Origin of the sequence: Nocardioides aquiterrae, assembly GCF_039526625.1 — a bacterium.
Lineage (GTDB): Bacteria > Actinomycetota > Actinomycetes > Propionibacteriales > Nocardioidaceae > Nocardioides > Nocardioides aquiterrae.
Genome location: NZ_BAAAJE010000002.1, coordinates 387,498 through 431,270, shown reverse-complemented (window position 1 = coordinate 431,270; position 43,773 = coordinate 387,498). Strand labels below are relative to the sequence as shown.

Sequence of the window (43,773 nt, the reverse complement as noted above, 5' to 3'; positions counted from 1 at the left end):
CGGCGCCCGTACGTCGCGACCGTCGCCGAGCTGGCCTCGACCGACGAGGTCGCGGGCCTCGTCGCCGACGCCGACCTCGCCGACCCGAGCGGGCGGCTACGGGTCGAGCGGATGGGCGGCGACGGCCACGTCCGCGCGCTGCGGGTCGCCGCCGGCGGGGCGGACCTCGCGCGGCTCGTGTGCGTCCGGCCGGGCCGGCCGCTGCTCGACGACGACGTGCACGCGCTCGAGCGGGCCGCGGCGGTCGCCGCGCTGCTGATCACCCGCGAGGAGGCGGTCACCGCCGTCGAGAACAAGTACCAGGGCGACTTCCTGCGTGACCTGCTGCTGCGCCGCACCGCCGACCCGGCGTACGTCGCCGAGCACGCCGCGACCTTCGGCTGGGACCTGGACCGGCCGGTGGTCGTGGTCGCCGCGGAGCTGGACCCCGGCGACGAGCCCGGGACGAGCGCCCAGCGCCGCCAGTGGCAGGAGCGGTTCTCCGCGGCCTGGCGCCAGGTCACCGTCCAGCTCACCCCCGGCAGCCCCGCCGTCGACTTCTCGTCGGAGGTCGTGTGCCTGCTCCCGGTCGGGCCGGACGACGAGCAGGGCCACGACATCGTGCGCCGCGTGGTGCTGGCGGTCGCCGGCGACAAGGGCGGCGGGCGCCGGCCGTTCTCGGTGGGCGTCAGCCGGGTCGCCACGAGCCTGGAGGGGCTGCCGGAGGCCTACGCGCAGGCGCGCCGCGCCGTCGAGGTCGGCCGGCGGGTCCGCGGCGGCGGGTCGACGACGTTCTTCGACCAGCTCGGCCTGCACCGGCTGATCGCGCTCGTGCCCGACGGTCCCGAGGGGAACGGCGAGCTGCGGTCCTTCGTCCGCGACGTGCTCGGCCCGCTCGCGGAGGACACCACCGAGGCGGCCGACCTGCGCGAGACCCTCCAGGTGCTGCTGGACACGAACTTCAACGTCGCCGAGGCCGCGCGCGTGCAGTTCTTCCACTACAACACGATGCGCTACCGGGTCGCGAAGCTGGAGCGGCTGCTCGGCCCCCTCTCCGCAGACCCGCACCTGCGCCTGGACGTCGCCGTGGCCCTGCGGGTCCTGGAGATCACCGGCTGAGCTTGCAGGTTCCTGCAACCGCCGGTTCGACGCCCGCGCAGCGGGTATCCGCCGCTCATGAACCTCCTTGCACGGCACCTCGGCGCGGCCTGCGCCGTGCTCGTCCTGCTCCTGTCGTCTGTCACGATGCCGTCTGCCTCGGCGGGCGCAGCCCCCGGTTCCACCCCCGACACCGCGGCCGCACGACGGGGCATGAGCCACACGAACCCGAAGATGGTCGACGTCAGCACGCCGTACTTCGTCGGCTACGACAAGCGGCTGAAGGCCTACCACATCCGGGTCTACGGGTTCTGGCGAGCGGCCTGCGCCTCCACGAGGTTCTGCTGGCCGGCCATGGTCCCGGGGAGCGGCGGCCACATCGGCAGCAAGGACGTGGCGCGTCTGCGCTTCAGCGACTCCGTCGGCTTCCGGAAGTTCGCCATCCGCAACGGCGAGGTCTGCGGGTCGACGACGTTCCACCGGGCGAAGAGGCTACGGAGCGGCTCCTTCGACAACGCGTATGCCGCCGTGGACGACACGACCTTCGTGAGCTACGCGGAGAACTCGTCGGGCCACAGTGGGACCTGCAAGAGGGACACGATGCCGAGGGTCAAGCTGACCTGGGACGGCGTGACCACCACCTACTGGTCGGACCTGAAGGGCAAGTCGTTCCGGTACGACGTCTGGTTCAACCCGCTGCCCTCGCGGGGCCGGTGCTACGACCGGCTCTACGTGCACGGGGGCTACACCCACACGTGGGGGACCAGCAAGGACTCGTGGAGCGCCGGGGTCGGGTTCCCGTGGGGATTCAGTGTCGGCGTGGGCGGTGTCTCGGGCACCGACCAGTTCACGGTCTGGGAGAACACCGACGGCTATCCCCAGGACTCGATGCTGACGACCCCGCGGGTCTGCCACCACTGACGCGCCGGCCCGAACCGCGCAGGTGATCGGCCGAACCGTCCGGGCCACCGGTCCGGACCACCGCGGCGCGCCCACAACAGGTGCCAGCCAATCCGGCGTTCCTTCGGCATTTGTCGCCCTCGTGGGTGTGTCATGTGGGTCATTAGTTTGACGGGAACTCGGGCCCTCACACACCGAAGGGGTGCTGTCATGTCGATGTTCAAGTGGGAAGTGGTCGATCCCAAACCCGGTGAGGCCGTGGCGCCGCACCAGCGGCTGGCCTGGGGCAAGACGGTGGGCTTGGGCGCCCAGCACGTCGTGGCGATGTTCGGCGCGACGTTCGTGTTCCCGATCATCATGGGCCTCAACGCCAACCTCGCGATCATGATGAGCGGTATCGCCACGATCTGCTTCCTGCTGATCGTCGGCGGCAAGGTGCCGAGCTACCTCGGCACGTCGGCCTCGTTCGTCGGCGGGGCCACCGCGATCTACACCTACAGCGGCTCCGGCGGACCCGGCGGCCCGGCCGACGTCACCGGGGCGATCCTGGTCGCGGGCGTGGTGCTCGCGATCGTCGGTGTGATCATCCACTACCTCGGCGCCGGCGCAGTGAACGCGGTGCTGCCGCCCGTCGTCACGGGCGCGGTCGTGATGCTGATTGGCTTCAACCTCGCGCCCGTCGCCACCGCGACGTACATGCCCTCGGACCCGTGGGTCGCGATCATCACCATGACGGCCGTGATCTTGATGGCGGTCGGGCTGCGTGGCTTCATCGGCCGGATCGCGATCTTCCTGGGCCTGATCTTCGGCTACGTGGTGTCCTGGATCTTCGACGGCATCTTCGGCAAGACCTCGCTCCCGCTGCCGAGCAGCGCCGACCCGGGTCCGCACAACCGCGTCGACTGGAGCGGCGTCACGGGGGCCGACTGGTTCGGCTTCCCCAAGCACACCGCCGACGGCCTGGTGGGCAACCAGACGCTCGCGAACAACCTCGACGCGGTCGGCTGGCACACGCCTGCCTTCTCGGTCACGTTCGTCCTGCTCGTGCTGCCGGCCGTGATCGCGCTGATCGCGGAGAACGTCGGGCACGTCAAGGCCGTCTCCGAGATGACCGGCGCCGACCTGGACCCGGTGATGGGGCGCGCGGTCGCCGCAGACGGTGTCGGCACCGTGATCGCCAGCGCCGTGGGTGGCTCGCCGACCACGACGTACGCCGAGAACATCGGCGTCATGGCCGCCACTCGGGTGTACTCGACCGCCGCCTACTTCGTGGCCGCGATCGTGGCGATCCTGCTCGGCCTGATCCCGAAGTTCGGGGCGATCGTGAACGCGACGCCCCCGGCCGTGCTCGGCGGCATCACGCTCGTGCTCTACGGCATGATCGGCCTGCTCGGCGCGAAGATCTGGAAGGAGAACGGGGTCAACTTCGCCAACCCGGTCAACCTGGTCCCGATCAGCGCCGGCATCATCCTCGCGATCGGCAACGGCAGCCTGAAGTTCACCGACAACTTCATCCTGAGCGGCATCGCGCTCGGCACCCTGGTCGTCGTGCTCGGCTACCACCTGGCTCGCCTGGTGGCGCCGCGGACCGACGACGAGGGCGCGATCATCTCGGTCGGTGGCACCGGCACCAGCGTGGAGGATCACGCGGCGCCGCACCGCCACGGCGACCACAAGCACTGATCCCGACCCAGAACAGGAAACCGTGAAGCCAGCACCATTCGACTATCGCCGGCCAGGGACGCTCGCCGAAGCGGTGGCAGCCCTGGCCGGCGAGCCGAACGCCAAGGTGCTGGCGGGAGGCCAGAGCCTGGTCCCGCTGCTGTCGATGAGGCTCGCCGCACCGGCGCTGCTCGTCGACATCAACGCGATCCCGGGCCTGGACACCATCGAGGCCGCCGACGTCGGCGGCGTGTCAGGGGTGTGCGTGGGGGCGCTCGCCCGGCACGCCGCCGTCCTGGCCTCGCCCGACGTCCGCCGTGTGCAGCCGCTCGTGCCGCTCGCGCTGGCGCACGTCGCGCACGCCACGATCCGCAACCGCGGCACCACCGTCGGCTCGCTGGTCCACGCCGACGCCGCCGCAGAGATGCCGGTCGTGCTGACGCTGCTCGGTGGCTCGGTCGAGGTCGAGGGACCCGCCGGCCGCCGCACCATCCACGCCGACGACCTGTACGCCGGCCCGCTCGAGTCCACGGTCGGGCACGACGAGATCGCCGTCTCGGCGTTCTTCCCCGCGCTGCGGCCGGGTGCCGGGGTGGCGTTCGAGGAGATCGCCCGCCGGCACGGCGACTATGCACTGGTCGGCGCGGCCGCGCTGGTCGAGGGCGACCAGGTCCGGGTCGGCTACCTGTCGGTGAGCGACGTGCCCACGGTCGTCGACCTGACGGGCGTCGCCGACGACGACCTGGGGGAGGCGGCCCTCGCGCAGCTGGAGCCCCAGGACGACATCCACGCCACCGCGGCGTACCGCGCCCAGCTGGTGCGGGTGCTCACCGGCCGCGTGGTTCGATCTGCCCGGAACTTCTCGGAGGGAGCACGGTGAGCGAGCAGCTGCACGACGTCCGGCTGACGGTGAACGGGACGACCCACGAGGTCCGGGTCCCCGCGCGCCGGCTCCTGTCCGACGCGCTGCGCCACGACCTGGGGCTCACCGGCACCCACGTCGGCTGCGAGCACGGCGTGTGCGGCGCCTGCACGATCCTCGTCGACGGCGCGCCGATGCGCTCCTGCCTCATGCTCGCGGTCTCGGCGGCGGACCACGAGCTCACGACCGTCGAGGGGCTGACGAACGAGGACGGCTCGCTCGGTCCGGTGCAGCAGGCGTTCGCGGAGTGCCACGGGCTGCAGTGCGGGTTCTGCACGCCGGGCTTCCTCACCACGATCACGGCCGGGCTGCGCGACAACCCGCGCCCCACGCACGAGGAGGCGCGCGACATGATCGCCGGCAACCTGTGCCGCTGCACCGGCTACCAGAACATCGTCAAGGCGGTCGAGCGGGCGGCGGAGCTCCAGGGGGAGCTGTCCTCATGACGACCAAGCTGATGGGCCAGGCCGTCCAGCGGGTCGAGGACCAGCGGTTCCTGCGCGGGGAGGGCCGGTACGTCGACGACGTCGCGGTCGGCCCGGGCACCCTGCACGCCGCCGTCCTCCGGTCGCCGCACGCGCACGCGAAGATCCTGGACATCGACGTCACCGACGTCCTCGACGTCGAGGGCGTGCACGCGGTCTACACCTACGACGACCTCACCGGCCCGATGGCCGAGCCGCTCCCGCTGCTGATCCCGCACCCGGCGCTGACCCACGGGCGCACGCAGTACGCGCTGGCGAAGGACGAGGTCAACTACGTCGGCGAGGCCATCGCCTTCGTCGTCGCCGAGGACCGCTACGTCGCCGAGGACGCGGTCTCGCGGATCCGGGTCGACTACGAGTTCCTGCCGCCGGTGGTCGGGGTCGAGGCGGCGCGCGCCGCCGAGCACCTCGTGCACCCGGACGTGCCCGGCAACGTCGGCGCCCGGCTGGAGCAGAACGTCGGGGACGCGCCCGCCGCGATCGCGAAGGCGCCGCACCGGCTCGAGCTCGACCTCACGGTCGAGCGCAGCGCGTGCATGCCGATGGAGGGCCGCGGCACCGTCGCGCGCTGGGACCCCGACGTCAACCGGCTCCAGGTGTGGACGTCCACGCAGAGCTCGACCGGCGTCCGCGCCGCGATCGCGGTGAAGATGGGCCTCGACCTCGGGCAGGTCGACGTGATCACGCCCGACGTCGGCGGCGGCTTCGGCGTGAAGATCAACCACCCGTGGCCGGAGGAGCTGCTGGTGCCGATGGCGGCCCGCGTCCTCGGCCGCACGGTGAAGTTCACCGAGGACCGGCGCGAGCACTTCATCTCCTCCGCCCACGAGCGCGGCCAGGTCCAGCACATCGAGGTCGGGTTCGACGACGACGGCCGGCTGCTCGGGCTGGATGTCGAGTTCTGGCACGACCACGGCGCGTTCACGCCGTACGGCCTGATCGTCCCGATCATCACCTCCACCCAGCTGCTCGGGCCGTACAAGCCGCAGAGCTACCGGGTCGTGTTCGAGTCGCTCTACACCAACACCGTGATGGTCACGCCGTACCGCGGCGCCGGGCGGCCGCAGGGCTGCTACGCGATGGAGCGGACCATGGACGCGATCGCGGCGTACCTCGGCAAGGACCGCGCCGACGTGCGGGCCGTCAACTTCATCCAGCCCGACGAGTTCCCCTACGACCAGGGGCTGATCTTCCAGGACGGCCGCGAGCTGGAGTACGACTCCGGCGACTACCCGGCCTCGCTGGAGAAGATCAAGGCGCTGATCGGGTGGGACGAGTTCCCGGCGTACCAGCGGGAGATGGCGGCGCAGGGCCGGAAGGTCGGCATCGGCCTGGCCTGCTACGTCGAGGGCACCGGCGTCGGCCCGTACGAGGGCGCGCACGTGCACGTCGAGACCTCCGGCAAGGTCAAGGTCGCGACCGGCCTCACCACCCAGGGCCAGGGCCACGCCACGGTGTTCGCGCAGCTGGTCGCCGACGAGCTCGGCGTGAAGTTCGAGGACGTCGAGGTCGTCACCGGCGACACCCGCCGGATGCCGTACGCCGTCGGCACCTTCGCGTCCCGTGCCGCGGTGATGAGCGGCTCGGCCATCCACCTGGCGGCCAAGCGGACCAAGGAGAAGGTGCTCAAGATCGCGGCCGAGGCCCTGGAGGCCGACGAGAACGACCTCCAGATCGTCGACGGCGTGGTCTCGGTCAAGGGGTCGCCGGGCACCTCGATCGACCTCGGCACCGTCTCGGTGCTCTCGAACCCGCTGCGGTACGCCTTCGACGAGGCGTCGAAGGCCGCCACCCAGTTCTCGGTCGGCGACCCGGGCAAGCCGCCGGTGGCCGAGGACGAGGAGCCGGGCCTGGAGGGCAAGGACTTCTACTCGCCCGAGCGGGCGACGTTCGCCTCGGGCATGCACGCCGTGATCGTCGAGACCGACCCGGACACCGCGGAGATCACGATCCTGAAGTACGCCGTCGTCCACGACTGCGGCCACCTGATCAACCCGATGATCGTCGAGGGCCAGATCCACGGCGGCGTCGCCCAGGGCGTCGGGGGAGCGCTCTACGAGCGGATGGCGTACGACGAGTCCGGGCAGCTGCTCAACGCGTCGTTCATGGACTTCCTGATGCCCTACGTCACCGAGATCCCCGACGGCATCGCGATCGACCACCTCGAGACGCCGTCCCCGCTGAACCCGCTCGGCATCAAGGGCGCCGGCGAGGCGGGCGTGATCCCGTCCGCCGCGGTCTTCGCCGCCGCGATCGAGGACGCCGAGGGCATCCCGGTCCGGGCGATGCCGATCTCGCCGTCCGAGCTCTTCCACCTTCGCGAATCCCAGCGCAGCCAGGAGCACTCCTCATGAAGATCAGCGGCACCAACGTCGTCGAGCAGCCCGTCGAGAAGGTCTGGGAGGCCCTGCTCGACCCTCGGGTGCTGGTCGCCACGATCCCCGGCTGCGAGCGGCTGGTCGCGACCGGCGGCCCCGGTGACCACGCCTACGACATGACCGTCACCGCCGGCGTCGCGGCGATCAAGGGCACCTACCAGGGCCAGTGCACGCTGTCGGACCTCCGGCAGCACGAGGGCCTGACCATGCGCCTCTCCGGCGCCGGCGCGCCCGGCACCATCGACGCCACCGTCCAGGTCTCGTTCGGCCGGCCCGCCCCCGGGGCCACCGAGATCTCGTACGAGGCGGACGCGATCGTCGGCGGCATGGTCGGCGGCGTCGGCCAGCGGATGCTGACCAGCGTGTCGAAGCGGATGGCCGGCGAGTTCTTCGGCAACGTCGGCCAGGCGATCGCCGGCGGGCCCGCCGCGGCGGTGGTCGAGGCTGCCGAGGCCCCCGCAGGCGTCGAGGCGGCTCCCGGTGTCTTCACCGCGCCCGCGAGGCCGGCCGCGGTGTCCGCGCCCGGCGACTTCCTCAAGGGCGTCGCGGTCGGTGCCGGCCTGGTCGTGCTCGGCGTCGTCGTCGGCGGGCTCTTCGGCCGCCGCCGATGACGGGGTGGGTGCCGGGCGGCGGCGGTTTCCCCGGTGGGCCGGGGAAACCTGATGTTCTGGGCCGAAATTTCACCCCAGAACATCAGGGATTGCCCCACCAGTCCGCCCGGGAGCCGCGGTGAGCGTCACGGTCGAGGCGACCGCCCGCGAGCAGGCGGACGCCGTACGCCGCCGCGAGATCTCGGCGCGTGAGCTGCTGGACCTGCACCTGGACCGGATCGCCGAGCGCAACCCGGAGCTCAACGCGATCGTCTCCCTCGACCCCGACCGGGCGCGGGAGGGGGCGCTGGCCGCCGACGAGGCGCTGGCGTCGGGCGCCGAGGTCGGGCCGCTGCACGGCCTGCCGTTCGCGTTCAAGGACACGCACGCGGTCGCGGGCTGGCGGACGACGTACGGCTCACCGCTCTACCGCGACCACGTCCCGGACCGCGACGAGCTGCTGGTCGAGCGGGTGCGGCGCGCCGGCGTGGTCGTGATCGGCAAGACCAACGTGCCGGAGTTCGCCGCCGGCTCGCACACGTTCAACACGGTCTTCGGCACCACGCTGAACCCCGTCGACCCGAGCCGGTCGGCCGGCGGCTCCTCGGGCGGCGCCGCGTGCGCGCTGGCGGCCGGGATGGTGCCGCTCGCGGACGGCTCCGACATGGGCGGCTCGCTGCGCAACCCGGCGTCCTTCTGCGGCGTCGTGGGGCTGCGGCCGTCGCTCGGGCGGGTGCCGGAGTGGCCGCTGTACAACCAGTGGGAGACGACCTCGGTCGGCGGGCCGATGGCGCGCAACGTCGGGGACCTCGCGCTGCTGCTGTCCGTGCTGGCGGGACCCGACCCGCGCGCGCCGCTGGCCCTCGGGGACCCGGGCTCGGCCTTCGCGCCCCCGGTCGCGGGGTCGCTCGCCGGACTGCGGGTCGCGCTGTCGGTCGACCTGGGCGGGGCGTTCGAGGTGGACGAGGAGGTCGCGGCGATCGTCGCGTCGTCCGCGTCCGTCTTCGGCACGGTCGTCCCGGCCCACCCGGATCTCTCCGAGGCCGACGACACGTTCCGCACGCTGCGCGCCTGGCACTTCCAGGCGAAGTTCGGCTCGCTCCTGGCCGAGCACCCGGACGCCTTCAAGCAGTCGCTCGCCGACAACATCCGCGCGGGGGAGTCGCTCACCGGCGCCGACGTCGCCCGCGCCTACCACCAGCGGACCCTGCTCGCCGAGCGGATGCGCGAGTTCTTCGAGACGTACGACGTGCTGGTGCTGCCGGTCTCGCAGGTGCCGCCGTTCCCGGCCGACCAGGAGTTCCCGACCTCGATCAACGGTAAGCCGATGGCGTCGTACCTGGACTGGATGCGCGCGGCGTACTTCATCACCGTCACCGGCTGCCCGGCGATCTCGGTCCCCTTCGGTACGACGAGCGAGGGGCTGCCGGTCGGCATCCAGATCGTCGCCGCCCACGGCCGCGACCGGTTCCTGCTCGAGGTCGCCGCGGCGTTCGAGGCGGCGGTGCTCGCAGGCTGACTGCCGGCCGCTTGCAGGCGGCTCGGGTTGCGACCGACATGGCAGCGACGGGAACGGCGGGTGGTCGCTGTCGGCGCCCGGCTCTCTGGCGATATCGGTGGTTGAGGTGCGAGCGAAGCGAGCCTCGAAACCACCGAGGCCCCCGTTGGTCGAGCCCGTCGAGACCCCCCAACCGTGCAGGCTGCGTCGGGTTGCGACCGACATGGCAGCGACGGGACGGCGGGCGGGTGGTCGCTGTCGGCGCCCGGCACACGGGCGCGTCCGTTGGATCGCCGTTGGTCGAGCCTGTCGAGACCCCGGAACCGTGCAGGCGGCCTGGGGTTGCGACCGACATGGCAGCGACGGGGACGGCGGGGCGGGTGATCACGGCCGGCGCCCGGCTCACCGGACGTACCCGGTGGTTGAGGTGCGAGCGAAGCGAGCCTCGAAGCCACCGAGGTCCCCGTTGGTCGAGCTTGTCGAGACCCCGGAACCTTCCAGGCGGCCTGGGGTTGCGACCGACAAGGCAGCGACGGGAACGGCGGGCGGGTGGTCACTGTCGGCGCCCGGCTCACGGCCGCATCGATCCGCACGCTGGCCTGTGGACGGAAAGTGGCCCCGAAACTTTACCTACGAAATTCCCAGAACCCTGTGAAACAAGGGTTCTGAGCCCCATCACTGTCGGTGGTCGATGCTTGGGTAGAGGTATGACAGCGATGGCGACCCCTCGACACCGAGTCTCGGTGGCGGTCGCCCACGCCCACGCGGAGCTGGACACCGTCACCGACGCCTCGGTGTGGTCCATGACCCCTGAGGAGACCCGGGCCACCCTGGTCGAGATCACCCGCCTCAAAGCCCGGGCCGCCGAGTTCGAGGCCCGGGTCGCCGAGCACGCCGACGACCAGACCCTCGACACCTGGGCACACCAGACCAGGCAGCGCCGCCCCGCAGCACTCCGGGCGGTCAAGCTCGGCCAGGCCCTAGTCACCCGGTCACACGTGCGCGCGGCACTCGCGGCCGGTGACCTGGTGGTGGAGCAGGCCCAGGTCATCGTCGAAGCGCTCGCGGCGCTGCCCGGCGACCTGGACCCCGGCCTGGTGGACAAGGCCGAACGGCACCTGGTCGCCGAAGCCCGCAATCATGACGCCCGGGTGCTGCGGCTGTTGGGCAAGCGGCTGCTCGAGGTGGTCGCCCCGGACCTGGTCGACGCCTACGAGGCCGAGCAGCTCGCCAAGGAGGAGGCCGACGCCCTGGTCGCCGCGAAGTTCAAGATGCGCGACGACGGGCACGGCAAGTGCCACGGCACGTTCACGATCCCGTCCTTCCACGGCGCCGCGCTGACCAAGATGCTGATGGCCTTCACCAACCCCAAGCACCGCACCGCCACCGAGGGCGCCGGCGCCCCGCGCCGGCCCGGACCCCAGGCCCTGGGCCGGGCCCTGTGCGAGCTCATCGAACGCATCGGCGACAAGGACCTACCCAGCACCGGCGGCGTCGGTGCCACGGTCGTGGTCACCATCCCCCTCGAGGTCCTCGAAGAACGCCTGCAGCAGGCCTGCCTCCTCGACACCGGCGGCAAGATCTCTCCGGCCCTGGCCCGCCGGCTGGCCTGCGAGGCCGGCCTGCTCCCCGTCGTCCTCGGCGGCAGATCCCAGATCCTCGACCTCGGCCGCAAACGCCGCTTCCACACCCGCGCCCAGCGGATCGCGATCGCCCTCCGCGACCAGCACTGCACCGAACCCGGCTGCGACTGGCCACCCGCCATGTGCCACACCCACCACGACCAGCCCTGGGCCCACGGTGGACCCACCGACACCGAACACGCCCGCCTGCTCTGCCCCCGACACCACGCCCGCTACCACCGACGAACGTAGGCCGACCGTCAGTCGCTCCGCATGGAGCCGTGGAAGTGCTGGATCCGCCAGTCCTGGCCGTCCGGGACCGCGACGATGGTGAGCCGGAACGGGTCCCTGCTCGCGTCCTCGGCGTCGCGCCACTCGATCTCGCCCTCGGCGGCGAAGCCGAGCACGTCCGGGGTCGACAGGAACACGTCGTACCGCTCCAGGTGCCAGTGCAGGAGGCCGATAGTGGCGACGCCCTCGAGGTACCGCCGCACCGCGGAGTCACCCGCGCTGTAGCCCGCCGACCCGACGAGCACCGCCCCGGGGGCGAAGCGCGCGGCCATCGCGTCGGGGTCGTGAGCGTCGACGGCGTCCTGGAGCCCGGCGACGATGCTCCGCGCGGTCTGGTCGGGAGTCATGCGGTCGATGATCGCACCACCGCCGGCTGTTCGGGCGTCGTGCCACGTCTGCCGGTCGGCGGGCCGGTCACGCCCGGTGACCGACCCGGAAGTGGTTGCCGTCCGGGTCGGCGAGGGTCTCCTGGTCGAGCCGCGTCGCGCCCAGCGCGACCAGCCGGTCGACCTCGTCGCGCAGGTCACCGGCCGTGGCCAGCTCGAACCACTGGCGGTCCGGGCCGAGCCGCGGGGCCACCGGCGGGCCGCTCCAGGTGATCTTCGTGCCGCCCCGCGGCGACTGGATCGCGGTCTCCTCGTCCTGGTCCCAGTCCAGGGGCCAACCCAACGCCTCGCTCCAGAAGTGGCCGACCTGACGGGTGCCCTCGCAGTTGATCGCGCCGATCCGCCCGCACCCGGCGAGGAACCGGTTGTCCGCCTCGATCACGCACAGCTCGTTGCCCTCGGGGTCGGCGAGCGGGACGTGCCGCTCGCCCGGGCCGAGGTCGAAGTCGAGGTGCCGGGCGCCGAGCTCGAGCGCCCGGGCGACGGTCCGCCGCTGGTCCCCGTCGGAGGAGCTGGTCAGGTCGAGGTGGATCCGGTTCGGGCCGGGCTTGGGCTCCCGGCTCGCGACGAACCCGAGCCGGTAGCCGGCGCCGCCGGGCGGCACCAGCGCGGCGCAGGCGCCGTCCACGGCCACGTCCCAGCCGAGCAGCACCGACCAGAACCGGGCGAGGCCGGCGGGATCGTGCGCGTCGAGGCAGAGTGCGACGAGCTCGGAGGTCACCCGCGGGACGCTAGATCCGCCGCCGCCCACGACGCAACGCGATTGCTCATCCACAGGCAACGGTGGAAAACCTGTGGGCAATAGTCCGATCGGCTGTGGACGACCGGGGTCGATCCTGTGCGGAACCGACGAGTTCCTGTGGGACCGGAAGTTTGTCCGCACCAGCCCTTGCGCACCCGAAGCGCTCGGGCATAGAACTTCTCCCACGCACTCCGGCAACGGAGAGCGGGACAGCTCGGAGACGAGGGTCCGAACGACGCGAGGCGGCTTGCCGGCTCGTGGCGCAGCGGCTGGGTGACGAGGTCGCTGGGACCGGAGGAGAAGAGTTGTCGACCGGAAGCGTCACCGGTACCGGTCACCCGAAGGGCCCTTGCGACTCATACTCGCAAGGGCCCTTCTCTGTTGTGTGCACCAGGGGTGTACCCAGGACGGGCGCGCGGCATCGGCGGCAGCGGGTGCGGGCGCTCACGCCGGCCCCCGGACACCCTTCGGCTGTGGGAATTCGAGCACTTTCTGTGGACAACGGGGTGTCGGTCTGTGGAGCACCCGGTGACTTTCGGTGGAACCAGGAGAATGTTCGCCGAAGCCCTTGCGCTGTTCGTCGCGGAGGGCATAGAACTTCTCCCACGCACTCCGGCAACGGAGAGCGGGACAGCTCGGAGACGAGGGTCCAGACGGAGGACCGCCGGCTTGCCGGTGGACCACCGCGGCGGCTGGGTGACGAGGCCGCCGGGACCGGAGGAGACGAGCTGTCGACCGGGAGCGTCACCAGTACCGGTCAACCGAAGGGCCCTTGGAACTCATACTTTCGAGGGCCCTTCACCTATTTCCGGCCCGTCCCGCGGGCAGCGAATCGGCAGACCGGCCGGTAACCGCGACACTGGGACCGTGGTGATGTACACGGTCCTGCACGCGGTCGTCCCGCCGCTCGCCAAGGTGGTCTGGCGACCGACGGTGACCGGCCTCGAGAACGTGCCGCGCACCGGCGCGGTGATCCTGGCCAGCAACCACCTCAGCTTCGCGGACTCGCTGGTGATCCCGATCGTCGCGCCGCGCAAGGTGCACTTCCTCGCCAAGTCCGACTACTTCCGGGGCGGGGGCGTCAAGGGCACGCTGCAGAAGGCGTGGTTCGAGGGGATGGGCATGCTGCCGGTCGACCGCGACGACCCCAAGGCCGCGCTCGGGAGCCTGGACACCGCGCTCGAGGTGCTCGGCCGCGGCGAGGCGTTCGGGCTCTACCCGGAGGGCACCCGGTCCCGCGACGGCCGGCTGTACCGCGGCCGCACCGGGGTCGCGCACCTCGCGCTCACGGCCGGCGTCCCCGTCGTACCCGTCGGCATCACCGGCACCGAGCGGCTCCAGCCCGTCGGCGCGAGGCTGCCGCGGATCGTGCCGATCACCGTGCGGTTCGGTGCGCCGATCGAGGTCGCCGGCCGGTACGACGGCGTCCCGCCCGGCAAGGCGCGCCGGCTGGTCACCGACGAGATCATGACGGCCATCCAGGCGCTGTCCGGGCAGGAGGAGGCGGGCGTCTACAACGACCGCGCGCCCGACGCCTGACGGGTCCAGGCCCTGGCAGAGATTGCCGGAGAACGGCCCGCCCGTCGGCAACCTCTGCCGTGGCCGCGCGGGAGCGGCGCCGGTTGAATCGACGCGTGCCCTCCCACCAGCTCGTCGTCGCGGACGCGGCGCTGCGCGGTCGTGACGGCCGCTGGCAGATCGGCATCGACGGCGGCCGGGTCACGGCCGTCACCCAGGACCCGCTGACCGGCGCCGACGAGCTCGACGCGGCCGGCGGACTGGTCACCGAGAGCTTCGTCAACGGGCACCTGCACCTGGACAAGGTGCACACGCTCGACCGGATCGGAGACGCGGCGCTGACGGCGTACACCGCCGGCGACATGGGCTCCGCGCTGCACTCCATCGAGCTCGCGAGCGCCGTGAAGGCGGGGTACGACCGCGCCTGGATCGAGCCCAACGCCCGGCACGCGGTGCTCCAGGCGATCGGGTACGGCGTGCGCCACGTGCTCGCCTTCGCCGACGTCGACACCCAGGCGCGGCTGGAGGGCGTCATCCCGCTGCTGGCGCTCCGCGACGAGTTCCGGGGCGTGGTCGACCTGCAGGTCGTGGCGTTCCCGCAGGACGGGCTGCTGCGCGACCCGGGCGCCGAGGACCTGGTGCGCGAGGCCGTCGAGCTCGGCGCCGACGTCGTCGGCGGCATCCCGTGGATCGAGCACACCGACGCCGAGGCCCGTGAGCACGTGCGCCGGATGTGCGCGCTCGCGGCGGCGCACGGCCGCCGGGTCGCGATGCTGGTCGACGACGCCGGCGACGCGACCCTGCACACCACCGAGATGCTCGCGAGCGCGATGCTCGAGCACGGCCTCGAGGGTCGGGGCGTCGCCAACCACGCCCGCGCGGTCGGCCTCTACGCGCGTCCCGGCCTGGAGCGCCTCGTCGGCCTGGTCAAGCGCGCCGGGCTCGGCTTCGTCAGCGACCCGCACACCGGCCCGCTGCACCTGCCGGTGCGTGAGCTGACGGCGATGGGCGTGCCGGTGGCCCTCGGCCAGGACGACATCGAGGACGCCTACTACCCCTTCGGCCGCCACAACATGGCCGAGATCGCGTTCCTCGCCGCGCACGCCCTCGAGGCGGTCGACGGCGCCGGCATCGAGCTCGTCTACGACGCCGTCACGACGACGGCCGCGGACGTCCTCGGCGTGGGCGGCCACCGGCTCGCCGAGGGCGGCAACGCCGACCTCGTCGTCCACTGCCACGCCACCCTCCGCGACGTCCTCGCCCACCACGACGCGCCGGCGTACGTCGTCGCGTCCGGCAGGCTGGTCGCGAGCTCCACCCAGTCCACGACGTTCCACCTGCCCCACCTGGAAGGGACCCCATGACCCGGCGCATCCGGATCGGCATCGACACCGGCGGGACGTTCACCGACGTCGTCGCGTTCGACGAGGACTCAGGCGAGCTCGTCACGACCAAGACCCCCTCGACGCCGAGCAACCCGGCCGACGGCTTCCTCGCCGGCATCGACAAGGTCCTCGGCCTGCTCGGCGCGACCGGCGCCGACATCGACGCGGTCAGCCACGGCACGACCGTCGCGACCAACCAGCTCCTCGAGGGCAAGGTCGACCGGCTCGGGTTCATCACCAACACCGGCTACGAGGCGATGCTCGAGATCGCGCGCCAGTCGGTGCCGGACGGCTACGGCAACAGCTACTTCTGGGTGAAGCCGGACCGCATCGTCCCGCGGGACCTCGTCAAGGGCGTCGAGGGCCGCCTCGACGTGAACGGCGAGGAGGTGCGCCCCTTCGACGAGGACGGCGCCCGCGCGGTCGCCCGCTGGTTCAAGGCGCAGGGCATCGGCACCCTCGGCGTCTGCTTCCTGCACGCCTACGCCAACCCGGTGCACGAGGAGCGGATGCGCGCGATCCTCACCGAGGAGCACCCCGACGCGGTCGTGTCGCTGTCCAGCGAGGTGCTGCGCGAGTACCGCGAGTACGAGCGCGCGATGACGACCCTCGTCGACGCGGCGGTCAAGCCGCGGCTCTCGGCGTACGTCAACAACATCAAGAGCCGCCTGACTGGCCAATATTCGGGGAGCGACGACCGCGTCATCCCCATTCCGTTCTACGTGATGAAGTCCAACGGCGGCGTGCTGTCGGCCGACGAGGTCGTGCACCAGCCCATCACCACCGTGCTCTCCGGGCCGGCCGCGGGCGCGCTCGGTGCCGCGCTGATCGCGAAGGTCGCCGGCTTCGACAGGGTCCTCACCTCCGACGGCGGTGGTACGTCGACCGACGTGTCCGTGGTGATCGACGGCGAGCCGACGCTGACGACCGAGGGCTCGGTGGGCGCGTTCCCGTCGAAGATCCCGATGATCGACGTGGTCACCGTCGGCGCCGGCGGCGGCTCGATCGCGTGGCTGAGCCCCGAGGGCACGCTCAAGGTCGGTCCGCAGTCGGCGGGCGCCGACCCCGGCCCGCTCTGCTACGCCAAGGGCGGCACCGAGGTCACCATCACCGACGCGCACGTCTTCCTCGGCCGGATCCCGCCGCACCTGCTCGGCGGCGAGATCCCGCTCGACGTCGACGCGGCGCGCGACGGCATCGAGCAGCTCGCCTCCAAGCTCGGGCTCAGCCCGGAGGCGTGCGCCACCGGGGTCCTGGAGATCTCCGCGTGGAACCAGGCCAACGCGCTGCGCCAGGTCACGGTCAAGCGCGGCCTCGACGTCCGCGACTTCACGCTCACCACCTTCGGCGGCTCGGGCTCGCTGCTGCTGTGCCGGCTGATGGACGTGCTCGGCATCCCCACCGTGCTGGTGGCGCCGAACCCGGGCAACGTCTCGGCGTTCGGCCTGCTGACCGTGGACGTCAAGAACGACTACGTCCGCACCCACGTCACCCTCGCCGACCACCTCGACCCGAGCGCGGTCGCCGGGATCTACGACGAGCTCACCGCCCAGGCCGCGCAGGCCCTGGCCAAGGAGGGCTTCGACCCGGACGAGCACCAGTTCGTCCGCACCGCCGACCTGCGCTACTTCGGGCAGGCGTTCGAGGTGCGGGTCCCGGTCGCTCCCGGCGAGCTGGACCCGGCGGCGGTCGCCGACGCCTTCCACGCCGAGCACCGGGCGCTGTACGGCTACGACTTCTCCGGCGACGCCAGCCAGCAGGTCGAGTGGGTGAACCTCCGGGTCTCCGGCATCGGCCCGATCCGCCGCCCCGAGATCCAGCGGCACCCGGTGGTCGAGCCGGTCGCCGTACCGGCCGAGAAGGGCCGGCGTCCCGTCTGCTTCGACGCCGCCGAGGGGTACGTCGACACGCCCGTGCTGTGGCGCCCCGACCTCGCGCCGGGCACCGTCGTCGACGGCCCGGCGATCCTGGAGGAGTTCGGCTCGACCGTGCCCCTGCACCCGGGCTTCACCGCCCGCATCGACGAGTACCTGAACATCATCGTGACCCGGAAGGCCGACCAGTGACCGTCACCGACAGCCGCAGGGCGCCCACGCAGTTCCCCTTCGGCCACCTGACCGCGGACGCAGGAGCGAGCGCCGACCCGGTGCTCGTCGAGATCGTCCAGGGCTCGCTGGCCTCGGTCGAGATGGAGGTCGAGACCGCGATCGGCCGGACCAGCCGCAGCCCGATGATCCGCGACGCGCACGACTTCCGGGCGGGCATCCACGACCGCCTGCTCCGCAAGCTCACGGGCCGCTCGTACTCCGCGCTCGTGCACCCGGTCGCCCGGGACTTCCCGATCGAGGAGATGCGCGAGGGCGACGTCTTCTTCCACAACGACGTCTACCAGTCCGAGGGCGGCATCGGGCACCTGCCCGACCTGTGCGTGACGGTCCCCGTCTTCAGCGGTGGCCAGGTCGTCGCGTTCGTGCAGGCGTTCGGCCACCACGACGACATCGGCGGCGCGGTGCCCGGCTCGATGCCGAGCAACGCCACCAGCGTCTTCGAGGAGGGGCTGATGGTCCCGCCGATCCGGCTCTGGGACGCGGGTGTCCCCAACCGGGCGGCGCTGTCGATCATGACCCGCAACTCCCGGATGCCGGAGTCGCTCGCGGCCGACCTGGACGCCGAGTGCTCGGCCTGCCTGATGGGGGCGCGCCGGCTCGGCGAACTGTTCGACCGGTACGGCGTGGAGACCGTCGAGTCCTGCTTCGACGCGATCATCAGCCGCACCACCGAGACCTACCGCCGCGAGATCCTCGGCAAGATCCCGGTGGGCACCTGGGTCTGGGAGGACTACGCCGAGCACGACGGGGTCGACGAGCCGATGCTGCACACGCAGCGGATCACGCTCACCCGCACCCCGGCCGACGACCCCGACGGCGAGCGGCTGGTCCTCGACTTCGGCGGCACCTCGCCGCAGGCGAAGGGCCCGATCAACCACTGCGGCGACTACAGCGACGGCGTCTTCCTCAAGAAGTGGCTGGCGCCGATCCTGCGCAACCTCGCCGACACCCCCGAGCGGATGGCCGAGCTCGACGTCAACGAGGGCATCGTGCCGCTGATCGAGATGCGGTTCCCGCCGCCGGGCACGCTGCTCACCCCGGTCTTCCCGGCCCCCACCAACGCCCGCACGTTCGTGATCCTGCGGCTGCTCGGCGTCCTCGCCGGCGTGGTCGCCAAGGCCGTCGACGGCCGGATGCCCGCCGATCAGGAGACGATCCGCTACACCGGCGTGTACGGCGAGGACCTCGAGGGCCGTCCGTACCTCATGCGCGAGGTGCTGGGCGGCGGCTCCGGCGGCCGCTACTACGCCGACGGCGAGGACACCATCCACGTCGTCCCCGACTCCCGGAACCTGCCGAGCGAGTTCACCGAGGCGCGCTTCCCCTTCCGGGTCGAGTCGCTGTCGCTGGCGATCGACAGCGGGGGAGCGGGCAGGTTCCGCGGCGGCCTCGGCTACGAGAAGCACATCCGGATGCTCAAGGACGGCCACTTCATGTCGATCGCCGACCGGTCGATCCTGGCCTGCTGGGGCGTCAAGGGCGGCCTGGCCGGCAAGCCGTTCCAGGTCACCATCGACCCGGGCGGGCCGAACGAGCGCGAGGTCGACGCCCTCGCCGACGCCGAGCCGGTCACCGCCGGCGAGGTGATCCGCATCCGCACCACGGGCGGCGGCGGCTGGGGCGACCCGCTCGACCGCGACCCCGCCCTCGTCGTCCGCGACGTCGTGTGGCGCAAGGTCTCCCCGGAGGCCGCGCTCGCCGACTACGGGGTGGTGCTCACCGGCTCCCTCGACGACGACACGCTCGGGTACGACGAGGCCGCGACCGCCGCCGAGCGAGCCGGCCGGCCGGCGCCGAGCGAGGCGTTCTTCGACCGCGGGCCGGGCTACGCCGAGCTGGCCGCCGGTGCGGCGTACGCCGAGGTCGACCTGGTCGGCTGACCTGCGGGCGGCGGGACCTTCGCCTCTGGCTCGATACCCCCCGGGGTATATGGTCGGAACGTGACGACCGCCCAGGACCTGCAGACCCTCCACGTCGAGCACCTCGGCGACGACCGCTTCGAGATCGTCGTGCGCGGCCACCGCGTGCTCGTCGACCAGCCGCTCGAGGCGCACGGCGGGGACCGGGGGCCCACGCCGACCGAGCTGTTCGTCGCCTCGCTCGCCTCCTGCGTCGCGTTCTACGCGCGCCGGTACCTGCGCCGGCACGGGCTGCCGGAGCAGGGCCTGGCGGTGAGCACGGACTACGCGATGGCGAGCGGACCCGCCCGGGTCGGTTCGCTGCGGATCCGGATCGACCTCCCCGACGGCGTGCCGGAGGAGCGCAGGGCGGCGCTGCTCGGGTTCGCCAGCCACTGCACGGTGCACAACTCGATCACGCGCGAGCCCGAGATCGTGGTGGAGCTGGGCTAGGACCCGCTCCCCGGACCTCGGTCGGCGCCGTGCCCGAGGCGGGTCCACCCTTGTGGGTGGGTCCGCCCGGGCGCATCATCGAAGACACGGCGCTGAGAAGCTGGTGATGCCGGTGGGCACGACCGATGTCCTGAGCAGCTCGATCCGGTCCGCGCACTCGCGGATGGCGGAGCGGCTCGCGGCCGCGCGGGCCATGGAGGCCCCGGCGGACCGGCCGCGGGACGGGTACGAGCGGATCGACACGTTCCTCGCCACCACGAGCAAGCACCTGCACGCGGTGGACGCGGTGCTGCTCCGGCCGGTCCGCAAGCAGGTCGCGGACGGCCCGCACCTGGTGCACGACTACCTGCGCGCCGCTCGCGAGCTCGAGGTCGTCCTCGCGCACGTGAAGGCGCACGAGTACGGCTCGGTGTACGAGACCTCCTTCGCCTGGCCCGAGGTCTGGGCGGACGTCGACGACGCGCTCGGCGACCACCAGCGCCACGAGTGCGAGCTCGGCGTCCGGCTGACCGCGGCGCTCGACGACCGGGAGCTGGACCGGCTGACCGTGCGGCTCTACCACGCGGAGCTGGCCGCGCCGACGCGGCCGCACCCGTACACGCCGCACACCGGGATGCTGGGGCTGGTCGCCCGCAAGGTGATGCACGCCGTCGACGGCTTCTGGGACACCGTCGAGGGCCGGATGGTCCCCGAGCCGGCGCGCGAGCCGAAGAAGCCGCCGGGCCGGGTCGCCCAGTACTTCCTGGCCGATCCGCGCTTCGACGAGGAGGAGAATCCCACGCTCTAGGCTCCACGGATCCGGCTCCGCTCGCGTTAGGGGGGACATGGACGTGGTGGACGGCGAGGCCGACTGGGGGAGGGTCGCCGGCGCGCTCGCGCCCGGGCTGCTGCGCCTGGCCGTGATGCTCACCGGCTCGACCACGGACGCCGAGGACCTGCTGCAGGCGACGTTCGCCCGCGCGCAGCGCCACGGCCGCCGGATCGCCGCGATGGCGGCGCCCGCGGCGTACCTGCGCACGGTCATGGTCAACGAGCACGTCTCCGACCGGAGACGGCGGCGGCTGCGCACGGTGCCGCTGGAGCACGACGTCCCCACGACCGCGCCCGTGGAGGTCGAGCACGACGTGTGGGGCTGGCTCGCCACGCTCCCTCGCCAGCAGCGCGCGGCGCTCGTGCTGCGCTTCTACGAGGACCTGCCGGACGGGGAGATCGCGGCCGCCCTCGGCTGCAGCGCGGCCACCGTCCGCTCCCACGTCTCGCGCGGTCTCGCCTCGCTGCGCGCGGCTCTCGTCACCGAGGAGACCCGATGAGCACCTGGACCGACGAGCGGCTCGCCGACCTGCTGGCCGCGACGTTCGCCGCCCACGAGGCGGACGCGGACCCGGCCGTCGCGCACCGGATCGCGCTCGCGACGCCGCCGGCCCGGCGCCGCGGGTGGCGGGTCCTCACCGCGGCCGCGGCGTCGGTCGTCCTGGTCGTCGCCGGCGGCCTGCTGGCGACCCGGCACGACGCCAGGCCGGAGCCGGCCCGTCCGACGCCGGCGCCGGCGCNNNCGACGCCGACGCCGTCGCCGACGCCGACGCCGACCGAGCCGGGCCACAACCGGCGGGCCGCGATCCTCGAGACCGACCGGCTCGCGTCCGACGTCCCGGTGCCCCCCGGGGCACGGACCGTCGCGTCGCCGCGCGTCGATGATCTCCGGGGGTGGGTCGGGGACGTCGACCCGTCGCTGGCGAGGACCCTGTGGTGGGTGGTACGGATGCCGTCCGACGACGTCGACGCGTGGTACCGACGGCACCGTCCCGCGGGTGCGCACCGAGACGGTGACTACACGTACTGGACCGCCCGGGGCACCGCCGCCTACACGGAGCCCTCCGTCTTCGTGTCCCTCGCCCGGCTCGGTCCGGCCCGGACGCGGATCCGCATCGACGTGACCATCGCGGCCCGCGCCGACCGGACCGCCGAGACGTTCGTGCCGGACGCGGTCACGAGCATCGACGTCACTCGCACCGACGTCACCGGTCCCGTGGGACCTCCCGCGAGCACGACCGTCTCGGACCCCGCGCGGGTGCGGGCGATCGTCGCCGCCTACAACCGCCTCTGGGGCGCGCCGGCTCGCGCGGCGGGGCGCCCGTGTGCCAGCCCGGTCGGCGACCTCCACGTGTACTCGGCGACCTTCCACTGGCCGGGCCACACGCTCTCCGTCGACCCCGGTGCGCCGCTGTGCGGCCGGGGCCGCTCGCTGGTCCTCGACGGCAGGGAGCTCGACGCCACGCTCGAGGACTCGGAGGCGTTCGACGCGGCACTCGCCGCGGGGTTCTAGAGTCCGGGCATGACCCGAGTCGCCGTGTTCGCCGGCCGCGGCAAGACCGGCCGCGCGGTCGGTGCGCACCTCCCGGACGCGCGACTCCTCGGCCGCGACGGCTGGGACCTGACGGGCTGCGCCGCGGCGTACCTGATCGCGCCCAACCTGCACCCCGACGAGCCGGCGTACGTCGCGGACGCGCTGGCCGCGATGCACGCCGCGGGCGTGCCGCGGGTGGTCTACCACTCGGTCGCGTCGCCGTACGCGCCCGCGATGCCGCACCACGTGGGGAAGGCGGTGTCCGAGGACCTGGTCCGCCGGTCGGGGCTGGCGTGGACGATCCTCCAGCCCGGCGCCTACCTGCAGAACCTCGACCTCGGCGGACCGACCGTCCGCGTGCCGTACGACGTGGACGCCCCCTTCGGCTTCCTCGACCTGGCCGACCTGGGCCGCGCGGCCGCGCGGGTGCTGCTCGAGGACGGCCACGTCGGCGCGACGTACGAGCTGGCCAGCCGGCGGGCGACGGTGCGGGAGCTGGCCGAGGAGGCCGGGATCGTCGCCGAGCGGGTGCCGGACCCGGGCACGCACCCGTGGCTGACGGCGATGTTCGCCTACTACGACCGGCACGGCCTGCCCGTCGGCACCCGGACCCTCCGGGCGCTGCTGGCCTGAGCGGGGGAACCCGGTGGACTTCTGATCCGGTCTCTGGTCGGGTGTGAGGACGACCATCTCGGGAGCTGATCTGATGCGAATCCTCGCGGCCCTCGCCGCCACCCTCACCCTGCTCGCCGGCTGTGGCTCCGACGACCAGGACGGTGCCTCGGCGCCTGACCCCGCCGACCTCGACGCCACGACCTTCACCTCGACCGACGTCAGCGGTCACGACCTCGTCGAAGGATCCGCCGTCACGCTGTCCTTCCAGGAGGGCACCCTGGCGGTCAAGGCCGGCTGCAACACGCAGACCGGCGAGTACGACGTCGACGACAACGGCACGCTGAAGTGGACCCGCCCGGCCGCGTCCACCACGATCGCCTGCCCGACGCCCGACCTGGCCGAGCAGGACCAGTGGTTGGCCGGGCTCTTCACCGACGGGATGGACGCGACGCTGGACCGCGGCACGCTCACGCTGACCGGCAGCGACGACGTGGAGCTCGTGCTGTCGGCCGGCTGATCAGCTGCTGCTCTGGGTGGGCAGCTTCGGGATCAGCCACCCCAGGAACGCGTCCTGGCTGCGCGTCTGGAGGTAGATCCGGCCCGGGCCGGTGAGGTCGCAGACGAGGCCCTCGCCGGAGAAGAACGTGGACTTCCAGTTGCCGACCTTCCGCACGTTGTACTGGATGCCCTCGGTCCAGGCCACCATGTGGCCGGTGTCGACGGTGTAGGTCTGCCCCGCCTGCAGGTCGATCGCGTGGATCGCGCCGTAGCTGGACAGCACCAGCTGACCCTGGCCGGCGATGCGCAGCATGAACAGGCCCTCGCTGGAGAAGAACGTCTTGCCGCCGCCCCACTGCGTGTCGACGGTGATGTCGTTGGAGCAGGCGAGGAACGACCCGGACTGCACGTAGAGCGTGCCGTTCAGCGGCCAGGACACGACGTCGCCCGGCAGCGCGGGAGCGACGTAGAGCTCCGCGCCGTCGGCCTGGGCGGTGAAGGTGTTCATGAAGAACGACTCGCCACCGAGCACCGCGCGCTTCAGGCCCTTGAGGACCCCGCCCTGCGTGGAGGTCTCCATGGTGAGGCCGGGGGACATGGCCAGCATCGCCCCGGACTCGGCGCGGACGACCTCGCCCTGGGTGAGGGTGAGCTTGGCGGTGGCGTACGCCGGGCTGTAGAGCACTTCGGACTGCATGGGACTTCTTCCTGGTGGCCCGAGGCGGATGGGTACGCCGAAGCGTAGCGATCCCCGGGCCGCCCCGGACCGACTTCTACCGACCCCAGATCTCGTCGGCGAGCTCCACCAGCAGCGCGAGCTTCGCCTTCTCCTGGTCGACGCTGAGCGAGTTGCCCTCGAAGGTCGAGGAGAAGCCGCACTGCGGCGAGATGCAGACCTGGTCGAGGTCGACGTACTTCGCGGCGTCGTCCAGCCGCCGCTTCAGCGCGTCCTTGGACTCCAGCTCGCCGCGCTTGGTGGTGACGATCCCGAGCACGACCATCTTGCCGGGCGGCACGTGGCGCAGCGGCTCGAACGTGCCGGACCGCTCGTCGTCGTACTCGAGGAAGAAGCCGTCGACGTCGAGCTGGTTGAACAGCGCCTCGGCGACGAAGTCGTAGCCGCCCTCGGCCACCCACGAGTCGCGGAAGTTGCCGCGGCACATGTGCGTGGTGACGGTGAGCCCCTCCGGCCGCCCGTCGAGCGCCTCGTTGAGGTGCCGGATGTACGCCTCGTGGAGGTGCTCGGAGTCCTCGCCGCGGTCGGCCATCGCGCGGCGCTGGTCGGGGTCGTTGAGGTAGGCGAGCGAGGTGTCGTCGAGCTGGAGGTAGGTGCAGCCCAGCTCGTGCACCCGGCGGACCTGCTCGCGGTACGCCGCCGTCAGGTCGCTCCAGAACTCCTCGACGTCGGGGTAGACCTCGGGATCGATCGCCGCGGCGCCACCGCGGTAGTGGACCATGCTCGGCGACGGGATCGTCAGCTTCGGCGTGACGCCCTCGGAGACGTGGTCGCGCAGGAACGCGAACGCGTCGCCGAAGATGGTCTCCGAGATGCCGAGCTTCCCGTCCACCCGGAGGGCGGCGGGGGTGAAGTCGAGCTCGCCGGCGGCGTTCTTGAAGTGCACGGTGAGGTTGTCGTGCGCCTTGCTCACGCCGTCGAGGCTGTAGATGAAGTCCATGTGCCACGAGCCGCGGCGGAACTCCCCGTCGGTCGCGGACCGCAGCCCCGCGGCGCGTTGCAGGTCGATCACCTCGAGGATCGCCTCGTCCTCGATCTCGCGGAGGCGCTCGGCGGTGATGGCGCCGGCGGCGTGGTCTTCGCGGGCCTGCAGCAGGTGCCGCGGCCGGAGCAGGCTGCCGACGTGGTCGGCACGGAACGGCGGAGTGTCTCGAAGCACGGCCCTACCTTGCCACGCGGGCTGACAGACTCGGCCCATGGTTCACCCCGTTGACCGCGGTCTCCCCGGGAGGCCGCCGCTCGCCGAGGCGCTCGACCTGGAGCCGCACCCCGAGGGCGGGTGGTACCGGCAGACCTGGGTCGCGCCCGAGACGGTGACGCTCGCGGACGGCCGGGTGCGGCCCACGGCGACGCTCATCCACTTCCTGCTGCCGGCCGGCGAGTCGTCGGCCTGGCACCGGGTCTCCTCGGACGAGGTGTGGCTCGCGCATCAGGGCGCCGTCACGCTCGAGCTGGGCGGCTCGGGAGGGACGCCGGAGCCCGCCGCGGTCGTCGAGGTCGACGCCGCCCGGCCCCAGGCGCTGGTGCCGGCCGGGACCTGGCAGCGGACGGTGCCGCGCGCCGTCGACGCGCTGGTCAGCTGCCTGGTCTCGCCGGGCTTCCACTTCGACGACTTCGAGCTCGCATGAGCCTCACCCTGGTCACCGGCGGCACCCGCGGCATCGGTGCCGCGACCGCGCTGCGCCTGGCCCGCGACGGGCACGACCTGGTGCTCGGGTACGCCCGCGACGACCGCGCGGCCGAGGAGACGCGGCTCGCGGTCGAGGACGCCGGCGCCCGCTGCCGGACGGTGCGCGCCGACCTGACCGACCCGTCCGGCGTGGACCGGCTGTTCGAGGCGGCGGGCCCGGTCACCGGCGTGGTCAACAACGCCGGCGCCACGCTGCACCTCGGCCCGCTCGCCGAGACCCCGCCCGAGGTGATCGCCGCGACCGTCGACCTCAATCTCACCGCCGCGCTGCTGGTCGCCCGGGCCGCGGTCCGCGCGATGGGCACGTCGTACGGCGGCTCCGGCGGCGTGCTGGTCAACGTCAGCTCCGGCGCGGCGACGCTCGGCTCACCGGGGGAGTACGTCCAGTACGCCGCCGCGAAGGCGGGCGTCGACGCGCTCACCCTCGGCCTGGCGCAGGAGGTCGCGGGCGATGGCGTCCGCGTGGTGGGCGTCGCGCCGGGCATCGTCCGCACCACCATCCACGCCGACGCGGGCGAGCCCGGCCGGATCGACCGGGTCGGCCCGCGGGTGCCGCTGGGCCGCGCGGGGGAGCCGCACGAGGTGGCCGACGCGATCGCGTGGCTGATGAGCGACGAGGCGTCGTACGTCACCGGCACGACGCTGCGGGTTGCTGGGGGACGGTGACGGCGCGGACCCGGTTCTCTTGGCAACTCCTGCCGAAGCACGGCGTTGGCGCGGTCACTAGGTTCGTCGCATGAGGGTCCTGCTCGCGCTCGGTGGCAACGCCATGACGAACGCCGACGGCCGGGCCCGCCCGGAGGACCAGATCGCGGCGGCGCAGGTCGCGATGGCGGCGGTCGCGGACCTGCTCCACGAGGACGTCGAGGTCGTGATCACCCACGGCAACGGCCCCCAGGTCGGCAACCTGCTGGTCAAGAACGAGCTCGCCGCGGCCGTCGTACCGCCGGTGCCGCTGGACTGGTGTGGCGCCCAGACGCAGGCGACGCTCGGGTTCGTGCTGATGAACGCCCTCGAGACCGCGATGGCCGAGCGGGGCGTCGACCGGCGTGCGGCCGCGCTGGTGACCCGCGCGCTCGTCGACGCCGACGACGCCGGCTTCACGAGGCCGAGCAAGCCGATCGGCCGGTTCCTGCCCGCCGAGGAGGCGGCCGTCCTGGTCGAGCACGGCGAGACCTGGGAGGACCGCGGCGAGAAGGGCTGGCGGCGCGTGGTCGCCTCGCCCGAGCCCCGGGAGATCCTGGACGCCCCCGCCGTGCAGGTGCTGGTCGAGGCGGGGTTCGTGGTCGTCGCGAACGGCGGCGGCGGGATCCCGGTCGTCCGGGACGCCGACGGCCGGCTGCGCGGCGTGGAGGCCGTCATCGACAAGGACCTCGGCGCCGCGCTGCTGGCCCGGACCGTGGCCGCCGACGTGCTGGTGATCGGCACCGACGTCCCGAACGCCGTGCTCCGGTACGGCACCCCGGCCGCCGAGGCGCTCGGCACGGTCACCGTCGAGCGGCTGCGCGCGTACGCCGCGGAGGGCCACTTCGCCAGCGGCTCGATGGGGCCCAAGGTCGACGCCGCCTGCCGGTTCGTCGAGCAGGGCGGGACGCACGCCGTGATCACCGACCTCGACCACATCTCCGACGCCATCGCCGGCGAGGCCGGAACCGTCGTCGTAGCCCAGTAGCCACCCACGAGCCGCACCCCCACGAGGAGAAGAGAGCAGATGCCCAGCGCCATCGAAGTACGCAAGGTCCCGATCCACTCGGTCGCCGACGCCAGCGAGCTCGCGAAGCTCATCGACGACGGGGTGATGGAGGCCGGCCGCGTCATCGCGATCATCGGCAAGACCGAGGGCAACGGCGGCGTGAACGACTACACGCGGATCATCGCCGACCGCGCGTTCCGCGAGGTGCTCGTCGAGAAGGGCGCCGACCCGGACGCGGTGAAGCAGGTCCCGATCGTGTGGTCCGGCGGCACCGACGGCGTGATCAGCCCGCACGCGACGATCTTCGCGACCACCGACGCCGAGCCGACCGACGAGCCCCGGCTGACCGTCGGCTTCGCGATGAGCGAGCGGCTGGCGCCCGAGGACATCGGCCGCACCGCGATGATCACCAAGGTCGCCGACGCGGTGAAGGTGGCGATGGAGCGGGCCGGCATCACCGACCCGGCCGACGTGCACTACGTGCAGACCAAGACGCCGCTGCTGACCATCCACACCATCCGCGACGCCAAGTCGCGCGGGAAGACCGTGTGGACCGAGCACACCCACGAGTCGATGGACCTCTCCAACGGCTGCACCGCGCTCGGCATCGCGGTCGCCCTCGGCGAGATCGAGATGCCGTCCGACGAGGACGTCATGCACGACCGCTCGCTGTACTCGTCGGTGGCCTCCTGCTCGTCCGGCGTCGAGCTGGACCAGGCGCAGGTGGTCGTGGTCGGCAACGCCCCGGGCGTCGGCGGCCGCTACCGAATCGGCCACTCGGTGATGAAGGACGCGCTCGACCAGGACGGCATCTGGGACGCGATCCGCTCGGCCGGCCTGGACCTGCCCGAGCGCCCGCACACCTCGGACCTCGACGGCCGCCTGGTCAACGTGTTCCTCAAGTGCGAGGCCTCCCAGGACGGCGAGGTCCGCGGCCGCCGCAACGCGATGCTCGACGACTCCGACGTGCACTGGCACCGCCAGATCAAGGCCTGCGTCGGCGGCGTCACCGCGGCCGTCACCGGCGACCCCGCCGTGTTCGTCTCCGTCTCCGCCGCCCACCAGGGCCCGGACGGCGGCGGCCCGGTCGCGGCCATCGTCGACCTGGGGTGAGGGGGGCGGCGGTTTCCCCGGTCAACCGGGGAAACCTGAACTTGTCGGCCGAAACTTCGGCCGACAACGTCAGGGATTGGCCGACAAGTCCGTGCCGGAACGCACCCTTCGTCTGAGCGCGGCGGCGCTCAGACGAAGCTGAACAGCCGCCCCTCGGCGGGCGGCGTCCGGGTGGGCCCGGGCCACTCGTGCACGCCGACCCGGAAGCCCGACTCGTCGGCGACGTAGGAGACCTCCTCGAAGCCCGCGTCGGCGAAGAGGGAGCGGACCAGCTCCGCGGGATCGCCGGCGTGCGTCGAGGGGTCCTGCGGCACGCGACGGCCGCGCGTCCAGATCACGCAGCCGCCGGGCGCGAGCAGCGAGGGCAGGGCCGTCACGGTCCTGGCGACGTCGTCGTCGCTGACGTTGCCGAAGACCCCGCACGCCAGGAGGACGTCGGCCGGCACGCCGCCGGCGTACGACGCCGCCGTCCCGGCGTCCGCGGTCCGCACCTCGAGCCCGGCGGGCGCCGCGGCCCGGGCGCGTCCGGCGAGCACGGGGTCGAGCTCCACCAGGACGCCGGTCACGGTCGCGCCGGTCGCGGCGACGACCGGCAGCGTGTCCCGCCCGTCACCCGCGCAGAGGCTCAGCAGCCGCAGCGGCCGGTCGGCCGACCGCAGCAGCGACTCCAGGCAGGCACGCACCGTCTCGAGCCGGCGCGACAGCGAGGACGACGGGTCGTCGTACCCCCGGTACCAGTCGTGCCAGTCCCGGCTCACGTCTCGAGCCACTCCCGGATCGACTCGTCGTGCTGCCCCAGCGTGGGCGGCGCGAGGTGCTCCGACCGCCCGCCGGAGTAGGGGTTGTCGTCGAAGCGGATCGGCGAGCCGGGGAGCCGCAGCTCCCCTTGGGTCGCGTGCGCGACCGACAGCAGCAGCCCCTGCGAGAGCGTCTGCTCCCACGAGTAGACGTCGTCCATCGAGCGCACCTTGCCGGACGGCACACCCGCCTCCGCGAGCAGCGCGAGCCAGTGCTCGGCGGGCTCGGTGGCGAACAGGCCCTCGATCCGCGCCACCAGCGCGTCCCGGTTGGCCACGCGGAGCGGGTTCGTGGCGAACGACGGCTCGGCCGGGTCCCAGCCGAACGCCGCGCACAGCGACCGCCACAGCCCCTCGCTGCCGCAGGCGATCTGCACGGGCGCCGTCGCGGTCGCGAACATCCCGTACGGCGCGATCGACGGGTGGTGGTCGCCCGCCAGTCCCGGGACCTCCCCGGCGACGGTCCACCGGGTGCCCTGGAAGGCGTGCACGCCGATCATCCCGGCGAGCAGCGACGTGCGCACGACCCGCCCCACGCCGGTCCGGGTGCGCTCGTGCAGCGCCGCGAGGACGCCGAACGCGCCGTTCATCCCCGCGATCAGGTCCGCGATCGGGACGCCCACCTTGGTCGGCTGCGACGTTCCGGTGATCGACATCAGGCCGCCCTCGCCCTGGGCGATCTGGTCGTACCCCGCGCGCTTCGCCTCGGGGCCGTCGTGGCCGAACCCGGAGATCGACAGGACGACCAGCCGCGGGTTCAGCTCGTGCAGCCGGGAGACGGGGAAGCCCAGCCGGTCGAGCACGCCGACGCGGTAGTTCTCCATCAGCACGTCCGCGCGCGCGACCAGCTTCTCCAGGACCTCGCAGTCGGCGGGGTTCTTCAGGTCGAGGACCATCGACTCCTTGTTGCGGTTCGCCGAGAGGAAGTACGTCGACTCGCGCTCCTCCTCGTCGCCGATGAACGGCGGGCCCCACGACCGGGTGTCGTCACCGGTCGGCGGCTCGATCTTGATGACCCGCGCGCCCATGTCGCCGAGCATCATGCCGGCGTGCGGCCCGGCGAGCGCGCGGGTCAGGTCGAGCACGAGCAGGTCGGAGAGGGGGCCCTCCGGGGTCGAGGCGGTCATGGCGGCACGCTACTGACGAGCCCGGACGGCGCCTACGGCGATAGGTGACAACGCCGGAGGACGACGACGCCCTACGACTGCCACATCCACTCCATCTCGGTGACCGTCCGGTCCTTGGTCTCCTGCCCGGCGAGCAGCTGCACGACGTGCAGGGCCAGGTCCACGCCGGCCGAGACGCCGGCGGAGGTCAGGATCGTGTCGCTGCTGCGCACGAACCGCTGCCCGCGCACGACCTTGGTGGTCGGCGAGATCTCCGCGAGCTCGTCGTACGCGTCGTGGTGCGTGGTTGCGGCCCGCCGCTCCAGCAGCCCGGCGGCCCCGAGCACCAGCGCGCCGGTGCACACCGACATCAGCAGCTCGACCTCGGCCGCGCGCTCCCGGACCCACGCGAGCAGCCGCTCGTCCTTCGTCAGCGCCCGGGATCCGGCGCCGCCCGGGATCACCAGCAGGTCCGGCGGCGGGGCGTCGTCGAGGGAGTACGTCGGCAGCACGGCGAACCCGCCGCGGCCGACCGCCGGTGATCCGGTGAGGCCGACGGAGAACACCTCGAAGGGGTTGCCGTCGCCGAGCTCGCCGGCGACGTTGAAGACCTCGTAGGGACCGGCGAAGTCGAGCACCTCCATGTCGTCGAAGGCGAGGATCGCGACCGTTCTGTGACTCACGGGAGTCATTGTGCTGGCATGTCGGCGCCGGATGATCGAATGACTGCATGACGGCCACGACGTACCACCTGGTGCGACCCGAGCACGCCGTCACGGTCCCGGATCTCGACGAGCACCAGCGCCGGGTCGTCGACCACGCCGGCGGGCCGCTGCTCGTGCTGGCCGGCCCCGGCACCGGCAAGACCACGACGCTGGTCGAGGCGATCGTCGACCGGATCGACAACCGCGGCGCCCGGCCGGACGAGATCCTCGCGCTCACCTTCTCCCGCAAGGCCGCCGAGCAGCTCCGCGACCGGGTGACGGCCCGGCTGGGCCGCACCATGTCGACCCCGCTGAGCTCGACGTTCCACTCCTTCGCCTACGGGCTGATCCGGCAGTACTCGCCCGCCGAGCTCTACGAGGCGCCGCTGCGGCTGCTGTCCGCGCCGGAGCAGGACGTCGTCCTGCGCGAGCTGCTGACCGACCACCCCGAGTCGGTCAGCTGGCCGGAGTCGCTGGCCCGCGCACTCGGCACCCGCGGCTTCGCCCGCGAGGTGCACGCCGTGCTGTCCCGCGCCCGCGAGAAGGGGCTGGACGGCGAGGCGCTGCGGGCCCTGGGCGAGGCCGAGGGGCTGCCCGAGTTCGTCGCCGCCGGGCTGTTCCTCGACCAGTACCTCACCAACCTCGACTCCCAGGGCGCCACCGACTACGCCGACCTGATCCGCCGGGCCACCATCGAGGCGCAGGCGCACCGCGACGAGCTGCGGGCGCGGATCCGGGCGGTGTTCGTCGACGAGTACCAGGACACCGACCCCGGCCAGGTCGCGCTGCTGCGCGCGCTCGCCGGCGACGGTCGCGACCTGGTGGTCGTGGGCGACCCGCACCAGTCCATCTACGGGTTCCGCGGTGCCGAGGTGCGCGGCATCCTCGACTTCCCGGCGGAGTTCCCGCACGCCGACGGCCGCCACGCCGACGTCGTCGCGCTGCGCACCACCCGCCGGTTCGGCCCGCGGCTCCTGGTGGCCGCGCAGCGGGTCGCGGGCCGGCTCGCGCTGCCGGGGAGCATCCCCGAGGAGGCGCGCACGGCGTTCCTCGCCCCGGAGGCGGCGCCCAACGACCTCGGCGACGGCCGGGTGCTGGTCCGCACCTTCGACACCGAGCGCGCCGAGGCCGAGCACCTCGCCGACCTGCTCCGCCGTGCCCACCTCGAGGACGGCGTCCCCTGGGACGAGATGGCGGTGCTGGTCCGCTCCGGCCGGACGTCGATCCCGCCGCTGCGCCGCGCCCTGGGCGCCGCCGGCGTGCCGGTCGAGGTCGCCAGCGACGAGGTCCCGCTGGTCCGCGACCCCGCCGTGCTCCCGTTGCTGGACGCGCTCCGCGCGGTGGTCAACCTCGACAACGAGGACCCCGACCACGTCGACTTCCTGGATCCCGCCCGGGCCGAGGCGCTGCTGCTCGGCCCGCTCGGTGGGCTCGACGCCGGCGACGTACGCCGCCTCGCCCGGCGGCTGCGCACCCGCGAGAAGGAGCAGAGCAAGGCCGACGGTCGCACCCCGCGCACCTCCCGCGAGCTCGTCCGCCGGGTGGTCGTCGAGCCCGGCTTCCTCGACGGCCTCGACGGCCCCGAGGTGGTCCGGGCGCGGGCGCTCACGCAGCTGCTCCTGGACGCGCGGGAGGAGATGCGCTCCGGCGCCTCCGCCGAGGAGCTGCTCTGGACCCTCTGGTCGCGCACCGGGTGGCCGGCCCGGCTACGCCGCTCGGTGGACCTCGGCGGCGGCGCGGCGCGCCGAGCGCACCGCGACCTCGACTCCGTGTGCGCGCTGTTCGACGTCGCCGCGCGGGCCGAGGAGCAGCGCGACCACGTCGGCGTCCGGGCGTTCCTGGCCACGCTCGTGCAGCAGCAGATCCCGGCCGACACGCTCGCCGAGCGCGGGGCGCGCGGCTCCGCCGTACGCCTGCTGACCGCCCACCGCGCCAAGGGCCTCGAGTGGCGGCTGGTCGTCGTCGCCCACGTCCAGCAGGACGGCTGGCCCGACCTCCGGCGCCGGTCCACGCTGCTCCAGGCCGACCGGATCGGCGAGCACGGCGTCGTGCCCCCGGTGACCTCGCGCGAGCTGCTGATGGAGGAGCGCCGGCTGTTCTACGTCGCGTGCACGCGCGCGCGGCAGCGGCTGGTCGTCACCGCGGTCGCGTCCGCCGACGACGAGGGCGAGCAGCCGTCGCGGTTCCTCGACGAGCTCGGCGTCTCCGTCGAGCGGGTCGTCGGCCGGCCGCCGCGGCCGCTGTCGCTGGCCGGGCTGGTGGCCGAGCTGCGCCGCACCGTCGCCGACCCCGACACCTCCGAGCCGCTCCGCGAGGCCGCCGCCCGCCGGCTCGCGCGGCTGGCCCCCGAGGTCCGCATCGCCGACCCGTCGACGTGGTGGGGCACCCGCGCCGCGACCCGCTCCGTGCAGCCGGTCCGCGACCCCGACCAGCCGGTGCCGGTCTCCGCGACCCTGCTGGAGTCGGTGGCGGTCTGCCCGACCCAGTGGTTCCTCGAGCGCGAGGCGGGCGGCATCTCCCGCGCGCACCAGTCCGCGAACCTCGGCGAGATGCTCCACGAGCTCGCGCAGCGGGTCGCCCGGGGCGAGCTCGAGCCCGCGGCCGACGTCCTGATGGCACACGTCGACGCGGTCTGGGACCGGCTCGACTTCCGCACGCCCTGGTCGAAGCTGCGCGAGCACGAGCGGGTCCGTGCCGCCATCAACCGGTTCCTGCAGTGGCACCTCGCGAACCCGCGCCGGCTGGTCGAGACCGAGGCGAGGTTCTCCACCGTGGTCGAGCTCGAGAGCCCTTCGACAGGCTCAGGACAGCGCGTCGAGCGGGTCCAGATCAGCGGGTACGCCGACCGCGTCGAGCTCGACGCGGACGGCAACGTCGTCGTGGTCGACCTGAAGTCCGGGCGCACCAAGCCCAGCAACAAGTCCGTCGAGAGCCACGTCCAGCTCGGGCTGTACCAGTACGCCGTCGACCACGGCGCCGTCGACGACCGGGTCCCCGGCGCCCGCGCCGGTGGCGCCGAGCTGGTCCAGCTCGGGCTCACCGACGGCGGCGAGGCCGCCGTCGTGCAGGCGCAGGACGTCCAGCCCGAGGACGGCGCCGCGCGCGCCGAGCTCCGCGCCCGGCTCGGCCACGCCGCCTCGCTCCTGCGCGGGGAGTCCTTCCCGGCGGTCGCGGGGCAGCACTGCCGCGACTGCACCTTCGTCCCGATCTGTCCGATCAAGAGCGCGGGGCCGGTGACCAGCCAGTGACGCCGCAGACCATCGACAGTCCCGAGGCGCTCGCGCAGGTGATGCGCACGCCCTACGCGCCCAGCGCCCAGCAGTGGGCGGCGATCTCGGCGCCGCTCACGCCCGCGGTCGTGATCGCCGGTGCCGGCTCCGGCAAGACCACGCTGATGGCCGCCCGCGTCGTCTACCTCGTGGTGACCGGCCAGGTGCGGCCCGACGAGGTGCTCGGCCTGACGTTCACCACCAAGGCGGCCAGCGAGCTGCGCCAGCGGATCCGGCAGGCTCTGAAGGCCGCGGGGGCGCTGGAGGAGCCGGAGGATGGCGAGGACGTGCTCGAGCCGACGGTCGCGACCTACAACGCCTACGCCGCCGGCCTGCTCACCGACCACGGCCTCCGGATCGGGCACGAGCCCGACACCCGGGTGATCACCGACGCGGCCCGCTACCAGCTCGGCGCCCGCGTGGTGGACCGGTACACCGGCGACGTCCGGCTGCTGTCGGACCACCCGGAGACCGTGATCCAGAACCTCCTCGCCCTCGACAGCGCGATGAGCGAGCACCTCGTGGCCCCGGAGGCGGTGCGCGCCGTCGACGCCGAGGCGCGCGCCGGCTTCGAGCGGGCGCTGGCCGACGAGGTCGCCGGCAAGAACCGCGTCACCTACCGCGAGGCCGTCGAGAAGGCGATCTCCGCGATCGACCGGCGGGCCGAGCTGCTGGGCCTGGTCGAGGCGTACCGGCGGCTCAAGCGCGACCTCGGCCTGATGGACTTCTCCGACCAGATCGAGCTCGGCGCCCGGCTGGCCCGGGAGCAGCCCGACGTCGGCGCCCTGGAGCGGAGCCGGTTCAAGGTGGTGCTCCTCGACGAGTACCAGGACACGTCGGTCGCCCAGGCGGTGATGCTCGGCCGCCTGTTCTCCGGTGGCCACCCGGTCACCGCGGTCGGCGACCCCAACCAGGCCATCTACGGCTGGCGCGGCGCCTCGGTCTCCAACATCCTCAACTTCGCCGACACGTTCCCCGCCGCCGGCGGCGCGCCGGTGCCGACGTACCCGCTCACCGTCAACCGGCGCTCCGACGCCCGCATCCTCGAGGTCGCCAACCGGCTGGCCGCGCCGCTGTACGAGAAGTACGGCCAGGTCGAGCCGCTGGTCGCCAAGCCCGAGGCCGAGACCGGCTCGGTGACGGCGCGGGTGTTCGAGACGCACGCCGACGAGCTCGACTGGCTCGTGTCCGCGGTGCGGGACGCCCACGACGAGTCATGGGCGGAGATCGGCGTCCTCACCCGCGACAACGCGCACGCCGAGGACGTCTTCGACGCGCTGACCGGCGCCGGCATCCCGGTCGAGATCGTCGGTCTCTCGGGCCTGCTCCGGCTGCCGGAGGTCGCCGAGATCGTCGCCACCCTCCACCTGCTCCACGACGTCACCGCGAACGCCGCGCTGCTCACGCTGCTCACCGGCCCGCGCTGGGCGATCGGGCCGCGCGACCTGCGGCTGCTCAGCCAGCGCGCGTTCGAGATCGCCGGCCGCCAGCGCCGGTCGGCCGACGCCGCCTCGGTCACCGAGAGCCTGCTGGAGATCGCCGACGGCATCGACCCCGCCGAGATCCCGTCCCTCGACGACGCGCTCGCCGACCCGGGGGAGCTGCCGTACTCCTCCGCGGCGCTGGAGCGGTTCGGGCTGCTGGCCGCCGAGCTGCGGATGCTGCGCATGTACGTCGGCGAGCCGCTGCTCGACATCGTCCGCCGGATCATCGACACCACCGGCACCGACGTCGAGCTCGCCTCCGCGGTCAGCCCGGCTGCGGCCGCCCGGCGCGACAACCTGGACCTGTTCGTGAAGGCGGTCGCGGAGTTCCAGGCCGTCGACGGCGACGTCACGCTGCCGGCCCTGCTGGCGTACCTGACCGCCGAGGACGACCAGGGCAACGGCCTGGACGTCGCGACTCCGACCGAGGCCGACTCGGTCAAGCTGCTGACCGTGCACCGGTCCAAGGGTCTGGAGTGGGACGCGGTGTTCCTCGTCGGGGTCTGCGAGACCCGGTTCCCGTCCAACCGGTCCCGCACCCTGTGGACCTCGTCGCCGGCGATCCTGCCGGCGCCGCTGCGCGGCGACGCGGCCGACCTGCCCCAGCTCGCCGGGTTCGACAAGGCCGCGCTCGACGCCTACCGCGCCGCCACCCGCGACCACGACGCCGAGGAGGAGCTGCGGCTCGGGTACGTCGCGTTCACCCGCGCCGCCCGCCGGCTGTTCGTGTCCTCGTACCTCTGGAGCCCGCGGGCCACCCCGTTCGGGCCCTCGGCGTACCAGCAGGTCGTGCGCGACCAGCTCGACGCCTGGGGCGAGCCGGCGGAGTGGCTCGACCGGCCGGAGAAGGGCGACCCCAACCCGTACGACGCCGTCGACCCGTCCCGGCCGTGGCCGCCGACGTGCACCGGCCGCGAGGCCGCGCTCCGGATCGAGGCCGCGCGCCGGGTGCGCGAGGCCGACCCGGACCTGCCGGACGCCGGTCTCGACATGATCGAGGCGGCCCGGGTCGCGGAGTGGGACGCCGAGCTGGAGCGGCTGCTCGCCGAGGCGCGCCGGGACCGCAGCACCGACCTCGCCGTACCCCTGCCGTCGAGCCTGTCGGCCACCGCGCTGGGCCGGCTGCGCGACGACCCCGAGGAGTTCGCTCGCGAGCTCGCCCGGCCGATGCCGCGGCCGCCGTCGTCGGCCGCGCGGTTCGGCACCCGCTTCCACGCCTGGGTGGAGGCGCGGTTCGGCCAGCAGGACCTGTTCGACTACGGCGACCTGCCCGGCCGCGCCGACGCGGGCATCGACGACGACTCCGACCTCAAGGAGCTGATCGCCACGTTCGAGGCCGGGCCGTTCGCGACCCGGGTGCCCGCCCAGGTGGAGGCGCCGTTCGCGCTCGTCCTGGCCGGCCAGGTCGTCCGCGGCCGGATCGACGCGGTCTACGGCGACACGCTGCCCGACGGGGGGCAGGGGTTCCTGGTCGTGGACTGGAAGACCAACCGAGCCGCGACCGCCGACCCGCTGCAGCTGGCGCTCTACCGGCTGGCCTGGGCGGAGCTGCACGACGTGCCGCTCGAGCGGGTACGCGCGGCGTTCTACTACGTCCGCACCGGCGAGGTCGTCGAGCCCGGCGAGCTGCCCGGCCGTCAGGCGCTCGAGGCGATGCTCTCGGCCTGAGCGAGGTGGGTCGCCACGCCCCGCGCGGCGACCCGGCCGGCCCGGTTGGCGCCGATGGTGCTCGCCGACGGGCCGTAGCCGACCAGCTGCACCCGGGGATCCGCGACCGCGGTCGTGCCGTCGAGCCGGATGCCCCCGTGCTCGGAGCGCAGGTGCAGGGGAGCGAGGTGCGCGATCGCGGGCCGGAAGCCGGTCGCCCACAGGATCACGTCGGCCGCCCACCGGGAGCCGTCGTCGAGCGGGGGGCCGGGCATCCGGACGCCGTCGGGCTCGATCGCGGTGAACATCGGGTGCCGCTGGTACGCGCCCAGCCGCTCCGCCTCACGCTCCTGCGCGCGCAGCGCCAGCCCGGTCACGCTGACCACGCTCGCCGGCGGCAGGCCGCGCCGTACCCGGTCCTCGACCAGGGCGACCGCCGCCCGCCCGCCCTCGGGTGTGAAGTCGTCGGTGCGCCACACCGGCTCCCGCCGGGTGACCCACAGCGTGTCGGCGGCGACCGGGGCGATCTCGCCGAGCAGCTGGACAGCGGACGCGCCGCCGCCGACGACGACCACGCGCTGCCCGCGGAAGTGGTCCGGCCCGGGGTAGCCCACCGTGTGCAGCTGCTCGCCGCGGAACGTCTCGATGCCGGGGTTGTGCGGCAGGTACGGCTGCGACCAGGTGCCGGTGGCGTTGACCAGGGTCCGGGTCGTCCAGGTGCGGTCGCCGGCGTGCACGACGAGCAGGTCGCCCTCGCTCGTGACCCGGTCGACGCGGACCGGCCGCAGCACCGGCAGGTCGTGCTCGCGCTCGTACGCGGCGAAGTACGCCGGCACGACGGTGTTCGCGCGGCCCGTGGCGCCCGCGGGGGAGTCGGAGTCCGGGAGCGCGGCGACGCCGTGCACGTCGTCCATCGTCAGCGAGTCCCAGCGGTGCTGCCACGCGCCGCCGGGCCCCGGGTCGGCGTCCAGCACGACGTGCGCGATCCCGCGCCGCTTCAGGTGGTACGACGCGGACAGGCCGGCCTGGCCGGCCCCGATGACGACGGCGTCGAGGATCTCCACACCCTCCTCAACACTTTCTGCCTCCCGACTATTTCGGGTCGTCCGCCTCTCGCGCCCCTATACGCCACCCTCAGGCGGACGACTCGGCTGCGCCGGTCCCCGCGGCCAGCGCGATCTCGACCATGTACCCGAAGGTGCGCTCCCGCTCGGCCGCGGACGTCGCCTCCCCGGTCGACGTGGTCGGAGACCGTGCAGATGGTGAGCGCACGGCGGCCGTGCTTCGCCGCGATCGTATAGAGCGCGCTGGCCTCCATCTCGACGGCCAGCACGCCGTAGTCGACCATCCGGGCGGCGAGCTCGGGCCGCGCCGGGTAGAAGGAGTCGCTGCTGTAGATCAGCCCGACGTGCGCGCGCCCGTTGGTCGAGCCGGTCGTGACCCCCGCGGCATTTGCGGCCGCGCGCAGCAGGCCGAAGTCGGCGACGGGAGCGTAGTCGAGCCCCTCGAACGCGATCCGGTTCATCGACGAGTCGGTGCACGCCCCGGACGCGATCACCACGTCGCGGACGGCGACCTGCGGCGACATGCCACCGCAGGAGCCGACCCGGATGACCGACTGCACGTCGTACTCGGAGAACAGCTCGGTGACGTAGATGGCCAGCGACGGCTGGCCCATGCCGGAGCCCTGGACCGAGACCGGGTGCCCCTGCCAGGTGCCGGTGTAGCCGAGCATCCCGCGGACCTCGGTGTAGAGCCGGGCGTCCTCGAGGAACGTCTCCGCGATCCACTTCGCGCGCAGCGGGTCGCCGGGCATCAGGACGAGGGGGGCGATCTCGCCCGGCCGGGCGCCGATGTGGGTGCTCATTTCGGGGTCCCCACGAGAGCGCGAGCGAAGCGAGTGGTCGAGTGGGGTGAGCTCACGTGATCACACCCTAGGGCTAGCCTCGCCCGGTGACGTATCCGCACGAGCGACTGGCCGCGAACCCCCACGACCGGATCGCCGAGCACCGCGCGAACGACGAGTGGCTCGAGCAGCGGTGGGCGGACCCGGAGACCCGCGTGCTCGTGGTGTCCGGCACCCGGATCCGGCCGAGGGACGGCCAGATCGACTGGGTCTCACCCGCCGAGGCGCCGGACGGCCTGCGGGTGCTGCTCGGCGAGCACGACGGCCGCGCGTGGTTCGCGGTGATCGTCGACGCCGAGGTCGCGAAGTCCGCGGAGCAGGGGGAGTGGACGCCGCTGCGCGGGCTGCTGCCGTACCTCGCCGACGACGCCGTCGCGGTCGCGCCACTGGTCTTCCACGCCCTCGGGCTCGCGGAGTGGCTGTTCGTGACCCGCTACTGCCCGCGCTGCGGCGAGCCGCTGCGACCCCGGAAGGCCGGCCACGAGCTCGTGTGCGCGAACGGGCACACCCAGTTCCCGCGCACCGACCCCGCGGTGATCATGGTCGTCACCTCCGGCGAGCCGGGGTCGGACGACGAGCGCTGCCTGCTCGGCCGCCAGGCGGTCTGGCCCGAGGGCCGCTTCTCCACGCTGGCCGGCTTCTGCGAGCCCGGGGAGACCCTCGAGGACGCCGTACGACGTGAGGTGCGCGAGGAGGTGGGCATCACCGTCGGGAAGGTGGAGTACTTCGGCAACCAGCCGTGGCCGCTCCCGGCGAGCCTGATGGTCGGCTTCGTCGGGCACGCGGAGACGACCGAGGTCACCGTCGACCGGGACGAGATCGAGGACGCCCGCTGGTTCACCCGCGCGGAGATGAAGGAGCTGGCCGAGGCCGGCACCCTGGTGCTCCCCGGCGGCGTCTCGATCAGCCGGTCGCTCGTCGAGCACTGGTACGGCGGGCCGCTCCCCGGCGCCTGGTGACCCCCCGTCCGGAGATCACCCCACCAGCGCGGCGAGCTTCTCCTTGACCTGGGCGAGCGACGGGTTCGTCTGCGCGGTGCCGTCGGCGTAGACCAGCGTCGGGACGGTCTGGTTGCCGTTGTTGGCCGACTCGACGACCTCCGCGGCGGACGGGTCCTGCTCGATGTCGACGATGTCGTAGGCGATGCCCTCACGGTCGAGCTGGCTCTTCAGCCGGTGGCAGTAGCCGCACCAGGGGGTGGTGTACATGGTGAAGGAGCTGCTCATCTGGGACTGTCGCCTCCGACGTCTAGGGTGTGGGTCGTCCACCGGATCCAACCACCCGTACCCAGGAGTTGTTCCCCCGCATGCCCGCCCCCGAGGACCTGCTCGCCGCGCTCGATCCGGAGCAGCGCCGGGTCGCGGAGGCGCTGCGCGGGCCGGTCCGGGTGCTCGCCGGCGCGGGCACCGGCAAGACCCGGGCGATCACCCACCGGATCGCGTACGGCGTCGCCACGGGCGTCTACGCGCCCACGGAGGTGCTCGCGGTCACGTTCACCACGCGAGCGGCGGGCGAGATGCGCGGCCGGCTCCGCGCGCTGGGGTCCCCGGGCGTGCAGGCCCGGACCTTCCACTCCGCGGCGCTGCGCCAGCTGCGGTACTTCTGGCCGCACGTCCAGGGCACCGAGCTGCCGACGCTCACCGAGTCCAAGATCGGCCTGCTCGCCACCGCGGCCCGGCGGCAGCGGCTCCAGGCCGACCAGGCGCTGCTGCGCGACCTGGCCTCGGAGATCGAGTGGGCCAAGGTCAGCAACGTCCACCCCGACGACTACGCCCGGATCGCGGCCCAGCGGGGCCGCAGTGTCGCCGGCCAGCACCCCGAGGTCGTCGGCCACGTCTTCGGCTCCTACGAGGAGGTCAAGCGCAGCCAGGGCCGGATGGACATGGAGGACGTGCTGCTGCTCACGGCCGGGATGCTCGCCGAGGACGAGCGCGTCGCCGCGCAGGTGCGCCGCCAGTACAAGTGGTTCGTCGTCGACGAGTTCCAGGACGTCTCACCGCTCCAGTCCGCGCTGCTCGACCTCTGGCTCGGCGGCCGCGACGAGCTCTGCGTCGTCGGCGATCCGGCGCAGACGATCTACTCGTTCGCGGGCGCGAACGCGGCGTACCTGCGCGAGTTCCCGCAGAAGTACCCCGGCACCACCTCGGTCGAGCTGGTCCGCAACTACCGCTCCACGCCCGAGGTCGTCGACGCCGCCAACACCCTGCTCGCCGGCTCATCCAGCCGGGGCGTCGAGCTGCGCGCCCAGCGGCCGTCCGGCCCGAGCGTCAGCTACACCCCGCGCCCCGACGAGGTCGCCGAGGCGGAGGCGGTCGCGGCCCAGGTCCTCCGGATGCGCGACGCCGGGCGGTCGCTCGGCGAGGTCGCGATCCTGTTCCGGATCAACGCGCAGTCCGAGGCGTTCGAGGAGGCCCTCGCGGCGCGCGGGCTGCCGTACGTCGTGCGCGGCGCCGCCCGGTTCTTCGAGCGCCCCGAGGTGCGCGAGGCGGTCACGCGGCTGCGCGGTGCGGCCCGCTCCGGCGAGGCCGACGCCGCCGATGACTGGGTGGACGCCGTCCGCGCCATCCTCGCGGGCATGGGCTGGACCCAGGACGCGCCCACCGCCCGGGGCCAGACCCGCGACCGGTGGGAGTCCTGGCAGGCGCTGGTCGACCAGGCCGCCGAGTTCGCGACCGGCCACCCCGGGACCGACCTGAACGCCTTCGTCGACGACCTCGACCGCCGCGCCGCGGAGCAGCACGCGCCGGTCGCCGACGGCGTCACGCTCGCGACCTTCCACGCCGCCAAGGGCCTGGAGTGGGACGCGGTGTTCCTCTGCGGGCTCCAGGACGGCACGCTCCCGATCACGTACGCCGAGACACCGGCCGCGATCGAGGAGGAGCGGCGGCTGCTCTACGTCGGCATGACCCGCGCCCGCGTCGACCTGCACCTGTCCTGGGCGCTGGCCCGCAACCCGGGCGGCCGCGCGTCCCGCAAGCCGTCGCGGTTCCTCGACCCGCTGCTGCCCGACGAGGCGCGCGCCCAGCGCGACCAGCCGCGGCACCGCAAGGTGGCCAGCTGCCGCGAGTGCGGCAAGCCGCTGATGACCGGCGCCGAGAAGAAGCGTGGCCGGTGCACGGACTGCCCGGCGTCGTACGACGAGGAGCTGTTCGAGCGGTTGCGCGAGTGGCGCAAGGAGCGCGCGGGGGAGGAGAGCGTCCCGGCGTTCGTGGTGTTCACCGACGCCACGCTCCAGCTGATCGCCGAGCAGAAGCCCCGCACGCCCGAGGCGCTGCTGCGGATCAACGGCATCGGCCGGTCCAAGCTCGAGCGGTACGGCGAGGACGTGCTCTCCGTCGTGGGTTGAGCCGTCGGCGAGCCGTCCGGGGCCGCGTTTCGAAGAAATTCGAGAAATACCCACAAAATGGTTTGCCCATTACAGGCCGGAGCCGATAGGTTTCCCGACAAGCAATCCACGCGCACACGATCTTTGGCAGGATCGGCGCCCGACGCACCGAAGGAGGTGGCCCTGATGAACAGCACCAAGCTCTGGATGACGGCTCAGACCCCGTCGGCCTTTGGCATGCCCATTTCCGGCCACGCCTTCGGCGTCATGACGGATGTCTGCACGGCTGCGGCGACGGTTGTCGTGCGCGAGCGCGCCGGCATCGTCGCGGCCACCAAGGGCGCCACCGATGGAGACCTGGGCCTCGCCCAGTCCTACTTCCCGGGGACCAGTGCCTGGAGACCACCGACCTGTTGAGAACCAACAGCATCGGCAGCCTCCAGGCCGCGGAACCCGAACCGGGATCCGCGGCCTTTCTGTTTCTCCGGCCACCAGTACCGCACCACCCAACGCGATCAGGTCAGAAGAAGGAGGTGACACATGACCATCACAACCCTGCCGATGACGGAGTCCCTCTCGGGGGCAAGCCTGGGACAGCTCCACGACCAGGCCAACCAGGTCGACGACGAGCTGCTGCCCTGCCGGGTCAACAACCCCGAGCTGTGGTTCGCCGAGTCCCCCGCCGACGTGGAGGCCGCCAAGGCCCTCTGCCAGGAGTGCCCGGTCCGGGCGCTCTGCCTCGACGGAGCCCTCGAGCGCCGGGAGCCGTGGGGCGTCTGGGGAGGCCAGCTCTTCCTCCAGGGCGTGGTGATCCCACGCAAGCGGCCCCGCGGCCGGCCCCGCAAGAACGAAGTCGCCGCCTGACCAGGCGGCGTCCCAGCACCAGCAAGCACCTCTTTCGACAACGACGTCAAAGGACACCGAGATGAAC

39 protein-coding genes (1 of these 39 cut by a window edge) are annotated in these 43,773 nt (G+C 73.0%); 29 read left to right on the top strand and 10 right to left on the bottom strand.

The window, feature by feature from the left end:
- The 9 genes from ABD086_RS04645 to ABD086_RS04605 all read left to right on the top strand — a co-directional run.
- Nucleotides 1–1,098, top strand: a 1,098-nt coding sequence (locus ABD086_RS04645; RefSeq protein ID WP_343906091.1) for a PucR family transcriptional regulator, incomplete at its 5' end; no start/stop codon positions are given.
- Between the two features lie 192 nt (nucleotides 1,099–1,290).
- A complete protein-coding gene (locus tag ABD086_RS04640; RefSeq protein ID WP_343906089.1) occupies nucleotides 1,291–1,998 on the top strand; it encodes a hypothetical protein in 708 nt (235 codons plus the stop codon).
- 189 nt (nucleotides 1,999–2,187) lie between these two features.
- A complete protein-coding gene (locus ABD086_RS04635) occupies nucleotides 2,188–3,660 on the top strand; it encodes a uracil-xanthine permease family protein (RefSeq protein WP_343906087.1) in 1,473 nt (490 codons plus the stop codon).
- 22 nt (nucleotides 3,661–3,682) lie between these two features.
- On the top strand, nucleotides 3,683–4,519 hold the full coding sequence (locus tag ABD086_RS04630) for an FAD binding domain-containing protein (RefSeq protein WP_343906085.1): 837 nt from the start codon (nucleotides 3,683–3,685) through the stop codon (nucleotides 4,517–4,519).
- A complete protein-coding gene (locus tag ABD086_RS04625) occupies nucleotides 4,516–5,007 on the top strand; it encodes a (2Fe-2S)-binding protein (RefSeq protein WP_343906084.1) in 492 nt (163 codons plus the stop codon). Before ABD086_RS04630 ends, ABD086_RS04625 begins: the two co-directional genes overlap by 4 nt.
- On the top strand, nucleotides 5,004–7,400 hold the full coding sequence (gene cutA, locus ABD086_RS04620) for an aerobic carbon-monoxide dehydrogenase large subunit (RefSeq protein WP_343906083.1): 2,397 nt from the start codon (nucleotides 5,004–5,006) through the stop codon (nucleotides 7,398–7,400). The genes ABD086_RS04625 and cutA overlap by 4 nt, the downstream gene beginning before the upstream one ends.
- Entirely contained in the window at nucleotides 7,397–8,035 is a 639-nt protein-coding gene (locus tag ABD086_RS04615; RefSeq protein ID WP_343906082.1) for an SRPBCC family protein, read from the top strand. Before cutA ends, ABD086_RS04615 begins: the two co-directional genes overlap by 4 nt.
- A 118-nt stretch (nucleotides 8,036–8,153) precedes the next feature.
- Nucleotides 8,154–9,533 carry an amidase gene (locus ABD086_RS04610; protein ID WP_343906081.1) on the top strand — a complete coding sequence of 460 codons (1,380 nt, stop codon included), beginning with the start codon at nucleotides 8,154–8,156 and terminating at the stop codon, nucleotides 9,531–9,533.
- Between the two features lie 695 nt (nucleotides 9,534–10,228).
- On the top strand, nucleotides 10,229–11,386 hold the full coding sequence (locus ABD086_RS04605; protein ID WP_343906079.1) for an HNH endonuclease signature motif containing protein: 1,158 nt from the start codon (nucleotides 10,229–10,231) through the stop codon (nucleotides 11,384–11,386).
- Between the two features lie 8 nt (nucleotides 11,387–11,394).
- Here the strand turns inward: ABD086_RS04605 and ABD086_RS04600 are convergent, their stop codons facing one another.
- Both ABD086_RS04600 and ABD086_RS04595 read right to left on the bottom strand, forming a co-directional pair.
- Nucleotides 11,395–11,772 (bottom strand): nuclear transport factor 2 family protein, encoded by a 378-nt coding sequence (locus tag ABD086_RS04600; protein ID WP_343906077.1) that lies wholly within the window; start codon nucleotides 11,770–11,772, stop codon nucleotides 11,395–11,397.
- A gap of 67 nt (nucleotides 11,773–11,839) precedes the next feature.
- Entirely contained in the window at nucleotides 11,840–12,532 is a 693-nt protein-coding gene (locus ABD086_RS04595; RefSeq protein WP_343906075.1) for a VOC family protein, read from the bottom strand.
- Nucleotides 12,533–13,426: 894 nt separating this feature from the next.
- On the opposite strand from ABD086_RS04595, the gene ABD086_RS04590 reads away from it, so the two are divergent.
- The 9 genes from ABD086_RS04590 (at nucleotide 13,427) to ABD086_RS04550 (ending at nucleotide 23,391) form a co-directional block, all read left to right on the top strand.
- Nucleotides 13,427–14,092, top strand: a complete 666-nt coding sequence (locus tag ABD086_RS04590) for a lysophospholipid acyltransferase family protein (protein ID WP_343906449.1) — start codon at nucleotides 13,427–13,429, stop codon at nucleotides 14,090–14,092.
- Between the two features lie 95 nt (nucleotides 14,093–14,187).
- Nucleotides 14,188–15,435 (top strand): amidohydrolase family protein, encoded by a 1,248-nt coding sequence (locus ABD086_RS04585; protein WP_343906074.1) that lies wholly within the window; start codon nucleotides 14,188–14,190, stop codon nucleotides 15,433–15,435.
- Entirely contained in the window at nucleotides 15,432–17,522 is a 2,091-nt protein-coding gene (locus tag ABD086_RS04580; RefSeq protein ID WP_343906073.1) for a hydantoinase/oxoprolinase family protein, read from the top strand. Before ABD086_RS04585 ends, ABD086_RS04580 begins: the two co-directional genes overlap by 4 nt.
- On the top strand, nucleotides 17,519–19,444 hold the full coding sequence (locus ABD086_RS04575) for a hydantoinase B/oxoprolinase family protein (RefSeq protein ID WP_343906072.1): 1,926 nt from the start codon (nucleotides 17,519–17,521) through the stop codon (nucleotides 19,442–19,444). Before ABD086_RS04580 ends, ABD086_RS04575 begins: the two co-directional genes overlap by 4 nt.
- 60 nt (nucleotides 19,445–19,504) lie before the next feature.
- The gene (locus ABD086_RS04570) at nucleotides 19,505–19,915 is read left to right on the top strand and encodes an OsmC family protein (RefSeq protein ID WP_343906071.1); all 411 of its coding nucleotides are present in this window, start codon (nucleotides 19,505–19,507) and stop codon (nucleotides 19,913–19,915) included.
- A gap of 106 nt (nucleotides 19,916–20,021) precedes the next feature.
- The gene (locus tag ABD086_RS04565; RefSeq protein WP_343906070.1) at nucleotides 20,022–20,702 is read left to right on the top strand and encodes a hypothetical protein; all 681 of its coding nucleotides are present in this window, start codon (nucleotides 20,022–20,024) and stop codon (nucleotides 20,700–20,702) included.
- Nucleotides 20,703–20,739: 37 nt separating this feature from the next.
- A complete protein-coding gene (locus ABD086_RS04560; RefSeq protein ID WP_343906069.1) occupies nucleotides 20,740–21,225 on the top strand; it encodes a sigma-70 family RNA polymerase sigma factor in 486 nt (161 codons plus the stop codon).
- Between the two features lie 1,022 nt (nucleotides 21,226–22,247).
- Nucleotides 22,248–22,892 carry an NAD(P)H-binding protein gene (locus ABD086_RS04555; RefSeq protein WP_343906067.1) on the top strand — a complete coding sequence of 215 codons (645 nt, stop codon included), beginning with the start codon at nucleotides 22,248–22,250 and terminating at the stop codon, nucleotides 22,890–22,892.
- Nucleotides 22,893–22,965: 73 nt separating this feature from the next.
- Entirely contained in the window at nucleotides 22,966–23,391 is a 426-nt protein-coding gene (locus tag ABD086_RS04550; protein WP_343906066.1) for an META domain-containing protein, read from the top strand.
- Here the strand turns inward: ABD086_RS04550 and ABD086_RS04545 are convergent, their stop codons facing one another.
- Together ABD086_RS04545 and ABD086_RS04540 are read right to left on the bottom strand one after the other, a co-directional pair.
- Entirely contained in the window at nucleotides 23,392–24,069 is a 678-nt protein-coding gene (locus ABD086_RS04545; protein ID WP_343906065.1) for a TIGR00266 family protein, read from the bottom strand.
- A 76-nt stretch (nucleotides 24,070–24,145) separates the two neighbouring features.
- Nucleotides 24,146–25,267, bottom strand: a complete 1,122-nt coding sequence (locus tag ABD086_RS04540; protein WP_343906064.1) for a 5-methyltetrahydropteroyltriglutamate--homocysteine S-methyltransferase — start codon at nucleotides 25,265–25,267, stop codon at nucleotides 24,146–24,148.
- Nucleotides 25,268–25,304: 37 nt separating this feature from the next.
- Here ABD086_RS04540 and ABD086_RS04535 point away from each other — a divergent pair, with 37 nt between their 5' ends.
- From ABD086_RS04535 to bar, 4 genes are all read left to right on the top strand, one after another.
- On the top strand, nucleotides 25,305–25,736 hold the full coding sequence (locus tag ABD086_RS04535; RefSeq protein WP_343906062.1) for a cupin domain-containing protein: 432 nt from the start codon (nucleotides 25,305–25,307) through the stop codon (nucleotides 25,734–25,736).
- Nucleotides 25,733–26,464, top strand: a complete 732-nt coding sequence (locus ABD086_RS04530) for an SDR family oxidoreductase (RefSeq protein ID WP_343906060.1) — start codon at nucleotides 25,733–25,735, stop codon at nucleotides 26,462–26,464. Before ABD086_RS04535 ends, ABD086_RS04530 begins: the two co-directional genes overlap by 4 nt.
- A 70-nt stretch (nucleotides 26,465–26,534) precedes the next feature.
- Nucleotides 26,535–27,470 carry a carbamate kinase gene (locus ABD086_RS04525; RefSeq protein WP_343906058.1) on the top strand — a complete coding sequence of 312 codons (936 nt, stop codon included), beginning with the start codon at nucleotides 26,535–26,537 and terminating at the stop codon, nucleotides 27,468–27,470.
- Between the two features lie 39 nt (nucleotides 27,471–27,509).
- Nucleotides 27,510–28,604, top strand: a complete 1,095-nt coding sequence (gene bar, locus ABD086_RS04520) for a barbiturase (protein ID WP_343906056.1) — start codon at nucleotides 27,510–27,512, stop codon at nucleotides 28,602–28,604.
- A gap of 128 nt (nucleotides 28,605–28,732) precedes the next feature.
- Here the strand turns inward: bar and ABD086_RS04515 are convergent, their stop codons facing one another.
- The 3 genes from ABD086_RS04515 to ABD086_RS04505 all read right to left on the bottom strand — a co-directional run bounded on the left by ABD086_RS04515 (nucleotide 28,733) and on the right by ABD086_RS04505 (nucleotide 31,199).
- Complete coding sequence (locus tag ABD086_RS04515) at nucleotides 28,733–29,362, bottom strand: class I SAM-dependent methyltransferase (protein ID WP_343906054.1); 630 nt, start codon at nucleotides 29,360–29,362, stop codon at nucleotides 28,733–28,735.
- Nucleotides 29,359–30,528, bottom strand: coding sequence for a CaiB/BaiF CoA transferase family protein (locus ABD086_RS04510; protein ID WP_343906053.1), 1,170 nt, complete (start codon nucleotides 30,526–30,528; stop codon nucleotides 29,359–29,361). The genes ABD086_RS04515 and ABD086_RS04510 overlap by 4 nt, the downstream gene beginning before the upstream one ends.
- Nucleotides 30,529–30,599: 71 nt before the next feature.
- Nucleotides 30,600–31,199, bottom strand: coding sequence for a DJ-1/PfpI family protein (locus tag ABD086_RS04505; RefSeq protein ID WP_425571528.1), 600 nt, complete (start codon nucleotides 31,197–31,199; stop codon nucleotides 30,600–30,602).
- A gap of 38 nt (nucleotides 31,200–31,237) precedes the next feature.
- Here ABD086_RS04505 and ABD086_RS04500 point away from each other — a divergent pair, with 38 nt between their 5' ends.
- Nucleotides 31,238–34,459 carry an ATP-dependent helicase gene (locus ABD086_RS04500; protein WP_343906049.1) on the top strand — a complete coding sequence of 1,074 codons (3,222 nt, stop codon included), beginning with the start codon at nucleotides 31,238–31,240 and terminating at the stop codon, nucleotides 34,457–34,459.
- Nucleotides 34,456–37,632, top strand: a complete 3,177-nt coding sequence (locus ABD086_RS04495) for an ATP-dependent helicase (protein WP_343906048.1) — start codon at nucleotides 34,456–34,458, stop codon at nucleotides 37,630–37,632. The genes ABD086_RS04500 and ABD086_RS04495 overlap by 4 nt, the downstream gene beginning before the upstream one ends.
- Here the strand turns inward: ABD086_RS04495 and ABD086_RS04490 are convergent.
- The gene (locus ABD086_RS04490) at nucleotides 37,602–38,675 is read right to left on the bottom strand and encodes an FAD-dependent oxidoreductase (protein ID WP_343906046.1); all 1,074 of its coding nucleotides are present in this window, start codon (nucleotides 38,673–38,675) and stop codon (nucleotides 37,602–37,604) included. The genes ABD086_RS04495 and ABD086_RS04490 overlap by 31 nt on opposite strands.
- Nucleotides 38,609–39,478, bottom strand: coding sequence for a purine-nucleoside phosphorylase (gene deoD, locus ABD086_RS04485; RefSeq protein ID WP_343906044.1), 870 nt, complete (start codon nucleotides 39,476–39,478; stop codon nucleotides 38,609–38,611). The genes ABD086_RS04490 and deoD overlap by 67 nt, the downstream gene beginning before the upstream one ends.
- Nucleotides 39,479–39,564: 86 nt before the next feature.
- Here deoD and nudC point away from each other — a divergent pair, with 86 nt between their 5' ends.
- Nucleotides 39,565–40,476 (top strand): NAD(+) diphosphatase, encoded by a 912-nt coding sequence (gene nudC, locus ABD086_RS04480; protein ID WP_343906042.1) that lies wholly within the window; start codon nucleotides 39,565–39,567, stop codon nucleotides 40,474–40,476.
- Nucleotides 40,477–40,491: 15 nt separating this feature from the next.
- On the opposite strand, the gene ABD086_RS04475 is transcribed toward nudC, so the two are convergent.
- Nucleotides 40,492–40,743 carry a mycoredoxin gene (locus ABD086_RS04475; RefSeq protein WP_343906041.1) on the bottom strand — a complete coding sequence of 84 codons (252 nt, stop codon included), beginning with the start codon at nucleotides 40,741–40,743 and terminating at the stop codon, nucleotides 40,492–40,494.
- Between the two features lie 80 nt (nucleotides 40,744–40,823).
- Here ABD086_RS04475 and ABD086_RS04470 point away from each other — a divergent pair, with 80 nt between their 5' ends.
- The 4 genes from ABD086_RS04470 to ABD086_RS04455 form a co-directional block, all read left to right on the top strand.
- Nucleotides 40,824–42,863 (top strand): ATP-dependent DNA helicase UvrD2, encoded by a 2,040-nt coding sequence (locus tag ABD086_RS04470; protein WP_343906039.1) that lies wholly within the window; start codon nucleotides 40,824–40,826, stop codon nucleotides 42,861–42,863.
- A 165-nt stretch (nucleotides 42,864–43,028) separates the two neighbouring features.
- A complete protein-coding gene (locus tag ABD086_RS04465; RefSeq protein ID WP_343906037.1) occupies nucleotides 43,029–43,259 on the top strand; it encodes a hypothetical protein in 231 nt (76 codons plus the stop codon).
- A 123-nt stretch (nucleotides 43,260–43,382) separates the two neighbouring features.
- Nucleotides 43,383–43,706, top strand: a complete 324-nt coding sequence (locus ABD086_RS04460; RefSeq protein ID WP_343906036.1) for a WhiB family transcriptional regulator — start codon at nucleotides 43,383–43,385, stop codon at nucleotides 43,704–43,706.
- Between the two features lie 61 nt (nucleotides 43,707–43,767).
- Nucleotides 43,768–43,773, top strand: partial view of a hypothetical protein gene (locus ABD086_RS04455; protein WP_343906034.1) — the 5' end (the start) only. Its footprint extends 159 nt past the window's final position; the window shows 6 of its 165 coding nt (coding positions 1–6); its start codon is at nucleotides 43,768–43,770; its stop codon lies beyond the right edge, outside the window.

What these genes read in the sequence shown, in the direction of transcription:
- ABD086_RS04500 (WP_343906049.1), top strand. Translation starts at nt 31,238, where the DNA reads ATGACGGCCACGACGTACCACCTGGTGCGACCCGAGCACGCCGTCACG.
- ABD086_RS04465 (WP_343906037.1), top strand. Translation starts at nt 43,029, where the DNA reads ATGAACAGCACCAAGCTCTGGATGACGGCTCAGACCCCGTCGGCCTTT.
- ABD086_RS04605 (WP_343906079.1), top strand. Translation starts at nt 10,229, where the DNA reads ATGGCGACCCCTCGACACCGAGTCTCGGTGGCGGTCGCCCACGCCCAC.
- ABD086_RS04475 (WP_343906041.1), bottom strand. Translation starts at nt 40,743, where the DNA reads ATGAGCAGCTCCTTCACCATGTACACCACCCCCTGGTGCGGCTACTGC.
- ABD086_RS04550 (WP_343906066.1), top strand. Translation starts at nt 22,966, where the DNA reads ATGCGAATCCTCGCGGCCCTCGCCGCCACCCTCACCCTGCTCGCCGGC.
- ABD086_RS04545 (WP_343906065.1), bottom strand. Translation starts at nt 24,069, where the DNA reads ATGCAGTCCGAAGTGCTCTACAGCCCGGCGTACGCCACCGCCAAGCTC.
- ABD086_RS04555 (WP_343906067.1), top strand. Translation starts at nt 22,248, where the DNA reads ATGACCCGAGTCGCCGTGTTCGCCGGCCGCGGCAAGACCGGCCGCGCG.
- ABD086_RS04460 (WP_343906036.1), top strand. Translation starts at nt 43,383, where the DNA reads ATGACCATCACAACCCTGCCGATGACGGAGTCCCTCTCGGGGGCAAGC.
- cutA (WP_343906083.1), top strand. Translation starts at nt 5,004, where the DNA reads ATGACGACCAAGCTGATGGGCCAGGCCGTCCAGCGGGTCGAGGACCAG.
- ABD086_RS04505 (WP_425571528.1), bottom strand. Translation starts at nt 31,199, where the DNA reads ATGACTCCCGTGAGTCACAGAACGGTCGCGATCCTCGCCTTCGACGAC.
- ABD086_RS04525 (WP_343906058.1), top strand. Translation starts at nt 26,535, where the DNA reads ATGAGGGTCCTGCTCGCGCTCGGTGGCAACGCCATGACGAACGCCGAC.
- bar (WP_343906056.1), top strand. Translation starts at nt 27,510, where the DNA reads ATGCCCAGCGCCATCGAAGTACGCAAGGTCCCGATCCACTCGGTCGCC.
- ABD086_RS04640 (WP_343906089.1), top strand. Translation starts at nt 1,291, where the DNA reads ATGAGCCACACGAACCCGAAGATGGTCGACGTCAGCACGCCGTACTTC.
- ABD086_RS04600 (WP_343906077.1), bottom strand. Translation starts at nt 11,772, where the DNA reads ATGACTCCCGACCAGACCGCGCGGAGCATCGTCGCCGGGCTCCAGGAC.
- deoD (WP_343906044.1), bottom strand. Translation starts at nt 39,478, where the DNA reads ATGAGCACCCACATCGGCGCCCGGCCGGGCGAGATCGCCCCCCTCGTC.
- ABD086_RS04510 (WP_343906053.1), bottom strand. Translation starts at nt 30,528, where the DNA reads ATGACCGCCTCGACCCCGGAGGGCCCCCTCTCCGACCTGCTCGTGCTC.
- ABD086_RS04470 (WP_343906039.1), top strand. Translation starts at nt 40,824, where the DNA reads ATGCCCGCCCCCGAGGACCTGCTCGCCGCGCTCGATCCGGAGCAGCGC.
- ABD086_RS04565 (WP_343906070.1), top strand. Translation starts at nt 20,022, where the DNA reads ATGCCGGTGGGCACGACCGATGTCCTGAGCAGCTCGATCCGGTCCGCG.
- ABD086_RS04530 (WP_343906060.1), top strand. Translation starts at nt 25,733, where the DNA reads ATGAGCCTCACCCTGGTCACCGGCGGCACCCGCGGCATCGGTGCCGCG.
- ABD086_RS04535 (WP_343906062.1), top strand. Translation starts at nt 25,305, where the DNA reads ATGGTTCACCCCGTTGACCGCGGTCTCCCCGGGAGGCCGCCGCTCGCC.
- ABD086_RS04590 (WP_343906449.1), top strand. Translation starts at nt 13,427, where the DNA reads ATGTACACGGTCCTGCACGCGGTCGTCCCGCCGCTCGCCAAGGTGGTC.
- ABD086_RS04580 (WP_343906073.1), top strand. Translation starts at nt 15,432, where the DNA reads ATGACCCGGCGCATCCGGATCGGCATCGACACCGGCGGGACGTTCACC.
- ABD086_RS04615 (WP_343906082.1), top strand. Translation starts at nt 7,397, where the DNA reads ATGAAGATCAGCGGCACCAACGTCGTCGAGCAGCCCGTCGAGAAGGTC.
- ABD086_RS04560 (WP_343906069.1), top strand. Translation starts at nt 20,740, where the DNA reads ATGGACGTGGTGGACGGCGAGGCCGACTGGGGGAGGGTCGCCGGCGCG.
- ABD086_RS04635 (WP_343906087.1), top strand. Translation starts at nt 2,188, where the DNA reads ATGTCGATGTTCAAGTGGGAAGTGGTCGATCCCAAACCCGGTGAGGCC.